Below are 57,527 nucleotides of genomic sequence, written 5' to 3'. Positions count from 1 at the left end.
TTTCGGACGCGGCCGTCGTCGCCCACTCGGGCTCGATGGCCGTGGCCACCCTGGTCAGCCGGATCACCGGTTTCATCAAGCTGCTGTTGATCACCGCGGCGCTCGGCGCCGCGTCCGCGAGCGCGTTCTCGACCGCCAACCAGCTGCCCAACATCATTGCCGCACTGGTGCTCGAGGCCACCTTCACCGCCATATTCATTCCGGTGCTCACCCGCGCCGAGCGGGAGGACGCCGACGGCGGTCTGACCTTCATCCGCAAGCTGCTGACCATCGCCACGACGCTGCTACTGCTGACAACGGTGCTGTCGGTGCTGGCCGCACCGCTGCTCGCCGCGCTGCTACTCGGCGGCGAACCGAAGGTGAGTACGCCGCTGACCACCGCGCTGGCGTATCTGCTTCTGCCGCAGATCTTCTTCTACGGCCTGTCCTCGGTGTTCATGGCGATCCTCAACACCCGCAATGTGTTCGGGCCCCCCGCCTGGGCGCCGGTATGGAACAACCTCGTCGCCATCGCCGCGCTGATTCTGTTCTGGCTCATGCCCGGTGAGCTCACCCTCGACCCAACCCGGATGAGCGATCCGAAACTCCTGGTGCTCGGCATCGGCACCACACTCGGCGTGGTGACCCAGGCCCTGGTGCTCATCCCGGCGATCCGGCGCCAGCGGATTCCCCTGCGACCGCTGTGGGGGATTGACGACAGGCTCAAACAGTTCGCCGGCATGGCCACGGCCATGTTCGCGTACGTGGCAATCAGCCAGCTCGGATTCGTCATCACCAACCGGATCGCCGCCCACGCAGCCGATTCCGGCCCCATCATCTACAACCAGACCTGGATGATCCTGCAGCTTCCTTACGGGGTGGTCGGCGTAACCATTCTCACCGCGGTCATGCCACGGCTCAGCCGTAACGCGGCCGCCAAGGACACCGCCGCCGTGGTTGGGGACATGTCGCTGGCCACCCGGCTCACGATGGTCGTGCTGATCCCGGTCGTGGCGGTGATGACCGTCGGCGGTCCGGCGATGGGGCCGGCACTCTCCGCCTATGGGCACTTCACCCTCGGCAACGCCCACTACCTTGGGCTCTCAATCTCGCTCTCCTCCTTCACCCTTATCGCGTACGCCCTTGTGCTGCTGCAACTTCGGGTGTTCTACGCGCGGCACGAGGCGTGGACGCCCACGCTGATGATCGTCGTGATCACCGCGGTGAAGATTGTCGGCTCGGTGATCGCCCCGCACCTCACCGACGACCCCAGCCTGGTCGCGGGTTATCTCGGTGCCGCCAATGGCCTCGGCTTTGTCGCGGGGGCCATCTGTGGATACCTGTTGTTGCGCCGAAGCATCGGGCGCGCCTCCGGACCGCTCATCGGTCCGGACGTGGCCCGTACGGTGCTGGTCACCCTTGCCGTCTCGGCGACCGCGGCCGCCATCGGCCTGGGCGTCGACCGCGGATTCGATCTGGACCTGCTCACCCGGGCAGGCGGGGGTCTGGGCTCGGTCCTGCGGCTGGCCATCCTGGGCACCGTCATGCTCACGGTCACCTTCGCACTCATGGTGGTGGTCAAGCTCCCGGAGGCACTCAGCGTCGTCGCGGTGCTGCAGCGCCGCCTGGGCGGTCGACTCGGGGCCGGCGTCCAAGATCACGCTTCGGTCATGGGCAACTCCCCGGCGGCATCCCTGCCGTACCCTGATTCGGGTGATCGAGTCGGCGGCGGTGGTGCCGACGACTCGACAACCGCAAACAAACCAGCGCACGGGGGCGGTGCTGATACGAGAAAGGGCAGGGCCGTGACAGACACCCCAGGGTCATCGACCCGGTCTGTTTCCACCCAGTCCCCGTCCGGGGGTGCAGCACCCACCTCGGTGAGGCCCGGTGCCAGCATCGCGGGCGGCCGCTACCGCCTGCTCACCTCGCACGGAGGCCCGGACGGGCTGCAGTTCTGGCAGGCCACCGATACCGAGCTCAATCGGCCGGTGGCGCTCACCATCATTGATGGCGCCACCTTCAGCTCCGATCAGGTGCAGGACATCCTCTCCAATACCCTGCGGCTCAGCAAGATTGGATCAGCGGGCCTGGCCCGGGTGCTAGATGCCGTGCGCGAGGGAACCGGCGGCATCGTCGTCGCGCAGTGGGTCCGGGGCGGTTCGCTGCGCGAGGTCGCCGATACTGAGCCGTCCGCTGTAGGTGCCAGCCGGGCCGTCAGATCCCTCGCAGAGGCTGCCGACGCGGCCTTTGAGGCCGGGACGGCCCTGAGCATCGACCACCCCGATCGCGTGCGTATCAGCATCGACGGAGACGCGGTGCTCGCGTTCCCCGCCACCCTGTCCTCGGCCACCGCGGACGAGGACGTTCATGGCCTCGGCGCCACCCTCTACGCGCTGACCACGCGCCGCTGGCCGCTGGCCGAAACCGGCCAGCCGAGCGGCCTTCCCGGTGCCAGTCGGGCTCCCGACGGTCTGCCCGTGGAGGCACGGATCATTGTGCCGACGGTCCCCACGGAGATCTCCGATGTGGCCGCGCGCGCGCTGAGCGATGATCCCGGCTCTGCCGCAGACCTACTCGACAGACTGGAATCAGCCATCGCGAGCGTCGATCACACCACCATGCTGGAGCCCGCCGCCGCGGCGCCCACTCAGGCGCTGAACGTCGGCCGGACCCAGGGGTTCCCTGGTCCGGAGGACGCCGACGAAGATGACGAAGATCTCGAGGACGAGGACCCGGAAGAAGCGGCACGCCACCGCAAGATCTTCCTGATCGGGCTCGGCGTGGTCGGCGTTCTCGTCATCTCCCTGTGCATCGCACTGGGTGTCTGGGTCACGCGGATCTTCGGCGACGTCGGTCCCCTGGACAAGATCAACATCGGGATCGGATTACCCACCCAGTCGTCCAACGGCGACACCACCAAGCCAGGTAGCCCAGCCAAGATTGTGCAAGCGACCGTGTTCCCTCCCGGCCCCGACGCCGATCAGCCCGGCAAGGCAGGTCTGGCCGTGGACGGCAATGCTTCCACATCGTGGGCAACCGACACCTACACCGATGCCGATCCCTTCCCGGTGCTCTTCAAGCCCGGTGTGGGCTTATTGCTCGATCTGCAGTCCGCGAGCGCTCTGAGCAGCGTGACCATCGAATCTCACAGTGTCGGAACACAAGTGCAGATTCGTTCCGCCGACTCGGCTACGCCCGGCTCCCTCAACGACACCAAGGAGATCTCCGCTACCACCACCCTGCAGTCCGGCAAAACAACGATTCCGATCACCAGCAGCTCGCAGGTCTCTCATGTGCTGGTCTGGATCAACAAGCTGGGTTCCACCAACGGTGATCACCACGCGGAAATCGGCGAAATCACGGTCACCACTGCTTCCTAGCTGCGGGATCGCCTGACAGTCGAGGAGTTACCGAACGGTTTTCAGTACGGCTCCGCAATTTCTGCCCTATATTTTTCGCGGTAGTTGAAACCCGATGGCAACCTCGAATTTGGCTGCTGAAATGCCGTTCATGTTGTTCAGTTACGCAAATCACAGCTACAGATAGTTGAAAGTTGTATAGCAGTTTGCTATGAGTTTGGCTCGTGGTCGACGCCACCCCCCATTTTGATTACTGTGCGCGTGTGAGCATGGTTCAGGGGGTTCTCACGACTCCTCAGCACTCGGACGCCGAGTTGTTGGCTGCCCATGTCGCCGGCGATCCTTCTGCCTTTGAACAGCTGTTCCGTCGTCACCACCGTCGGCTCTACCGACTGGCGCGGGCCACCAGCCGCACCCCCGAGGATGCTGCCGATGCACTCCAGGAGGCGATGCTGTCCGCGCACCGCGGGGCCGCCAATTTCCGCAATGACGCCGCCGTTACCAGCTGGCTGTATCGCATTGTCGTGAACGCCTGTCTGGACCGTCTGCGTCGCACCAAGACGCACAGCCCGATCGAACTCGAAGAGGATGTCTACACCCTCGACGACCCTTCGACCAATATCGATACCTCGATCGTCATCCAGAAAGCCCTGCTACGACTGCCTGCCGAGCAACGCGCCGCGGTCATAGCAGTCGATATGCAGGGATACTCGGTGGCCGATGCCGCTGAGCTGCTCGGTGTGCCCGAGGGAACGGTAAAGAGCCGCTGTGCGCGAGCACGCGCACGTCTGGCCGTGGCCCTGCACTATCTCGACAAAGCCGGCTCCGTCGAACCGGAAACCATCAACTACTAGCCGTGTGCCACCGTGTCACGATCCGCCTACCAATTGGGCAACTGGCGTGGCCAGCGGTAGCTGGATATGGGAACAATGAACTCAAATGGTCAGCAGCACCCCGGACAGCCCCGAAAGCGAAGGTAACCTCGACATGGTGAACCTCGCCGAGGTACCGCTGTCACTCGAGGTCCTGGCCGACCTGCAAGCCGGCGTCTATGACGCCGGCGACGCCGAGGTACTTCGGCAACGGGCAGAGCAAGATCCGGACGCACGCACGGCGCTCGCCGCCCTAGATCAGGTGCGTGCCGACCTGGTGGCGTGGATGGAGAGTCCCGCACCCGATGTGCCCGGGGCCGTCGTCGACAACATCGTTGCCGCGTTGCACGCCGAGTCGGCCGAGTCGACGTTGCCCGCGGTAGCTGCGCATGCCATTCGGCCCGTCGACCCCCGTCACAATCTGGTGACCGGCCCGGTCCCACTGGACCATCGCCGACGCCCCGCGGCAAAGCGTCGCTGGATCGCATACTCCAGCGCCGGGTTGGCCGCCGCCTGCGTTGCCATCACCATCACCGTGGTCGCGCAGAACAATCACCGTGCCTCCGAGGCCACCACCGCCGTGGGTCCATCGCTATCGCAACAAATCGCGCCCAAGACGGGCGCCCCCGCGGCGCCGGAGTTGCCCGCACAAAGCGCACTCGGTGGGGCATCGTTCCCGATCTCCGGCAACGAAATCACCGCGCTCGTCGGCCGCACCCCCGCGTTCGGCGATCTTGAAGATGCCTCGCGGCGCGCCTCCTGCCTCACCGGCCTCGGCTTCTCCGCTTCGACGCCCGTTCTCGGCGCGCAGACGCTGGACATCGACGGTCCCGCGGTGCTGATGGTGCTGCCGGCCGAACGTCCGGGCGAGCTGTTGGCCGTGGCCGTGCGGCCAGGATGCACCCAGTCCGATCCGCAGCGGGTGGCCCAGACCCGGATCGGCGCGACACCCGAACGATAGAACCCGTCCCGCCCGGCGTTATCTCCCACCGCCCCGTCCGGTGCGGAACATCCCGCTCTAGGCTGTTGTTTCAGCACTCGCAGGGCCTTGTGTGGAACAGGGACTCAGATCGGATCAGAAGGGAACCGCATGTCGGAGGTTGTATCGGCCGAGTCCGAATCGGACGTCCACGAGCTCATCATCATCGGCTCCGGACCCGCCGGCTACACCGCGGCGGTCTACGCAGCCCGTGCCCAGCTGAAACCGGTCGTCTTCGAAGGCACCCAGTTCGGCGGTGCACTGATGACCACCACCGAGGTCGAGAACTACCCCGGCTTCCGCGAGGGCATCATGGGGCCCGATCTCATGGATCAGATGCGTGAACAGGCCATCCGCTTCGGCGCCGACCTGCGCACCGAGGACGTCGACGAGGTGTCCCTGCGAGGTCCGGTGAAGACCGTCACCGTCGGTAGCGAGGTTTACCGTTCCCGGGCCGTCATCCTGGCCATGGGCGCCGCACCGCGGTATCTGGGTGTACCGGGCGAAGAAGCCCTCCTGGGCCGCGGGGTGAGCTCGTGTGCCACCTGTGACGGTTTCTTCTTCAAGGATCAGGACATCGCCGTCATCGGCGGCGGCGATTCGGCGATGGAAGAAGCGACATTCCTCACACGGTTTGCCCGCAGTGTGACACTCATCCACCGCCGCGACGAGTTCCGCGCCTCCAAGATCATGCTGGAGCGCGCTTACGCGGATCCCAAGATCAACGTCCTCACCAACACCAAGATCGCCGGTGTCGAGGGCACCGATTCAGTGACCGGGCTCAAGCTGGAGAACGCGGTGACCGGGGAATCCTCGCAGCTGCCTGTCACCGGTATGTTCGTCGCGGTCGGACACGACCCGCGCAGCGAACTAGTCCGTGACATCGTCGATGTTGATCCCGACGGATACGTGCTGGTGCGGGACAGAAGCACCTACACCTCACTAGAGGGTGTGTTCGCTGCGGGCGACCTCGTCGACCGCACCTATCGTCAGGCCGTTACCGCGGCCGGAAGTGGTTGTGCCGCAGCCATTGACGCCGAGCGATGGCTTGCCGAGACGGCGCATTCCCAGACCCTCATCGAGGCTTAAGCCTCACCGCCACTGATCACAAGGAGAACTATGAGCGACCACGCGACCGTTACCGTCACCGACGATTCGTTCCAGGAGGATGTCGTCTCCAGCAACAAGCCCGTGCTGGTGGACTTCTGGGCGACATGGTGCGGGCCCTGCAAGATGGTGGCCCCCGTGCTCGAGGAGATCGCTAAGGACCACGGTGATGCGCTCACCATCGCCAAGCTGGACGTGGACGCCAACCCGGAGACCGCTCGCGCGTTCCAGGTGACCTCGATCCCGACGCTGATCCTGTTCCAGAATGGTGAGGCGACCAAGCGTATCGTCGGTGCCAAGAGCAAGTCGGCGTTGCTGCGTGAGCTGGATGGGGTCGTCTAACCGGCCCAACACCGCACGCTCGACAGGGCCGAGAGTTTCGCCCATCGCCTAGGCATCTGAGACAATATTGCGGTCCAGACGACGGGCACCCGCTGTCTGTTCGATGGTCGTGCGGTTTCTTGTGAAAGGCGGAGTATGACGACAGGCGCGTCGAACATTCGCCACGGCGATCGAGGCCCGGCCGTCACCGAGGTGCGCGAGGTGCTCACCGCACTCGGGTTCCTGGAGGACCCGGATGAGATCCTGGCGACCGGCCGGCACGTCGTGGTCGACCACTTCGATGCGACGTTGGACGACGCCGTCCGGGCATTCCAGCAGCGCCGCGGCCTGCTGGTCGACGGCATTGTCGGTGCCGCGACCTATCGCACCCTCAAGGAAGCCTCTTACCGTCTCGGCGCGCGCACCCTTTTCCACCAGTTCTCGGCGCCCATGTACGGCGACGATGTCGCGACCCTGCAGAAGCGTCTGCAAGATCTGGGCTTCTACACCGGCCTGGTCGACGGCAACTTCGGCCTGCAGACCTACAACTCACTCATGTCGTACCAGCGCGAGTACGGCATGACCGCCGACGGTATCTGTGGACCGGAGACCCTGCGCTCCTTCCAGTTATTGGGCCGTCACGTGACCGGTGGATCTGCGCACGCCATTCGCGAGACCGAGCACGTCCGTAACGCCGGTCCGCAACTGTCGGGAAAGCGCATCGTGATCGACCCTGGTCTCGGCGGAATCGACCGCGGCGTCATCGTGCCCGGTCGCGAGGGCCCGACCAGCGAAGCTGACATGCTGTGGGACTTGGCAAGCCGCCTCGAAGGACGGATGACCGCCATCGGGATGGACACCTACATCTCGCGCGCCATCCAGAACAACCCCACCGACATCGAGCGCGCCACCTACGCCAACAATGTGGGCGCCGATCTGATGATCAGCCTGCGCTTCGACTCGCAGCCCACGGTCGCGGCCAGCGGCGTCGCGTCCTACCACTTTGGCAACCTGCACGGCTCGGTGTCCACCATCGGACACATGCTGGCCGACTTCATTCAGCGAGAAGTAGCGGCGCGCACCGGGTTACGTGACTGTCGCGCGCACGGCCGCACCTGGGACCTGCTGCGTCTCACCCGAATGCCCACCGTGCAGGTGGACATCGGATACATCACCTCGCCGAATGACGTCTCCATCCTCAGCGCCGCGCACTACCGCGATGTCGTCGCCGAGTCGATTCTGGCGGCGGTCAAACGTGTGTACCTACTCGGCAAGAACGACAGACCCACGGGCACATTCACTTTCGACGAATTATTGGCCCACGAGCTGTCCGCCGGAAGCTAATTCTCGCGCCGCACCTCGATGGCGCTCGCCGGGCAGACGTGAGCCGCTGCGGCGGCTTGCTCCGCCTGATCCGCACCTAACGCCCCGGCGCTGCGTGGGATGGCAGTACCGTCCGCATCCGCCTCGAACAATTCCGGGTGCTGGGCGATGCAATATCCCGACCCCATGCATAAATCCTGATCAATGGTCACGGTAAACCCGTCACCGGGCGTGCTCATACTCACGCCCTCGTGAGCGTGACGGGCAGTCCGCCGTCCAGAGTCACCGAGAAGTTGAAGTGGTGCTTAGGTTTCCACCCCTTCGGCAGCGTCAAACGATATCTCTGGAAAATGACTGCCAGCAAGAACTGTGCATTCATGTACGCCATGCCGGTGCCCAGGCAGTGGTGCCTACCCGATCCGAATGGCATGAACGCCAGTCTTGGCCGTTGCTTGGCGAGCGCCTCGTCCATGAATCGGTTGGGGTCGTAGGAGTCGGGGTCCACCCACCATCGCGGATCTCGATGCATCGAGTACAGCGACGGCCCGACGATGGTGTGCCGCGGAATGAAGTACCCGCCTATCACGTCATCCTCCATCGCGAATCTTGGATTGAGTGGGTGACCCTGCAGTCTCTGTCCCTCGTCGAAACACGCCTTCGCCCAAGACAACTTGAACAGATCGTCCGGGGTTGGAAGTGCACCGTGCAAGGAGTCGACCTCTGCGTACAGCCGCCCGAGGTGATCGGGGTGCGCCAGCAGTAGCGCGAGCGTCCACGACAGCGACGCCACCACCGTTTCATATCCACCCGCCATCAAGATCATCAGTTCCATACTGAGATCCCGTTCGGACAAGGGACTTCCGTCATCGTAGGTGGCCTCCAACAACAGGCTCAACAGGTCCGGTGTCTCGACAGGATTCCGGCGACGCTCCTCGATCAGCCGCTTCGTCAGGCGTCGCAATCGCCACATGGATCTGGGAGCGGTTTCCCGTCCCGGCAAGGGGAACAGTCGCGGCAGGGGACTCATCAGCGTCACCGAGGCCATCAGCGACATGAAAGTTCTTAAGTCAACATCGGTTTCGTGGATCTCCCGCTCGGTAATCGCCGAGGAGAACATCGCGCGGAGGAACGCCGGCAAGGTGACCTGCGCGATGGCATGCTGCAGATCCACCGCCTGGCCGGTGTCGACCCACCGTGACCACCGGTCGACTCGGGTGACAAACTCGTCGGCGATCACCTCGGCCACCCGTGCCAGGTGGCGGCGGCCGAACATCGGCATGAGCATCCGGCGCCGCTGCCGGAACTTCTCCCCCTCCAACATCGGAATCGCCGCGCCGATCATGCCCATTGCCGCCTGGCCCGGTCCGATCATGCTGTAACGGCCCACCGGATCATCCATCACCTGGCTGGCGTAGTCCGGATGATTTACCACGACAATGCTGCCGCCCAACGGAAATGGGACACGATAGATATCGCCGTACGAGCGGGCGCAGCGGCGAAAGAACTCGAAAGGTTCCCGCCGCATCTCCACGACACTGCCCACCATGGGCCGGCCAACTGGGCCGGGTGGGGTCAGCGCAGAGCTCCCCACACCCCGGACTGCACTGGATGCCAGCGGTATCCCTGCGCGGGTCATCCACCACGGGTCGTGCCGCAAAGACGCGAATCTCCCCTGAGCCCTGCCGATCTCGTTGACTTCGCGCACCGTCGGGTTCATCGGCAGCGGCCCCCACTGCCCCGCCAGTTCGCGTGGTAGGCCCTGGCCCACTGCGGGACTTCGCGTTTGGGTGGAGGCGCGCGTCTCCATGGGACAGGCCCCGGCCGGGGTCGGGTCCAGCGATGGCTGCGGCATGTTCATCGGTTCCTTTTCCGGAGTTCGATCACGCTGCCGGAACAGCCTGTCTGACGGGCGCGCCATGCGCCGGTCCCAACACCCTCGCCCCAACCTCGTCGCGATAGCGCTGACATGTCGTCGAGTACGCCACCATCACGACAGCCAGGAGATTGAGCGCCGTAGACAGGATGGCCAGCGCCCATGACGGCCCGGGCCCAAGCCCCAGGTGAATCGCGAAATAGTTCGGCAGCGTACAGATGATCGTGTAGGCCAGATACGCGGCAGGGGCAACGAACGGGATCATCGCCCAACGGTATCCGCGCATATGGGGACGTAGAACGACGAGTGCCCAGGCAATGATGACCAAGAATCCGCCGTTTTGCACCAGACTGGGCAGCGGCACACCGAGGACCAGCGCGTTGTTGCTGTAGTAGTGCATCAGGCCGAAATGACTGTTGACCATCTCGCCGATGCACTCGGCAATTCCGAACACCACCGCGAATGCGATGAGCGTCCAAGCGGCCCAGCCCTTCTTGATCATCTCGTACACCACCAACGCTGTGGGCGCTGTGCCCACCCACACCAGGGGAACGAAGATCGGTAACGGCCGGTCGGCAATGGTGACGTACGGCAGGACGTTGGTCATGTAGGTGGTGGCGCCGATGACGTCGAGCCATGGCTCGACGAAGTACGGCAAGATCGTCACCCCGCTGAGCATGATGAGCCAGTACATCAAGGCGTCTTCATGCCCACGGAAGGTCATCCAGGCCACCCAGACAAGCGAGATCGCCAGGCACGCAACGAGTACGGCGACAACTACCCACGCCCACCACGGCTCGCCATGAATGACCGGGGGCAAACCCCACTGCGCGCCCGCGCTCAACCGTGTGATCACAAGTGTCCTCTCGCCGCCGCCTACAGATCCATTTCGGACAGTAGTGTCTTGTTTGAGAACAAGTCAATCATTTCAAGACAAATCATTCCGTTGAAGGACATGGCTGGCCCGGTGCCGCGGTAGTCGGCTATCCTCGGCCGCATGGTGGACCCCTCGGGATCGCCGATCCGGATGGCCGATCGGCAGCGCGCCCGCCGCAGCGAGCTCGTCAAAGAAGAGGTGGTCGAGGCCGCCCTGGCGGAGTTCTCCGAACGCGGATATCACCAGACGTCCATCGCGCATATTGCGGAGCGGCTGGGCACAGGGCACTCGATGTTCTATCGATACTTCACCAACAAGCGCGACATCCTTGAGCATGTTGTCCAGCACGCCACACAGCGCACCATCGAAACTCTCAGTCGTACGCTGCCCGGCAGCATCACGTCGCTCGACGAATTCCATGATTTCGCAGTTAATCTCGGGCTTGCGTATATCGGCATGGTGGTCGCCGATCCACGTCTGTCACGCTTGATGCTGCAGCAGGGCGCCGCGGTGGATGCGGAGATGACCGCGCAGTTCTGCCGCGTATTCGACGCCGGGGCTTCGGTTCTCGCCGGCCTATTGCGCGATGGCATCGAATCCGGTTATGTCCGAGCAGATATTGACATCGAGGCCGTCGCAGATTCGGTGGCCGGGATTCCGCTGGGCATCCTTGCCCGCTACGGGCATGAACCCGACCAGGACATTCTCGCAGCGAGAGTTCGCGCCACCGCCGACCTCGTATGCCGCGGTATCGCACCCTGAGGGGAATACGCCCCTACCGGTGAGTGTTTTCCGCGGCTGTGAACACTTTCACCGTCGGCGACGCGACCATCACGCAGCTGACCGAGCGCGCGGTGTGGCCCATCCCGCCACGTGATTGGTATCCGGCCATCAGCGCAGGGCAGTTCGCCTTCGCCCGGGCAGCCTACGCACCCACGGCTGTCTCGGAGGACGGTACCCAGCTGATCTTCTCCATCCACAACTACGTCATCGAGTTAGGCGATGCGGTGGTGGTCGTCGACACCTGCTCGGGCAATCACAAGAATCGGCCCTTCTTCCTGGACCTGCACATGCTCGATACCGACTACCTGACCCGCCTCACGCGGGCGGGATTCGATCCCGACGATGTCGACATCGTCATCAACACCCATCTTCATCTGGACCATTGCGGGTGGAACACGCGATTGACCCAGGGCACCTGGCGGCCGACTTTCCCGAACGCCACCTACCTCTTCGATTCCACTGAGCTGAAATACATTCAGACACAGTGGGAATCGGCTCCGACGGAGCAGTGGACCGACGGCGGCGGCTGGGTCTATCAGGACAGTGTGCTTCCGGTCCTCGAACACGCAACACACGTTCTTGTCCAGCCAGGTCATCAGATCCACACCCACGGCGCTACCCGCATCACCGCCCTGGACGCCGCCGGACACACGCCCGGACACCTCGCCATCGAGATCAGCACCCCAGACGCCGGTGTAATCATCGCCGGCGACGCACTGCACCACCCCATGCAGGCGCAGTTTCCAGATCTGCCCTTTTTCGCGGATGCCGATCCGCTCATGGGCATCGCCGCACGTCGCTCACTGCTGGGGCGGTGCGCCGATGAGGGCCTTCAACTTCTCACGGCGCACTTCCCGGCACATCTACCGCTCGGTGTCCGTCGGAGCGGTACCGCGTTCGAATGGGACGGCCCGCAGGCCATGCGGTAAGTCGGTGCCTTGGCGTGTCCGCTAGAACGCGGCGCCCACCACGGGTCCCGCCCCGGCGGGCTGCGGAATCTGCACGGATTCCAGCAGCCGCTCCAGCGCGGCCTCCACGTCGGCCTTCCAACCGAGCCCGCGGTCGAGCTCTAATCGCAGTCTCGGGAAATGCTGGTGGGGCGCCACCACGGTGAAGCCCACATCCTTCAGGAAATCCACGTCGATCATGCACTGCTCGATGGTGCACTCGCCCAACACATCTGCGGCGTCGGCGAATCTGGCCGTCGTTGAGCCTCGCGGGCGAAGAGGATCCGACCCTGGACCTTCGCACAATTCCAGCGCCTCATTGGTCCGGCCGAACGCCTCCAGTGCCCGCACGCCACGACGCACCAACTCGGCGACGACGTTGGCGATGATGCTGTGCGGCAATCCGTCTGATTCATGCCCGGGCTCCACCCCCAGGGAAGTCAGCAGGACTGCATCCGCGCTGACCGGGGCCGTGGGGAACAACTGAGCTCGCGGCACCACACCGGGCGGTGCGTACAACGCGTACCCCACGGTGGACTGTCGAGATGGCGGGCCGGTGACCGCGACCTGACCGCACGATCCCCACTCGAGCATGACCATCGACAGCCACGCTTCCTTCTCGAACTCGGGGTCCGACAGGTGCTGACCATCTCCGACGGTAGCGGGGTCCACTTCCCAGAAGACACACCGCCGGGCGTGCTTGGGCAGCTGCTCGAAACCATCGAGCCGCAAAGGAACGATCCGAGCCGACACTGGTCTTGTACGCCTCCACGTCTGGTCAACATGGTGCGCGGTACGCCTCATGCGTCCGGCAACCCCTCAAGGATATGCGAAATTTCTGGTTTGGCACCCGCCGGCCCCGTCGTGCTGCGCCGAAACCGTCACCGGAGCCGCGGCCAAGCAAAGGGCCACCCCGCAGCGCCGAAACCCCTTATTTACCAACCGCTTTCGTGACTCGGCCGGATTTTGGCGGGCTTCACGTCACTGTGACGTTTTTCCCCTGTGGGTTAGGACGTGGCCTCGCCGGACATCATGTCGACAATTCGCTGCAAATCCTCGACCGAACCGAACTCGACGACGATCTTGCCCTTGCGCTTCCCCAGGCTCACCGTCACACGGGTGTCGAAGGTACCCGACAGTCGCTCGGCGACATCCTGAAGACCCGGCATCTGGATCGGCTTGCGACGCGGAGCCGGCTTGGGGGCATCGCTGCGGTTCGCCAGCGTCACCGCCTCCTCCGCGGCACGCACCGACATCCCCTCCGCCACGATCCGGGCGGCGAGCTCCTCCTGCGCCTCGGCTCCACCATCGAGGGCGAGCAGCGCACGCGCATGTCCGGCCGACAGCACACCCGCCGCGACCCTGCGCTGTACCGCGATGGGCAGACGCAGCAGTCGGATCATGTTGGAGATCACCGGTCGCGACCGGCCGATCCGGGCGGCCAGTTCCTCGTGCGTTACTTCGAACTCATCGAGAAGCTGTTGGTAGGCAGCGGCCTCTTCCAAGGGGTTCAGCTGTGCCCGATGGATGTTCTCGAGCAGTGCATCGCGAAGCAGATTGTCATCGGCCGTCTCGCGGACGATCGCCGGGATGGTGTCCAGGCCCGCCTGTTGGGTGGCGCGCCACCGCCGCTCCCCCATGACCAATTGATAGTCGCCGCCCTCAGCCACGCGCACCACGATCGGCTGCATCACGCCGAACTCGCGGATGGAGTGGACCAGCTCGGCGAGCGCCTCCTCGTCGAACACCTGGCGCGGCTGCTTGGGATTGGGCTTGATGGCCGTCACCGGGATCTCGCGGTAGACCGCGCCGATATCGACCGATGGCGCCGCCGGAGCCGTGGGCCCGCCACCGATGACCACATCGGCCGCCGCGTCGCCCAACCGTGGGCCCGACGGGGTGGGCGAGCCGTCGACCGGTGCGGTCGGGATCAGGGATGCCAGGCCTCGGCCGAGTCCGCCCTTACGCCGTGATGCTGGCGATTGACTCATCGGTTACTTCTCCCTTTTCGCATCCACTCGGTACACGTGATCATCTTCCCGTAGCGCACGCCGCTCATTGCGGATCACTCGCCGACGGGCTCGGGCGCTGCGCGAGTTCGCGCGCGGCATCCAGGTAACTCAGCGCACCACGTGAACCCGGGTCGTACTCGAGGACACTGGTCCCGTATCCCGGCGCCTCGGACACCTTGACGCTGCGCGGGATGACCGAGCCCAGCACCTTCGGGCCGAAGTGACTACGCACCTCATCTGCCACCTGATCCGCGAGCTTGGTCCTGCCGTCATACATGGTCAGCAGAATCGTCGAGACATGCAGCGCGGGATTCAGGTGCGCCTGGACAAGTTCGATGTTGCGCAGCAGCTGCCCCACACCCTCGAGTGCGTAGTACTCGCACTGGATGGGGATCAGCACTTCGTTCGCGGCGACGAGCGCGTTGACCGTCAACAGACCCAGAGACGGCGGGCAGTCGATGAAGACGAAGTCGAAGGCGTCGGCGGGCAGCCCGGCGATCGCACCGCGCAGCCGTCCTTCACGAGCGACCATCGAGACCAACTCGATCTCCGCGCCGGCGAGGTCGATCGTCGCCGGGACGCAGAACAGGTGCTCGCTCTGCGGGCTGGATTGAATGGCGTCCTTGATGGGGATCTCGCCGAGGAGAACCTCGTAAGAGGACGGGGTGCCCGCACGGTGATCCGCGCCCAGCGCTGTGCTGGCGTTGCCCTGGGGATCGAGGTCGATCACCAGAACATTGAGCCCCTGCATCGCCATCGCCGCGGCGAGGTTCACCGCGGTCGTGGTCTTCCCGACGCCACCCTTCTGGTTGGCGATCGTCAGCATCCTGCGATGCGCCGGCTTCGGAAGTCGCACCGATCCTTGCTTGATTTGGGTCGCGCGCTGAGCGGCCGCACCGATGGGAGTCTCCGACTCCTCGAAGTTGGTGGGCGATCGGTGGCCGTCACCCACTGCGCCGGTTTCACGTGAAACATCGTCGCTACTCACTGTCGTCTCCTTGATCGGATGCTCATCGGCTCCGCTTTCGCATCCCGCCGCGGGAGCTCCCCCGTCGGCGGTCTCCGCCGCATTCTTTCCGCCGCGCGACCACCACCGTGGTGGGCGGATCGAGGTACCGCGTGCCACATTGCACCACCCTCACATCGTCGGCACCGAGCAGGCTCAGCGCACTACCGAACTGCTGCACTTCTTCATCGGCGCGATCACCTTTGATCGCCAGCATGCGTCCGCCGACCCGCGTCAAGGGGAGGGACCAGCGGCCGATCTTGTCGAGTGCCGCGACCGCCCGAGAGGTGACCGCGTCCGCCCCGCCAACCGCCGCCACGACACTCGGCTCCTCAGCCCGACCACGCATCACCGATACGTTGGTCAGCCCCAGCCTCTCGATCATTTCACGAAGGAAGTCCGTGCGGCGCAGCATCGGCTCGACAAGAACGATATCTACATCGGGGCGTGCGATACCCAACGGAATGCCCGGCAGTCCGGCGCCGCTGCCGACATCGATCACTCGCTCCGCGGGGTCGAGTAGCTCGCCCAGGACCGCGCTATTGAGAATGTGGCGCTCCCACAATCGGTCGGCCTCGCGGGGCCCAATCAGACCCCGCTCCACACCAATCGTGGCGAGAGCGTCGACGTACTCGATGGCGACCGGAAGTCGCTCACCGAATACCTCAGCTGCGGCCTCCGGCACCGGGAGGGTCTCGCCGTGTTTCACGTGAAACATTCCTCCCGGAGCGCGGCCGCAGAATTACATGGATGAGATTTAGTGGCGGTCAGTCGTGCAGGACGACGACGCGGCGCGACGGCTCCACGCCTTCGCTCTCACTGTGCACGCCATCGACAGCCGCCACAGCGTCGTGCACGATCTTGCGCTCGAACGGGGTCATCGGCGCCAGCTCCTCGCGCTCGCCGGACTCCAGCACCTGCTGAGCGATCTTGGTGCCCAGTGCCGCGAGCTCGTCGCGGCGCCGACCGCGCCAGTTCGCGATGTCGAGCATGAGGCGACTGCGCTCACCGGACTTCTGCTGCACCGCCAGGCGGGTCAACTCCTGGAGCGCGTCGAGCACCTCGCCCTTGCGGCCCACGAGCTTCGTCAGATCGCCGCCACCATCGATGCTGACGATCGCGCGATCGCCTTCCACATCCAGATCGATGTCACCATCGAAGTCGAGGAGGTCCAGAAGCTCCTCGAGGTAATCGCCGGCGATCTCGCCCTCGGCAACCAGACGTTCTTCAAGATCTCCGGTACGTGTCTCACCCTCGGGTGCGGCGTCGACCTCGGCGGTGGTCTCCTCGGCCTGCGTGTCCAGATCAGTCATCGTTCTTCTCCTTTGTCACGCCCGTGCAGAATCGCGGGCGGTTAGCGCTTGCGGCGACGGTCGGGCCGAGCACCCGGCTTTGGGGTGCGGCTCGTCGTGCCTGATCCATTTGTGGAGTTCGGGGAAGCCTGTCCCCCGGTGTCCTCGTCCGTACCATCGGACTCCGCAACCTCGACGCCATCTGCGTTGTTGTCGGACTCGTCTGCTTGTTTGGTCGCCTGGTTCTTGCCGCCGCGTGTTGGCTTGGCACCCGGCTTCGGGGCGTTGGCCGCCCGCCGCTCCAGATCCGCCTGCTTCTTCTCTTCTTCTTCTTTGGCGATGTTATTGAAGACATAGTGCTGCTGCCCGAACGTCCAGATGTTGTTCGCCACCCAGTACAGGATGATCGCCAGCGGCAGGAACGGTCCGCCGACCACCACGCCCAGCGGGAAGACGTACAGCGCCAACCGGTTCATGATTTGGGTCTGCGGGTTGGCTTGGGCCTCAGGGCTCTGACGCGCGATCGATGCCCGGCTGTTGAAGTAGGTCGCAACACCCGCGAGGATCATCAATGGCACCGCGACGCCCGCGACGGCCCACCTATTGAATTCGGTGAAGGCGTCCAGACCTGTCGTCTGAATCATGGTCGCGCCCAGCGGCGCCCCGAACAGGTTGGCGTCTAGGAAGTTGGCGACATCGCCCGCGCTGAAAATGTAGTTACCGGTGGCGCGGTTCGCCTCCACCGACATATGCACCTGGCCGAAGCCACCGGTAGTTCGGTTGAACGAGCGCAGCACATGGAAGAGGCCCAAGAAGACCGGAATCTGCGCCAGCATGGGCAGACATCCCAGGATCGGGTTGAAGCCGTGATCGCGCTGCAGCTTCTGCATCTCCAGCGCCATGCGCTGGCGGTCGTTCTTGTACTTCTTCTGCAGCGCCTTGATTTGTGGCTGAAGCTCTTGCATCTGCCGCGTGGTCCGGATCTGCCGCACAAACGGCTTGTACAGAATCGCGCGCAGGGTGAACACGAGGAACATCACCGACAGCGCCCACGCGAAGAAGTTCTTCGGACCCAACAGGTACGCGAACAGCTTGTACCAAACCCACATGATCGCCGAGACCGGGTAATAGATGAACCCGAGACTGAACCAATCAAACATCCGCTGTACTCCTCCGCACGCTCGCGTGCTCTACGTCCCCGTGCTTGGTATGGCGTTCAGGGATCGGATCCCACCCACCGTGATGCCACGGCCCACACTTCAGTAAGCGGATTGTCGCCAACCAACCGCCGCGGACCAGTCCGTGCACACTCAGTGCCTCGACCGCGTACTGACTACAGGTCGGCATAAATCGGCAACTCGGCAACCGCATCGGTGAGATCCAGGTCTGGTACAGGCGGATCAGAAAGATCACGGCCCGCGCCGGACGGCTTCTCATCGCTGCCGTTCTGGCGCTGGTTCCTGCCGTCGTACCGACCGATCGATTCCGTCTCGCAATTGCTGACGCAGACTGGCCGACAGTGCGGTGCCGCTGCTCGGCAGTGCCCTGATGACCATGCGATCAACCGGTTCAAGTCCGGACAGCACTTCTGCGGCGACATGCCGAAGCCGGCGGGACACCCGGTGGCGTACCACTGCTCCACCGACCGACTTTCCGACGATCAGACCGATCTTGGGACCCTCAGCCTGCCCGGGTGTAGAGCCCACGCACCCACGCTGGAGGTGAATCACCAAGTCCGCGTGGGCACTTCGCACTCCACGCTTGACGGTCTGCCGGAATTCGGATGATTTAGTCATCCGGTGTCGAGTCGGTAACACCGACTACCTACCCGCGCCCGAAACTCAGGCGGTCAGTTCCTTGCGGCCCTTACGACGCCGGACCGCAATGATCGCGCGGCCGGCGCGGGTGCGCATGCGCAACCGAAAACCGTGGGTGCGCGCGCGACGCCGATTGTTTGGCTGGAAGGTCCGCTTGCCCTTTGCCACCGCTACTACTCCTTCATGTCCGTCACGCCCTCAACTGACATCACTCACGACGCTCGTTCACGACGCACGCGATGTGCTGAGACGCATCAGTCCGTTGGTACTTCTCACTCGCCACCGGCGCGGTGCCTACGGAATCTCGGGTTTCATCCCTGATGACGTGCGGTTCGCGGCCGAGCCGCCAACGTTCGGGCGACTGTTTGAGGGTACTGACCTGCTCGTCGCCGGTCAAACTGATCACAGTCGTCACACGCGTATCCCCTCTGCACAGGAGTCTGTCACCTTTACGAAAGTTGTCACCGATGTCTCTGGATCGGTTGGCAGCGCGGAACAAAAACTGTTAGCTTCTGCGAATGCCGTTTCCACCGGGCGAACACATCGGAACCACCCACACGGGCCGATGCCGATCGCGGTCGGACACCGACTAGCCGGTCCCCCGGACAGGTGATCTGACGTGATCTCCTGGTATGCGCACACTGATCACCATCATGGTGGTCTGCTTTGTTGTCCACAGGTGTGGATAACCGTGTGGAAAGCCACGACCGATCATTGAAAAGGGGCTAATGTCGACGTGTCCCCTCCAGTAAGAGAGATGCTCGCCGTTGACTGATGAACTGAATTCCCAGTTCACGGCGGTATGGAATACCGTCGTCGCAGAGCTCAACGGTGACGACAATCGATATCTGTCCAGTTTTCCGCCGTTGACGCCGCAGCAGCGCGCCTGGCTCACTCTGGTCAAACCACTCACGATGGCCGAGGGCTTCGCGCTGCTTTCCGTGCCGTCCAGCTTCGTGCAAAACGAGATCGAACGGCACCTGCGCGGACCCATTGTGGAGGCTCTTTCCCGAAGGCTCGGCGAGAACGTCGAACTGGGTGTCCGGATCGCGGCGCCGGCTCCTGGCGAAGATCCAGAGGTCGCCGGAGCAGCTCCAGAACTCGAGCTCGACGAGGTTGACGAGACCACCGAGGCGCTTGCTAGCGCACACGAATCGTGGCCGTCGTACTTCATCAACCGTCCTGGCGGAGCCGACAAGGCAGAAACCCCGGACACGAGCCTCAATTCGCGCTACACCTTCGAATCTTTCGTCATCGGCGCGTCCAACCGGTTCTCCCACGCCGCCGCCGTCGCCGTTTCCGAAGCCCCCGCTCGGGCCTACAACCCGTTGTTCATCTGGGGCGAATCCGGGTTGGGCAAGACGCATCTGCTCCATGCCGCGGGCAACTACGCTCAGCGCCTGTTCCCCGGTATGCGTGTCAAGTACGTGTCCACCGAAGAGTTCACCAACGACTTCATCAATTCTTTGCGCGATGACCGTCGGGTCGCGTTCAAACGCAGCTACCGCGACATCGATGTTCTCCTGGTCGACGACATCCAGTTCATCGAGGGCAAGGAAGGTATCCAGGAAGAGTTCTTCCACACCTTCAACACCTTGCACAACGCCAACAAGCAGATTGTGATCTCCTCGGACCGGCCGCCGAAGGGCCTGGCCACCCTCGAGGACCGGCTGCGCACCCGCTTCGAATGGGGTCTCATCACCGATGTCCAGCCCCCCGAACTGGAAACTCGGATCGCGATCCTGCGCAAGAAGGCGCAAATGGATCGGCTCGACGTCCCCGACGACGTGCTCGAGCTCATCGCGAGCCGGATCGAGCGCAATATCCGTGAGCTCGAAGGCGCCCTGATCCGGGTGACGGCGTTCGCATCGCTGAACAAGTCCCCCATCGAGTTGTCGTTGGCCGAGATCGTGCTGCGCGACCTCATCCCGGACTCCAACGCCATCCAGATCAGCGCGGCCACGATCATGGCCGTCACGGCCGAGTACTTCGATACCACCCTGGAAGAGCTTCGTGGGCCCGGTAAGACGCGGGCGCTGGCACAGGCACGCCAGATCGCCATGTACCTGTGTCGCGAGCTCACCGACCTGTCACTGCCCAAGATCGGCCAGACGTTCGGGCGCGACCACACCACCGTCATGTACGCCGACAAGAAGGTACGTGGCGAAATGGCTCAGCGGCGTGAGGTTTTCGATCACGTCAAGGAGCTCACCGCGCGGATCCGTCAGCGCTCCCGCCACTGACCCAGTTGTTCACCTAACCCGGCCCGCGTGGCCGGGTTCTTTGTCGCGCCGCACCCATTCCGGCGCTCAACACGCGCGTATTTCAAGACTTTTCAACATTTTTCTCGACGATTTTTTGTCACCTCGTGTGGCTCACACGTCACATCCACACCAGTGAAGGTTGTGCACAGGACTGTGGACTGCTGTGGGGCAAACCTGGAATCGATTGGGGGTTGCTGAACGAACGACATCTGGTCCACACCCGCCGGCTGAGAACCGCGTCTGAATCCACAATCCCCTGACACCCCGGCTGGGCCTCTGTCATGCGACAACACTTGTCTGTCCACAGATTCCACAGCACCTACTAATACTGCTTAAATCTCTATCTAATCTTCCTCTTTAAAAGCAGCTGTGTGGATGGACGCGTCAACATGGTTGGTCGAGCCGGTAACCGAACGATGGACGAAAGGGATCTTTCGAGAGACCGATCCGCTTTCCCGATGCGTCGAAAGCATCTACGGTTGTGCTTCGGAAGCCGCGTGGCCAGTCGGCTTCCCACTCCGAGTGACAGGACTTGTGCACGGTGCCCCGGCCCATGCCGGACGGCCGCCGATGCGCTGTCAACACTGTCACCCGGACGTGCCACGATGGCTATCAGGGATTTTTGTGTGAAGACAGTCCGACCTGGACGACGAGGAAGCGAAGGGTATTCATGGATCTTGCGAGCCCCACTGCCGCAGACACCAGCCTGAAGTTCAGGGTCGCGCGTGATGACTTCGCCGATTCGGTGGCGTGGGTCGCGCGGAGTCTGCCCTCCCGGCCGACGGTTCCGGTGCTGGCGGGTGTGCTGCTGACCGCGCATGACGCCGGTTTGAGGTTGTCGGGCTTCGATTACGAAGTTTCCTCACAGGTACAGGTGCCGGCCGAGGTCGCAGCCTCCGGTAGCGCGCTCGTATCGGGCCGATTGCTCTCGGATATCACGCGATCACTGCCCAACAAGCCGGTCGATGTAGCCCTGGAGGGCACGCGGCTGCTGATCAGCTGCGGAAGCGCGAAGTTCTCGCTGCCGAGCATGCCGGTCGAGGATTACCCGGCACTGCCTTCGCTGCCGGAGGAGACCGGTGCACTGGGTGCCGACGTGTTCTCGGAGGCGATCGGTCAGGTCGCGGTCGCCGCGGGCAAGGACGACACCCTTCCGATGCTTACCGGTATCCGTGTTGAAATCAATGGCGACACAGTGGTTTTGGCGGCAACCGACCGATTCCGCTTGGCAGTTCGCGAGCTGAAGTGGACCTCGGGCGCAGGTGAGATCAACGCCGCCGTGCTGGTACCGGCCAAGACGTTGTCCGAAGCGGCAAAGTCGGCATCGAGCGGGTCAGATGTGCAGCTTGCGCTAGGAGCCGGTTCGGCCATCGGATCCGAGGGCCTGCTCGGAATTGTCAGCAACGGCAAGCGCAGCACCACCCGCCTCCTTGACGCCGAATTCCCCAAGTTCCGCCAGTTGTTGCCGACCGAGCACACCGCCTTGGCGACGATTGCCATTGCTGAGTTGGTCGAAGCCATCAAACGTGTTGCGCTGGTTGCTGATCGTGGAGCGCAGATCCGGCTGGAATTTGAGCCGGGGCTGCTGCGTCTGTCGGCGGGCGCTGACGATGTGGGTCGCGCCGAGGAAGAGCTGGATGTTGAGTTCGTTGGTGAACCGCTGACCATCGCCTTCAACCCGACCTACCTGACCGACGGGCTGGGGTCGCTGCACTCGAGCCGGGTGACTTTCGGTTTCACCACACCCAGCCGCCCGGCGGTGCTGCGTCCTACGGAAGACGATCAAAGCTCCCCAGAAGGCACCGGGCCGTTCACGGCAGCGCAAACTGACTATGTGTATCTATTGATGCCGGTGCGCCTGCCCGGCTAGGGCTTGCGCCCCAAACGGCATACGTACTGGTCATCGGAGGTTATGGGTCATGCAGCTAGGTTTGGTTGGGCTGGGCAAGATGGGTTTCAACATGCGCGATCGGCTGCGGGCCGGCGAGCATGAGGTCATCGGGTACGACCCCCGCCCGGAGGTCACCGATGTGCCGTCGCTCAAAGCGTTGGCGGAGGCACTCGAGGCGCCACGTGTTGTGTGGGTGATGGTGCCGTCCGGGCCCGTCACCCAGCAGACGATCGCCGAGCTCGCTGACGAGTTGTCTGAAGGCGACCTCGTCATCGACGGCGGTAATTCACGGTTCACCGAGGATAAGCCCAACGCAGATTTGTTGGCCGCCAAGGGAATTGGATATATCGACGCGGGTGTCTCCGGCGGAGTGTGGGGCAAGGACAATGGTTACGGATTGATGGTCGGAGGCAGTGACGCGGACGTCGCTCGTGCGATGCCGATCTTCGACACGTTGCGGCCGGAGGGTGACCGTGCGGACGGTTTCGTGCATGCCGGACCGGTGGGTGCGGGCCATTACGCGAAGATGATCCACAACGGCATCGAGTATGGGCTCATGCATGCCTACGCCGAGGGATACGAGCTGCTGGCCGCCGAGCCGCTGATCACCGATGTACAGGCCGTGCTGCAGGCCTGGACCAAGGGCACTGTGGTGCGATCCTGGCTGCTGGATTTGTTGGCCAAGGCGTTGAAGGAAGACCCCGGCTTCGACGCGATTTCGGGATACACCGAGGATTCTGGCGAGGGCCGCTGGACGGTGGAAGAGGCCATCAACCACCGGGTTCCCGTTCCGGTTATCGCAGCATCTTTGTTCGCGCGATTCGCCTCGCGGCAGGAGGATTCGCCCGCGATGAAGGCGGTTTCGGCACTGCGCAACCAGTTCGGCGGCCACGCGGTCAAGCGCGTCGGTCTCTCCGGCTAAGGCAGGCGCGTGGACTAGGTGTACGTACGACAGCTGGGATTGCGGGATTTCCGGTCGTGGGAGCGAGTCGACCTGGAGCTCGAGCCCGGGCGCACGGTGTTCGTGGGACCCAACGGCTACGGCAAAACGAATCTCGTTGAGGCCCTGTGGTATTCATCCACTCTGGGGTCTCACCGGGTAGCTACTGATGCACCCCTAGTCCGCAACGGTGCCGAGCGCGCGGTCGTATCGACCATCGTCGTGAACGAGGGTCGAGAGCTGGCTGTCGACCTCGAAATTGCTGCGGGTCGGGCCAACAAGGCCCGGATCAACCGATCTCCTGTTCGCAGTCCCCGGGAGATCGTCGGGATCCTGCACGCGGTGTTGTTCGCACCCGAAGACCTGTCCCTGGTGCGCGGCGACCCTTCCGATCGGCGGCGTTTCCTCGACGACCTGTTGATTCAGCGCCGGCCCCGAGTGGCGGGTGTGCGTGCCGACTACGACAAGGTACTCCGGCAGCGCACCGCGCTGCTCAAGACCGCTGGGGCAGCCCTACGGCAACGCAACGATCAAAGCGTGCTGGACACCCTCGACGTGTGGGATGGGCAGCTCGTGGCCCATGGCGCCGAATTACTTTCTGCCCGTATCGAATTGGTGGGTGAGTTGCGGCCGCTGGTGGAGAAGTCGTATCAACTGCTGGCGCCGGCGTCGCGGCCCGCGGGTATTGCGTACCGCAGCAGCGTGGCGGGCGTCGAGGGGGAGCTGTCGGTGCAGCATCTCGCGGACGCGTTGCACGCGGGGTTGGTGGCCAAACGGTCGGCGGAGATTGAGCGAGGCGTCTGCCTGGTGGGACCGCATCGCGATGACCTGGAACTGCGGCTGGGGGACGGACCGGCCAAGGGGTTCGCCAGTCACGGGGAATCGTGGTCGTTCGCGTTGGCCTTGCGCTTGGCGGCCTTTGACCTGCTCCGCTCCGACGGCACCGATCCGCTCCTGATGCTCGACGATGTGTTCGCGGAATTGGATGGCGCCCGGCGTCGGTCTTTGGCCACCGTGGCCGCCGATGCGGAGCAGGTTCTGGTGACGGCGGCAGTTCCCGACGATGTTCCCGAGGAATTGTTGGCACGCACCGTTACCGTCGATGTGCAGGAAGATTCCTCGGGACGAAAGTCGGTGGCGTATGAGTGAGGAAGAGGCCTGGCCGCCGGAGCACTTGGCCGGGGTGACAGGGATGGATTTGGTGCGCCGGGTGCTTGAAGAAGCCCGCGGTGCGGCTAAGCAGCAGGGCAAAGACGTCGGCAGGGGCGGTAGATCTCCGCAGCAGCGCCGCACGGTGGCTGGAGGGCGACGCACCTGGTCGGGCCCAGGTCCCGATGCCCGAGACCCACAGCTGTTGGGAAGGGCCGCAGGAGATTTGGCGAACCGGCGCGGATGGTCCTCGCGGGTGTCCGAGGGCGCCGTGTTTGGACGGTGGGATGCCGTCGTCGGTGAGCAGATCGCCGCACACGCGACACCGACCGCCTTGAACGAGGGTGTGCTGACGGTGGCTGCGGAGTCCACGGCGTGGGCGACACAGCTGCGGCTGGTGCAGGCACAGCTGCTGGCGAAGATCGCGGCGGCCGTCGGAGACGGTGTGGTGACCAGTTTGAAGATCTCCGGACCGACCGCGCCGTCCTGGCGCAAGGGCCCCCGGCATATCGCCGGACGCGGTCCGCGCGACACCTACGGCTGAGGGCTCATCGCCGCGTCGCGCGATGGAACCGGTGTCCAGAGCGTCCTGACACGGGTCAATCCGAGATATGCGACGGACGGCGTAAATAGAGGGGATGAAACATGCCCTGAAACTAGGTGCCGTCGGTACAGACCAGTAGGATGGTGCTAACACGGATCGCTGGGTCTATGGCCCGCGAGAGTCGTTACTTCCAGACAGGAGACAAAGTCGATCGTGGCTGCGCCGAAGAAGAGTGCCAAGAGCGAATACAGTGCCGACTCGATCACCATCCTAGAGGGGCTCGAGGCGGTCCGGAAACGCCCGGGCATGTACATCGGGTCCACCGGTGAGCGCGGTTTGCATCATCTGATCTGGGAAGTTGTCGATAACTCCGTCGATGAGGCGATGGCCGGGTATGCCACCACTGTCGAGGTGACGATGCTTGAGGACGGCGGTATCCAGGTCAAGGACGACGGCCGCGGTATCCCGGTGGCCATGCATGCCTCCGGAATCCCGACTGTCGACGTCGTTATGACGCAGCTGCACGCCGGAGGCAAGTTCGACTCGGACTCCTACGCAGTGTCCGGCGGTCTGCACGGTGTGGGTATCTCCGTGGTGAACGCGCTCTCGACAAAGGTTGAGTTGGAGATCCTGCGTGACGGGCACGAGTGGCAGCAGGTGTACACCGCGTCCGTGCCGGGAACGCTGCAGCAGGGCGCCGCCACCAAGAAGACGGGCACCACGGTCCGATTCTGGGCGGATCCGAACATCTTCGAGACCACTACCTACGACTTCGAGACGGTCGCCAGGCGTTTGCAAGAGCAGGCCTTCCTCAACAAGGGCCTGACCATCAAGCTCACCGACGAGCGAGTGAGCAACGCGGATGTGACGGATGAAGTGGTCAGCGATACCGCTGAGGCACCCAAAACAGCAGAAGAGCAGGCTGCGGAATCAGCTGCGCCGCATAAGGTTAAGAACCGCGTCTTCCACTACCCCGACGGCTTGGTCGACTTCGTCAAGCACATCAACCGCACCAAATCAGCTATCCACTCCACCATCGTCGACTTCTCCGGCAAGGGCGAGGGCCATGAGGTGGAGATCGCGATGCAGTGGAACGCCGGCTACTCCGAGTCGGTGCACACCTTCGCCAACACCATCAACACCCACGAGGGCGGTACGCACGAGGAAGGATTCCGCGCGGCGCTCACGACGGTGGTCAACAAGTACGCCAAGGAGAAGAAGCTCCTCAAGGAGAAGGACACCAACCTCACCGGCGATGACATTCGTGAGGGCTTGGCCGCGGTCATCTCGGTGAAGGTGGGCGAGCCGCAGTTCGAGGGTCAGACCAAGACCAAGCTGGGTAACACCGAGGTCAAGTCGTTTGTGCAGAAGGTGTGTAACGAGCAGCTGCAGCACTGGTTCGACTCGAACCCCGCCGACGCGAAAACTGTTGTAAATAAGGCGGTTTCGTCGGCGCAGGCGCGTATCGCAGCGCGCAAGGCACGCGAGCTGGTCCGCCGCAAGAGCGCCACCGATATCGGCGGGCTGCCCGGCAAGCTGGCCGACTGCCGCTCCACCGATCCATCCAAGTCCGAACTGTATGTGGTGGAGGGCGACTCGGCCGGTGGTTCGGCCAAGAGCGGCCGCGACTCGATGTTCCAGGCGATTCTGCCGCTGCGCGGCAAGATCATCAACGTCGAAAAGGCCCGTATCGACCGGGTTTTGAAGAACACGGAAGTCCAGGCGATCATCACGGCGCTCGGCACCGGTATTCACGACGAGTTCGATCTCGCCAAGCTGCGGTATCACAAGATCGTGCTGATGGCCGACGCCGACGTTGACGGCCAACACATTTCGACGCTGCTGCTGACGCTGCTGTTCCGGTTCATGCGCCCGCTGGTCGAGCACGGACACATCTTCCTGGCGCAGCCGCCGCTGTACAAGCTCAAGTGGCAGCGCTCCCTGCCCGAGTTCGCGTACTCGGATCGCGAGCGCGATGGGTTGATGGAAGCCGGGCTCAAGGCTGGCAAGAAGATCAACAAGGACGACGGCATCCAGCGATACAAGGGTCTGGGCGAGATGGACGCCAAGGAACTGTGGGAGACCACCATGGATCCGTCCGTGCGCGTGCTGCGTCAGGTGACCCTCGATGATGCCGCCGCGGCCGATGAGCTGTTCTCGATTCTGATGGGCGAGGACGTCGAGGCGCGCCGCAGCTTCATCACCCGAAACGCCAGGGACGTGCGCTTCCTCGACGTGTAGTGGTCGTCAGTCGAACCGGCGAGATAGTTGCGGATTCAATTTGATCTTAAAGTTCAGCGTCGACACCGAGAAGCTGGCTGGTTTGGCGGGGGCGTCCAAGATCTAGCGGCGTACATCGGCAAGGTGCAGAGGCTCGTCGATTCGATGGAGGGCCGAAGAACGGGTGGGAGGAGCTTGGAAGTGCCCAGATTCCACCTCTAAGTACTTGAGACGCCGGTATGCCAGATTCGGTTCCATCGAATTTGCGGGTGGAGCAGCGCCGTGCAGGTTGTCGGTTGCGCAGTTGATCGGCTTGTCGCGGATCAAGATCCAGATGGGGCGCGGGGGGCGCCGATAGATCACCAGAAGCCGGGCACCAGCCGGTAGCGGACGCGAGCCGCGTACTCGGGATAGCCGTCGAGTTCGCGGGTGAGCAACCGCTCCTCCCCCACAGCTCGAAACCCCAGCGCGATGATGGTCACCGTTGATCCGATCAGCCCGTACCAGGATCCCAGCAGCAGCGGCATGCCGATGAGGAATGGGATGGCCCCCGCGTACATCGGATGCCGCACGTACGCGTAGGGGCCGGTGTCGGCGATCGAGTGTCCTCGTGCTGCCTGCACTTTCACGATGGGTGCGGCAAAGCTGTTGGCGCGGAAGACGAGGATCATCGACAACAACGAGACGGCGACGAGTACTGCGCCCATCACCTCAACCCATAGGGGAACGTCCGACCAACCCCAGCGATGGTCGAACCCCGGCACGGCGAACCAGATCGGCATGCCCACGATCGCAAACACCATGAAGACCTTGTCCCAGGTCGTTTGGTCTGGCTGACGAGGTGAACCAAGCCGCTCCGCCAGCAGCGCAGGGTTCTCATTCAGCAGCCACAGGTGCACGCCGATGTTGAGGACGGTGATCTCGATCATCAGGGTCCATAGCTGAGGCCAGTTCCACGTCCCCGCGGCCAACAGCATCAACCCGCCCAGCACCACGGTCGAGACGATGTTGGCGGTGAGCAGCTTGACCAGCAGTCGTTTTTTCGACGGAATGGCCTGAGTCATATGTCGACGCTTACTGCGCGGACAACCTCTCCAACAGCAGGGACGAGTTATCGGCGTCCAATTCGATGTCGAAGAGTTCTTGGAGAGCGACCAGTACCCCGTTGGGTGTCAGGTGCCGAGTGTCTCTGCCGATGCCGGGCCGAATGGCATGCAGCTCCCGGTGGTCCAGGATGTACGCGTGTTCGGGTGCTATGCGTTGTACGAAAACTCTTGTGCTGAAGGGTGAATGAGGACTCGATGCGACAAAGTAGCTGGCCCCGCGATAGTCGATCGGGTACTGAGGTTGGAGCACAAAGGTGTACCGGCTCATCCACCCAGGCTGCGTCCCGTCCCCGGCGGCCTCCGACAGGATCCAACCATCGGCGCCGGGTGTGACCTCGCCGCGGCGCAGCTGGTACGTCCAGGACCCATCGCTGATGACGTCTTCGTCGACGAGACGGATGGGCGCAAGTGGACTGGTACCGAACCCGACATCACAAAGCCATCGTTGTCCGTCAAGTTGGACCACGAGCATGCCGTGGGTCGACGGCCGAATAGTGGTGGCGCCCATCTGCACCCGGCCCTGAATGCCAAAGAAGTCGAAACCGAGGCGCTCGAGGACGGCGGCGAAAAGCGCGACGTGCTCATAGCAGTAGCCGCCGCGGGGGCTGCGCAACAACTTCGCTTGAACCGTCGGGATATCCAACGCGACGTGCTTGTGCAGCACCGCATCCAGGTTCTCCCACTTGATGTTCAGGACATGTCCGCGCTGCAGGCGGCGCAGGGTGTCCAAGGACGGCGACCGGGCGCCGTAGAAGCCTATGAAGGCCAGGTATTCGTCGAGCTCGAGCTCGTCTCCGTTCCACATGGTGTGGACAACCTACTTGTTCTCTGTGGAATGGCTGAAGCGCCGCGGACCATATCTGGCAGAAAGGTGGAACGGTGCTGGTCGCGGCGCCAGTGCGAGCGCGATCCGTTGCTCGCGAGAGCGCCGATGGGCGAGGGTTTGTCATGTTGCCGTGCGGAACCGCTCGGTCATGAGGGTTCGATGTCACTGGTCACCCATAGAGTGACCGCATGGCCGTCGAGCGTCCCACCATCTACTTTGCCTCCCAACAAGACTGGGAAACCTGGCTGGAGGAGAACCACGAGGACTCCCCCGGCGTGTGGATCAAGATGGCCAAGAAGGCCAGCGGGATCGCCAGCATCAACCACAAGGAAGCCCTGGAAGAAGCGCTCTGCTTCGGCTGGATCGACGGACAAGCCAAATCGCTCGACGAGACGTACACCTTGCGTATGTTCACCCCGCGCCGTGCCCGCAGCACCTGGTCGAAGATCAACGTGGGCCACATCGAACGTCTCACCAAGGAGGGCCGCGTCCGACCGGCCGGCGCACGTGAGGTGGACGCCGCCAAGGCGGATGGTCGCTGGGACGCCGCCTACAGCTCGCAGGCCACCATCGAGGTCCCCGACGACTTCGCACAGGCACTGCGGGCCCAGCCCAACGCGCAGCGGTTCTTCGACTCGCTGACCAAAACGGCACGCTGGCCGTTCCTGTTCCGGCTCGCCACCATCAAGAAGCCGGAGACCCGCACCCGGCGGATCGTCCAATACGTCGAGCTACTGGCCGAGGGAAAAACATTGACCTAGCGCGCCTTCACGCCTTGTGCGCAACGGAGACGATGTAGTCCGAATGCAGCGAGAAGAGCCGCATCCCCACCGAGTTGAACTGTGCCCGCAACAACGGGTTGACGTGCTTCATATCCGGCTGGCGCAGTCGCTTGGCCAGGAACTTGGACAGCGGTGGATAGACATCGTCGGCAATCGACCACGTCTCAGCACGGGCGAACCCGGTGTCCAACAGTAGATCTCGGTATCCCTGCACGTCGACGGCCCACGGCACCGCACCCGCGGGCGCGCCTTGCCAGCCTTTCCGTGCTACCTGATTGCGTGCCAGTGCGGTGAGGGCGGTGCGCCGCGGAACAATATCGGCTGTCACCAATCGGCCCCCGGGTTTGAGCACGCGCAGCGCCTCGCGGAAGAAGTCGATACGCGAGGGAAAGTGAAAGGCCGACTCCAGCGCGACCACTTTGGTGCAGGACTCGTTGGGGAACGGCAGATCGGTGGCCGAGGCCTTGACGTAGGAGACCGTCTTGGACAGACCTGCCTCGGCGACGCGCCTGGTCGAGATTGTGATCTGCTCCTCGGCGATGTTGACCCCGGTGATCTTCTTCACCTTGAACTCGTTGGCCCACAAAATGTCTTGATCGCCATACCCGCAACCGCAATCGACCACCACATCCGATGAGGTGAACCCGGCACTGGAGGCAACCAGGCGCGCGAGATCGCGACTGGCCTCGTCGAGTGTTGTCGGGTGATCGCGCCAATAGCCAAAGTTGATGAAGAGCGATTCCTCGCCGAACAAGTTCTGCGGGCCGACGATGTCGTAGACCATTCCGGTCTTGGGGCCGTCGGCGTTCGATACGGCGACGGCCGCCATGCGCCGCCACTCGTCGGCCCATCGGCGTAGCCGTTCCCCGGTTGATTCCTCGGTGAAATCGGAAGTCAGAGTGGTCATGGCTGGCAGCTCCATTCGGTTCTGGCCGCCCCGTTGCGGCCCATGCCTGCGTAACAAACAGTACCGGATACTTGGGATATCGGCATCTAAAGCCGCTGAGAACGACGCACGGGGCTGCATCCGAGAAACCGTCGGGCAAAGTGACTAGGCTGGTGGGGTTGCCCGGCCTTCTCCGGGCGCAGCATGAACGAGGAGCACATGACCGACACAACGCTGCCCCCCGGCGGTGATGACGCCGTCGACCGCATTGAACCGGTAGATATTCAGCAGGAGATGCAGCGCAGTTACATCGATTACGCCATGAGCGTGATCGTGGGCCGCGCTCTGCCCGAGGTGCGAGACGGCCTCAAGCCCGTGCACCGCCGCGTTCTCTACGCGATGTACGACTCCGGGTTCCGGCCCGACCGCAGCCACGCCAAGTCGGCGCGCTCGGTGGCCGAGACCATGGGTAACTACCACCCGCACGGTGACTCGTCGATTTACGACACCTTGGTCCGCATGGCGCAGCCTTGGTCGCTGCGCTACCCACTGGTGGACGGCCAAGGGAACTTCGGCTCGCCGGGTAACGACCCCGCGGCCGCCATGCGTTACACCGAGGCCCGGCTCACCCCGCTGGCCATGGAGATGCTGCGTGAAATCGACGAGGAGACAGTCGATTTCACCCCCAACTATGACGGCCGTGTCATGGAGCCGACCGTGCTGCCCAGCCGGTTCCCGAACCTGCTGGCCAACGGCTCGGGCGGTATCGCCGTCGGTATGGCCACGAACATGCCACCGCACAACCTGCGTGAGTTGGCCGAGGCGGTCTACTGGGCGCTGGACAACTACGAGGCCGACGAGGAGACCACCCTCAAGGCGGTCTGCGAAAGGATCACCGGTCCTGACTTTCCGACGTCCGGATTGATCGTTGGCACCCAAGGGATTCACGACGCGTACACCACCGGACGCGGGTCCATTCGTATGCGCGGCGTGGCCGAGATCGAGGAAGATTCCAAGGGCAGAACGTCTTTGGTGATCACCGAGTTGCCGTACCAGGTCAACCACGACAACTTCATCACCTCGATCGCCGAGCAGGTGCGCGACGGCAAGATCGCCGGTATCTCGGCCATCGAAGATCAGAGCTCCGACCGCGTCGGCCTGCGAATCGTGGTGGTGCTCAAGCGCGATGCGGTTGCCAAGGTGGTGCTGAACAACCTCTACAAGCACTCCCAGCTGCAGACCAGCTTTGGCGCCAACATGCTGTCGATCGTCGACGGTGTGCCGCGCACGCTGCGTCTGGATCAACTGATCCGGCACTATGTCAATCATCAGTTGGACGTCGTCATCCGGCGTACGCGCTACCGGTTGCGTAAGGCAAACGAGCGTGCGCACATCTTGCGCGGTTTGGTGAAAGCCCTTGACGCCCTTGATGAAGTGATTGCGTTGATCCGTGCTTCGCAGACTGTCGACATTGCCCGACAGGGCTTGATCGAGCTGCTGGATGTCGACGAGATCCAGGCGCAGGCCATTCTCGATATGCAGCTGCGCCGCCTGGCGGCCCTGGAGCGGCAGCGGATTGTCGAGGACCTCGCCAAGATCGAAGCCGAGATCGCCGACCTCGAGGACATTCTGGCCAAGCCGGAACGTCAGCGCGCCATCGTCCGCGACGAGCTGAGCGAACTCGTCGAGCGCTATGGCGACGACCGTCGCACCCGGATCATCGCCGCGGACGGCGATGTCGCCGACGAGGACCTCATCGCCCGCGAGGACGTCGTCGTCACTATCACCGAAACCGGGTACGCCAAGCGCACCAAGACGGACCTGTACCGCAGCCAGAAGCGCGGCGGTAAGGGCGTGCAGGGGGCGGGCCTGAAGCAGGACGACATCGTCAAGCACTTCTTCGTGTGCTCGACGCATGACTGGATCCTGTTCTTCACCACCAAGGGCCGCGTCTACCGCGCCAAGGCGTACGACCTGCCCGAGGCCGCCCGCACCGCGCGCGGTCAGCACGTCGCCAACCTGCTGGCCTTCCAGCCGGAGGAGCGCATCGCGCAGGTCATCCAGATCAAGAGCTACGAGGACGCGCCATACCTCGTGCTCGCGACCAAGAACGGCCTGGTGAAGAAGTCCAAGCTCACCGATTTCGATTCCAACCGCAGTGGCGGCCTGGTGGCCGTCAACCTGCGTGACGGCGACGAACTCGTGGGCGCGGTGCTGTGCTCCTCCGAGGAAGACCTGCTGTTGGTCTCGGCACACGGCCAGTCCATCCGCTTCAGCGCCACCGACGACGCGCTGCGCCCCATGGGCCGCGCCACCTCGGGGGTACAGGGCATGCGCTTCAACGGCGAGGACGACCTGCTGTCGCTCAACGTCGTCAGAGAGGGCACCTACCTGTTGGTGGCGACCGCCGGCGGCTACTCCAAGCGGACAGCGATCGAGGAGTACCCGGTGCAGGGACGCGGCGGCAAGGGCGTGCTGACGGTTCAGTACGACCCGCGGCGCGGCAGCCTCGTGGGCGCGCTGGTCGTAGACGAGGACGCCGAGTTGTACGCCATCACCTCGGGCGGCGGCGTCATCCGGACGACGGCGAAGTCGGTGCGTAAGGCCGGTCGTCAGACCAAGGGCGTGCGGTTGATGAACCTCGGCGAGGGCGACACCCTATTGGCAATCGCGCATAATGCCGATGAGGGTGATGCCGACTCCGACGACGACATCGCCGGCGCAAGCGAGTAAGGAGCTGTAGGTGAGTTCACCGAACGATCCGGGGGAGTCTGGCGCCAACGAACGCCCCGTGGAGCAGGCGGACTTGCCTCCCTGGCAGCGGGCGGAGCGGCGGCGTGGTTCACACGCCGCCGCTACCGGTCCCCAGCGGATTCCCAACAGGGAGCCGCGGCCCGGCGGCGCACCGACGGAGATCATTCCGATCATCGACGACGCCACCGCACCTCCGACCGCACCGACGTCGGCACCGCGACCCACCAGCCGACCCTCCGCGGGCCTGGATGCCCGGCTCAACCGGTTCATCTCCGGGACCGCCGCCCCGGCCGGATTCAACACCCCGGCAGAACGGCCGGAACCCGAGCCTGAGCCGGAACCCGAACCGTATGACGAGGTGCCGGAGCGTCCCGAAAGACCAGAACGGCCCGAGCCGGTGCGTTCGGGCACCCCGTGGGGCGAGTCGAGCGCACAGGAGCCCGTGCGCGCCCCCAAGAACAACGACCTGCCCGACCTGTCCGGGCCGGTTCCCCGCCCGCCGCGCGGAAGTCAAGCGGCACAAAGCGGTTCAGCGGTGACGGTTGGTCCTTCCCGCCGCGGCCCGCTGCGCGCCGCCATGCAGATCCGCCGTGTCGACCCGTGGGCGACCCTCAAGGTGTCACTGGTGTTGTCGGTGGTGTTCTTCTTTGTCTGGATGATCGCCGTCGCGATGCTGTATCTGGTGCTGGGTGCGATGGGTGTGTGGTCGAAGCTCAACGAGAACGTCGGCGAGCTCATCACCAACAGCGGCGGCGGCGAGCTGGTATCCAGCGGCACCATCTTCGGCACCGCACTGCTCATTGGTTTGGTGAACATCGTCCTGATGACCGCAGCCGCCACTATCGGTGCGTTCATCTACAACCTGACCACCGATCTCGTCGGCGGTATTGAGGTCACACTGGCCGATCGCGACTAACGGTTTGGGATGCACCCCTTCCGTGCGGTAATCTCTGCGTTCGGTTCAGGGGCTATAGCTCAGGTGGTTAGAGCGCTTCGCTGATAACGAAGAGGTCGGAGGTTCGAGTCCTCCTAGCCCCACCACACCCGTTGGGAGGTCCACCACGTGAGAGTGCTGCTGCTGGTGCTCGCACTGCTCGGCGTGGCCTACGCGGCAGCCATCACCGTGGCGCGCAACAACATGGAAGTGTGGCACACAGCAGCAGGTGAGGGGCCTTAGCTCAGTTGGTAGAGCGCTACCTTTGCAAGGTAGATGTCAGGAGTTCGATTCTCCTAGGCTCCACTCGAATTTCCGTTCCGCGCGACCCGATCAGCCGTACGGCTGAGGTTGCGGATCCACACTCGGCGCCAGTGTCGACGGCTCGGGCTGTCCCGAGCGGCGCAGCACGCTGAACGCGACGGCGCCCGCACCGAGCAGACCCACGACCGCAAGCCCGGTCAGCGCGCGCGGCAGCTTGCGCTTGCGGGCACCGCTGACCACCTCAGGCAGGGTGTCCACCACATCGGCGACAGCGTCCTGCACCTCCGAAGACACCGCCTTACCCCGACGCAGCAGCTTGCCCGCCACGCTGGTCGCCGATTTCGCCAGCCCGAAGCCGAGCCCTGCGGTACCGCGCGAAACATCGATAGGGGCCAGCGCCGCCTCCTTGAGGCCACGCACCAGACGCTCCCCGGAGGTCAGCTTCACGGCAGGTTCAGCGTTCTTGGTCAGCAGGCTCATCGTCAGCGGGTCCCTTCGTCGGGCGGTGATCTCCAGAATGAGTGGTACTTCAGATTGCCACCTTTGCGCCACCTATTGGGAAACATCCGCATGAATGTCTTTTCGGCGCGGATAAGGTGGTCGTCGTGACTTCACCAATCCAGACACAAACCGCCACCCTGCACACCAACCACGGCGACGTCGTCATCGCGCTCTTCGGCAATCACGCCCCGAAGACCGTCGCCAACTTCGTCGGCCTCGCCGACGGCAGCAAGGACTACTCCACCAAGAACGCCAAGGGCGAGGCCACCGGTCCGTTCTATGACGGCGCCGTCTTCCACCGCGTCATCGATGGATTCATGATCCAGGGCGGTGACCCCACCGGCACCGGCCGCGGCGGCCCCGGATACCAGTTCGCCGACGAGTTCCACCCCGAGCTGCAGTTCGACAAGCCGTACCTGCTGGCCATGGCCAATGCCGGACCGGGCACCAACGGCTCGCAGTTCTTCATCACCGTCGGTAAGACCCCGCACCTGAATCGCAAGCACACCATCTTCGGTGAGGTTGTGGATCCGGCTTCCCAGAAGGTTGTCGACGCCATCGCTTCCACCTCCGTCGGTCGCGGCGACCGTCCCAACGAGGACGTCGTGATCAACTCCATCACCATCAGTTAGGTCTTGATGGCTCATCCCGGACAGGTACCGGTCTACGGGTGCGCGTGGCACCCGGACCGGGCCACCGCGGTGCGCTGTGTGCGATGCGGGCGTCCCGTATGCCCGGCCTGCATGCGATCAGCGCCCGTGGGGCAACAGTGCGTCGAGTGCGTCCAGCAGGGCGCCAAGTCGGTGCGTCAGGTCAAACCGCTGCGGCAGGCGCGGGCCTGGGTCACCTGGGCACTGATCGCGGTCAACGTGCTCGTGTATGCCGCCGTGGTCGGCGGCACCGACGAGACAATGGCTGCCACTACCAGCCCGCTGTTCCGGGACCTGGTGCTGTACCTGCCGTGGGTGGCACAGGGCGAGCTGTGGCGCACCGTCACCGCGGGCTTCCTGCACTTCGGTCTGATGCATATCGGGGTGAACATGCTCTCGCTGGCGTTGATCGGGCCCGGGCTCGAACACGCCTTCGGTCGCGAGCGGTACGCCACCATCTATGGCACCGCGTTGCTCGGCAGTAGCGCCATCGCGATGTGGTTCAGTCCGAACGCGTTGGTGGCGGGGGCTTCTGGCGCCATCTACGGTCTGCTGGGCGCGGCACTGGTGCTGTATCTGCGGGAGCGTCTGAACCCGCAGACCATCATCATTGTGCTGGTGCTCAACATCGGGCTGAGCGTCTCGCTGCCGGGCATTTCGTTGGCCGGGCACATGGGTGGACTGTTGTTCGGCGTACTGAGCGCCGGGGCGCTGCTGTACTACCGCGAGGTGTGCCGTGCGGTAGGTACGTCAGACCTCGCGCAGAAGCCGTCGACGCCGTGGGTGCTGGCGGCCGTGGTGACCGCGCTGTCGGTCGCGCTCATCATCGCGAGGGTGCTCACCTATACCGGTTGACTCACGATGGCAGTTTCGCTTTGAGAAACTGCCATCGGGTGTGCTGCTTGACGATGTCCGGCACATCGTCGGTGAAGGGACGGTCGTAGTGCGCGGCGATCTCGGCGGCCGTCTGCACCTCGGTGATCCAGCCGTGCCCCGTCAGCCAATCCGCGGGCGGCATGCGGGAATCCGGATATGTCAGCATCCAGAAATTCGCTGCCCGAATATCTTCGGGGACAACGGGTTCAGCGAGAGAATCCCAGGTTTCGGTCGAGGGCAAGAAGATGTTGGCGTCGCTGCAGATGGCGCTGCCCGGCGCGGACAGCTCGATGATTCGTTCGAATAGCAGGTCCTGACTCTCGCCGGGTAGGCCCGCCATGATCAGCGGCGCGATCAGCCACGCGGTGGGTTGTTCCGGGTCGAAGCCGGCGGCGCATAGATCCTCGACCCACGGACCTGCCGTCGTCGCCACGGGCACGAGCCGCTGCGTAACGGCCGGGACGGAACCGTGCTCCTTGAGCACGCGGCTGCGGAATTCCAGCGTATGTGGATGGTCCACCTCGTACAGGACGGCGTCCAGCGGCCACCGGAGCCGGTAGGCCCGAGTGTCCAGGCCTGCGACGAATTGCACGACTTGCCGGGTTCCCAGCTCGAGCTCAGTGGCGATGAAGTCGTCGCCGTACCGCGTGAAGATTCCCGATGCGTTGATGAGAAGGAAAGTGCCGTCGGTCGCTGACGGGTTTTCGGGAAATCCCGTCGCGAGGAAGGCACTACTGAGGGGTTCGTTCGCTGCGGTGACCAGGACCGCCGCGAGTGGATCGTCGATCAGAGGATGGCCGCGCCGACTTTCCAAGGCGCGTAGAGCAGCGGCGATCAGGTCGAACTGGTACTTGTGCGCCGGTGAGGTCACGGCCCTTTCCTGCTGACCGTCCAAGGAACCACCCGCCTTCCTGCACGTTGCCTTCAAGATATCCAGGGAGTGGACAATTTGCGATGGTGTCGCGCAAGCTAACCGGCGGTTCCAGCTTTGGACCGAACCTCACGGCGCGGCGGGCTCATCGCACGGGGGATGCGCAAGGTAATCGCTCGGCAGCGTCGCGGTGAGGAAACGGCGGTCCGCGAGATCATCGAAATCCGGGGTCAGCGTGCCGCCGAACGGCCGGCCGTAGTGCTGGGCCAGTTCACGGGTGGTGCGCGTCCGGGTCAGCCACCCGTGTCCGGACAGCCAATCCCCGGGAGGGGTGCGCACGTCGTAGTGCGCGAGTGCCGAGTAGTCGGCGCCGCGAAGTGCGTCCGGGAGAATGGCGTCCACGACGTCGCCCCAGGGGCGCCCCGAGGGAGCTAACGCGTCGTTGTCCGTCGAAATGGTGCTGCCGGGGGCCGACATTTCGATGATCCGCTCGAACATGGTGTCCTGGCTGCCGCCGGGGAGGTTGCAAATGACGGATTCTGCGAGCCATGCGGTGGGGGCATCGGGGTCGAATCCGGCCAGGCTCAGCTCCGCCTGCCACTGATCACCGAGTCCACACAGGACCATGCGCTGGGTCGTACGAGGCTCGACACCCGCGTTGTCGAGTGCCTTCATCTTGAGCGTGAGGACCTCGGCGTAGTCGACCTCGTAGACGACGGTTCCGGCGGGCCAGGACAGTCGGTAGGCGCGGGTATCGAGTCCCCCGGCAAGCAGCACCACCTGATGGTTGCCGTTCGCGACGCAGGCGAGCAGAGATTCGTCGTAGTACCGGCACATCGCCGCCGCGTAGTTGGTGAGCAGGGATGTGCGGAGCTCATCCGCCGTCGACGGCTCCTCACGGAGGCCTGCGTCCAGGAGCGCGAGTGTGTGGGGATCGCCCACCGTTTCGAGGACTGTTCGCGCGTGCTCGTCGAACAGCAAAGGACTTGCGCGGCGGGCCTCGAGTGCCCGCAGGGCAGCGATGGTCAGCCCAATCTGCATACCCTGGCGGACGAATCCGCCGCTATAGCCGTCTCCCGACATGAAACTCAGCTCTCAATCCCCCAACCGTCAAACGACGGGCCTTTGCCAACTGGCCTGTTCGTACAGACGGCACCCTTGTGACCGATTGCATGGGAAACTTTAGTCGAGGCGGGACGGAAGGTCCCACCCCGGCGTTACCCCGCGTACCGCGTTCGCGATGGCTAGCGCGTGGCGGAGATGAAGTAGGCGTCTGACCACAGCGAAGTGATATCGCTGTGCTCACGGGGAGCCGGCCGCCCGTAGTTAGCGGCCTGCTCGAGCCGGTTGGTGGTGTCGACCCGCCAACCGTGTTCGCCGAGCCACTCGATCGGGTCTTTGCGCTCATCGTCGTAGATGAGATCGCCGATGCTGATGTCCTTGAGGAAGTCGGGCCGGAGCTTGTTCACGGCGTCCTGCCACTGGCTGGCGGTGGCCACCCGGGGCCGCCATTCGGTGGCGAGGAAGCTGCCGGGTGCGGAATGGGCGGTGATGCTTTCGAACAGCGCATCCTGTGCGGCACCGGGGAGATAGGCCAGCAGGCCCTCCGCGAGCCATGCCGTCGGCTTGGCTGCGTCGAAGCCCGCCGTCTCCAGCGCTGCGACCCAGTCGTCGCGAAGGTCGACAGCGACTTCGCGCCGCTCTGCCAGGGGTGTCGCGTTCTGTTCGGCAAGGACGTGGTCCTTGAATTCGAGGACCTTCGGCTGATCGAGCTCATAGACCACGGTACCGGCCGGCCAGGGCAGCCGGTAGACGCGCGCGTCCAGACCCGCGGCCAGGATTACCACCTGCCGGATGCCGGAAGCCGTTGCAGTGGTGAAGAATTCATCGAAGTACTTGGTACGAACGGCGAGGTGATTGACCAGGTAGGTGGTGGCGGCGTCCCACTCTGACTCGGGTTTGGGGGCGGCCAGCGCCTCGGTGAGATGAGGCTCCCCGGACGCCTCGACGAAGGCGCGAGCGTAGTCATCGCGGATGAGCGGCTCGGACCGGATGGTTTCCAGGGCGCGGAATGACGACACCATGAGGGCCGTGAAACCGACGCTGCTGACAATGTCCCACTGATCGCCGTCGGTCCGTGTCATGCGCCCACCTCTTACGTAGGGGTAATTACCTAAGGCAACGATACGCGTGTTGGAGTCTTCACGCCCGATAGCGGGCCGCGCGCAAGACTTCGTGCACGTCGCGAGGGTCGGTACCCAGATCCCAGCGGTTCAAGACGATCAGGTCATCACCGGACTCGATCTCCAGCAGCCGGGTGCGCCTGCCGAGCCTGCGGAACTCGGTGACCTTTACCGAGTCCACGCTGGCACGGGGCAGCAGCGTGATGCGGGTGAGGCCCTGCAGCTCGAGACCCTCGTCGACGATGCGCAACTTCGGACGGCACCGCCAGGACACCGCGGCGAATCCCAGCAGACCGAGGGCGGCCACGGCGGCCAACAGACGGCCAGGCGCATCGGAGACGAGAAAGACGGCGATACCGAAGGCGACACCAACGAGCGCCGCGGCGGCGATGCCGGCGGGTTTCGGGCCCCATTCGGTGGGGGAAGCGGTCGGGTTATCCACAGGCGTTATCCACAGTGGGGATAAATCACATCGTTGTGATTGGGTGTCTCCCGGGTTGACTCGATGGAAACGGGTGCTAACCGAACCGGCAACGGCAACATGGGATCGACCGGGTCTTTTGTCACCGCCACCGCATGGTCAGCAGCAGCCCGGTGATCATGAAGGCGAACGCGATGGCGTAGTTCCACGGGCCCAGATCCAGCATCCAGGTGATGTGCTGGGCCGCGAGCTGGAACACCATCAGCCAGGCCAGGCCGATGAGCATGAGGGTGAGGAACAGCGCGACGAACCAGACGCTCGACGGACCGGCCTTCACCTTGACCGGGGTGCGGCTAACGGTGGTCGCGTTGAACGCGGACTTCTTACGGACCTTGGACTTGGGCATCGACTACCTCGGAAGCATCTCGGATATGGCGGCGCGGCGACGGATCGCCGTGGCCGGAGTCGTTAGGGGTTCTTACGCAGGTTACAGCGCGGTGCTGCGACAATCTTCTGGTGACCGCCGATGAGCCCCTCACGCGAAGAGGTTCAGGCCCCGAGGAGGCCCCCGCACGCGGGGCAGGGCGCCCGCGCAAACCCCTCATCTGGCGGGTTGGCGTGCCCCTGGTGTGTGCTCTTGCCGGTTTCCTGCTGGCCGCTACGCACACGGTGTCGGGTGGCAACGAGATCCGCCGGGGCGACTCGCCGTCGCCTCGACTGGTGGATCTGGTGCGCGAGACCCAGAAATCGGTCGACAGGCTCAGTGCGGCCCGCGACGGCCTGGCCAGTGAGATGGCTGCCGCGCGTGAACAGTCGGCAGGGGGCGACAGCCAGGTGGCGGCGGCACTCGCCGAAACCGGCGAGATGGCCGACGCCGCGGGAGTACAGCCCGTCACCGGACCCGGTCTGGTGGTGACGCTGACCGATGCCAAGCGCGACTCGTATGGCCGCTTCCCCCGCGATGCGTCGCCGGATGACTTGGTGGTGCATCAGCAGGATGTCGAGGGTGTGCTCAACGCCTTGTGGAGCGCGGGCGCCGAGGCGATCCAGATGCAGGATGACCAGCGCCTGGTCGCGAGCTCGGTGCCGCGATGCGTCGGCAACACCTTGCTGCTGCACGGCCGCACCTACAGCCCGCCCTACGTGATCACGGCCATCGGCGATGCCGATGCCATGCAGGCGGCCCTGGACGCGGCTCCGTTGGTGACGCTGTATCGGCAATACGTTGCGCGATTTGGCCTGGGGTACACGGTGACTCGTGGCCATCATCTTGAGGTGGCCGGGTATCGGGACGCGGTGGGTCCCGGCCGGGCGACTCCGTTGCAGGGCCGGTAGACATCCGTCGGTACCTGTCCGGGTAAACCGGTTGGGAATCCGTTGGCGCGGGTCCGTACCCTTGACCTGTGCGCATCCTGGTCGTCGACAACTACGACAGCTTCGTGTTCAACCTGGTCCAGTACCTGGGTCAGCTCGGCGTGGACGCAACAGTGTGGCGCAACGACGACCCGCGCCTGGCCGACACCGATGCGGTGGCCGCCGACTTCGATGGCGTACTGGTCAGCCCCGGCCCGGGTACACCCGAGAGCGCGGGCGCTTCCATCGCGATGGTGCATTCCTGCGCGAAGACGGGCACCCCGCTGCTCGGGGTGTGCCTGGGGCACCAGGCGATCGGGGTCGCGTTCGGCGGCACCGTGGACCGCGCACCGGAGTTGTTGCACGGCAAGACGAGCAGGGTCGAGCATGAAGACGCCGGAGTGCTGCGCGGTCTGCCAAACCCGTTCACGGCCACTAGGTATCACTCGCTGACAATTCTCCCCGACACCGTGCCCGAGGGGCTTCGGGTGATCGCCCGCACCGCCAGCGGCGTGATCATGGGTGTCATGCACACCGAACATCCGATTCACGGGGTGCAGTTCCACCCGGAGTCGATACTCACCGAAGGTGGGCACCGGATGTTGGCCAACTGGCTCACCTATTGCGGTGCGCCCCTTGATGAATCGCTGGTGCGCTCGCTTGAGGCGGAGGTCGCCTCGGCGCTGAACGGGGTCAGCGGACGAGTGAGCGCCCTCGGCGGCTGACGGTCTATCCCGCGCCGAAGCGCAGCTTGATCGGTCCGTTGTATCCGACACCGGCACCCGATGGCGGATCCTGAGAGACCACGCGAGCCCTGTTGCCGCCGTCGGATGGCACATCCTCGGTGCTCAGTCCCCCGCCTTGCCATCCGGCCTGGTACAGCATCGGCTCGGCATCGGTCCAGAACTTGCCGACGAGGTTCGGCATGCGGAATTGGCCGCCCTGAGACACCCGGATCTCGATGACCCCATCCTCGGGGAACATGGTTCCGGCCGCCGGATTCGTGCTCAAGATCTGACCCTTCGATTCCGGACTGGGAACCGGGATCACGGTGGGTGGCGCGGTAAAGCCGTAGGTGGGCAGGTTCTTGAGGGCGACGTCGATGTTCTGCCCGACCAGATCCGGCGCGGGCTTCTCCCCCGGGCCCTTGCCGACAACGATGGTGATGTTGTTGGTGACCGCCGAGTATTGCCCGGCCGGAGGGTTGGTGGCCATGACCCGGCCCTTGTCCTCGGGCAGCGACTTGGTCTCGCTTTGCGTGAAGGTGCCCTTGAACCCGGCACCCTGCAGCTTCTTCACCGCGTCGCCGAAACTGAGTCCGTGGCAGTCGGGTACCTGCTGGCTCTCCGGTCCGATGGACACGTTGAGGGTCACCTCGGAGCCTGCGGTCACGGTCGAGCCCTTGGCGGGATCTGTATCGATGACCTTGTCGGGAGCGAGCTTTGAGCTGGTGTTCTTCTGGATCTTGGTTTTGAAACCGAGGTTTTGCAGCGCTGCCACGGCGTCGGACTGGGACCTGCCGGTCACATCCGGAACCTGAACATCGCGCGACGGGCCACTGCCCAAGATGATGGCGAAGGTGACCACCACGGTGAGCACCACCAGTGCCGCAAGGCCAACCAGCCAGCGGCTCAGCGGATTGCGCCGCGGTTCCGCGTAATGACTGGGAAGCGGGTTGGTTTGCGGTCCGGAGGCCGGGTACGCCTTGGTGTTGGTGGGGGTGTTGAGCATCGAGCTGCGCTCGGCGTCGGTCAGGACCTTAGGCGCCTCTGGCTGCTCGCCCTGGTACACCCGCATGAGGTCGGTGCGCATCTCGGCGGCGTTCTGGTACCTGTTATCGGGGTTCTTCGAAAGTGCTTTGAGCACCACGGAATCCAGGCCAGGCGGAATCTCCGGGTTGTGCTTGGACGGCGCCACCGGATCTTCACGTACATGCTGGTAGGCCACCGCGACGGGCGAATCGCCGACGAAAGGTGGTTCGCCGGTAAGCAATTCGTATAGGACGCAGCCCAGCGAGTAGACATCGGAGCGAGCGTCCACGGTCTCGCCGCGCGCCTGCTCCGGCGAAAGATACTGCGCCGTCCCGATGACCGCCGCGGTCTGCGTGACGCTGACACCGGCGTCCGACACCGCGCGCGCGATCCCGAAGTCCATCACCTTCACCGCACCGGTCTTGCTGATCATGATGTTGGCGGGCTTGACGTCGCGGTGGATGATGCCGTGCTGGTGGCTGAAGTTGAGCGCCTGGCAGGAGTCGGCGATGACTTCGATCGCCCGGCGGATCGGCATCGGGCCGTCGTCCTTGACGATGTCCCGCAGGGTGATGCCGTCGACGTACTCCATGACGATGTACGGCAGCGGCCCGGTGGGTGTCTCGGCCTCACCGGTGTCGTAGACCGCGACGATCGCGGGGTGGTTCAGCGCGGCGGCATTCTGCGCCTCCCGGCGGAAACGCAGATAGAAGCTGGGATCCCGGGCCAGGTCGGCGCGCAGCACCTTGATCGCGACGTCACGGTTCAACCGCTGGTCGCGCGCCAAGTGAACCTCGGACATGCCTCCATAGCCGAGGATCTCCCCCAGCTCATAGCGGTCCGAAAGGTGCTGCGGAGTGGTCATTACGGTGATTTCGTCCCAGTGATCGGGTCCGGTTCGCTGACCGGAAGCAGAGCCACGATATTAGCTGGCGCAAGCGCTCCTGGCGAAGCTGAACCTGGACTTGAGGGTGCCTCGCTGCTCGAGGTTGTTGCCGAGGGCAGCGGAATGTCTGTCTTCTTCTCGCTGGCTCGCAACAGGATGAGTGCCGCGATGATGATCGCGAAGATGCCCAGCACCGCGGCCGCCCACATCAGGGCCTTCTGGCCGGGCGAGAACGTACCGCGCCGGGGTGGCGGCGGCCGGTGTGAGCCCGTGGGCTGCCGGGTACGGGACGTAGGCGGGGCGACCCGGCTGGGTGCCCCGACGGCGGGCCGCACCTGGGTGGCGGGCGGGATGGCCGCCGGCGTGGCCCGGCTGATGGTGGGTGCCTGATTGGGCCGGGGTGGGCGACGCCCCGCACGCACCGCGGCCACCGCGTCGGCGAAGGGCCCGCCACTGGTGTACCGGTTCTGCGGGTTCTTCACGAGAGTGATCTCGATGAGCTCACGCACGTTCGGTGGCAAGTCGGCCGGCAGTGGCGACGGCGTTTCCTTGATGTGCTTCATCGCGACCGTCAGCGCGCCGTCCCCGGAGAACGGGCGCTTGCCCGAAACCGCTTCGTAACCAACGACTCCCAGCGCGTAGACATCGCTGGCAGGGGTGGCGTCATGGCCCAGCGCCTGCTCGGGGGCGATGTATTGGGCGGTGCCCATCACCATGCCGGTCTGGGTGACCGGGGCGGCGTCCACGGCCTTGGCGATGCCGAAGTCGGTGAGTTTCACCTGCCCGGTGGGCGTGATCAGGATGTTTCCCGGTTTCACGTCACGGTGCACCAGCCCCGCGGCGTGTGCGACCTGCAGGGCGCGGCCGGTCTGCTCCAGCATGTCCAGCGAGTGGCGCAGCGACAGCCGCCCGGTGCGCTTGAGCACCGAGTTCAGTGGCTCGCCGTGCACCAGTTCCATCACCAGATACGCGGTGCGGCCCTCACTGTCCATATCGGTCTCGCCGTAGTCGTACACGCTGGCAATACCGGGGTGGTTGAGCATGGCGACGGTGCGTGCCTCGGCGCGGAACCGCTCGATGAACTCGGGGTCCGAGGAGAACTCGGCCTTGAGGACCTTCACGGCCACCTTGCGGCCCAGTCGGCTGTCGGTACCCTCCCACACCTGGCCCATACCGCCGGTGGCGATGAGCCGCTGCAACCTGTAGCGACCCGAAAGCGTTTCTCCCACACGTACCGTCATGAGGCTCCCTGTAGTGCTGCGGCGATGACCTGTCGCCCGATGGGTGCGGCGACCGAGCCGCCGGTGGCCGCCAGTGCGCGGTCTCCGCCATCTTCGACGAGAACCGCGATGGCCACCTGGGGGGTGACCGGCGTGGCCTGAGGATCGGTGGAGCTCGACGCCGGCGCGAAGGCGATGTACCACGCGTGCGGCGGGGTGTTGCGCGGATCGGTGCCGTGCTCGGCGGTGCCGGTCTTGGATGCGATCTGCACGCTGGGGATGGCACCGGTCTGCGCAGTGCGCTGTTCAGAGAGAATCATCAGTTGGGTCAATGTGTTCGCGATAGCGGGTGTCACGGCTTGGCCGATGTCATCCGGATTGGTGGTGGACAGATTCGACAGGTCTGGGCCCTTAAGGCTATCGACCAGGTGTGGCTGCATCAGCACGCCCTTGTTGGCGACGGCCGCGGCAACCATCGCGTTCTGTAGCGGGGTCACCGCGACGTCCTTTTGCCCGATGCTCGACATCGCGACGGCTGCGTCGTCGGACATCGGTCCGACGGTCGATGTAGCCACCTGGAGTGGAACGCCGTCGAGCTCGTGATCGAGACCGAACGCCTGCGCGGCCTTGACCAGCTTGTCCCGCTTGAGCTGCTCGGATCCGAGTTTGGCGAAGGCGGTATTGCAGGAGCGCGCGAAGGCCTCCTGGAGTGTGGTGTTGTCGCCGCCGCCACAGGAGGTTCTGTTGTAGTTCTCCAGGGTTGCGTTGCTCCCCGGCAGGAAGATGGTCGGCGACGCGGTCACCTCGGTGTTGACCGTCTTGCCATCTGCCAGCGCCGCGGCGGTGGTGATCACCTTGAAGGTCGAGCCGGGCGGGTACGTCTGTGAAATGGCGCGATTCAGCATCGGTTGCGCGGGGTCGTCCTGCAGTCGCTTCCAGGCCTCGTTCTCCTGCGCGGAGTCCTGACTGGCCAGCAGATTGGGATCGTAGGAGGGCGTCGACACCATCGCCAGGATCTTTCCGGTGGAGGGCTCAAGGGCCACCACCGAGCCGCGGCAGCCGTTCTTGCAGCCACGGTGCATGGCGTCGTAGGCGGCCTGTTGCACGTCGGGGCGGATCGTGGTGACCACGCTGCCGCCGCGCGGGTCGCGGCCGGTGAAGAAGTCCGCGAGACGCCGGCCGAACAGCCTGGGATCGGATCCGTTGAGCACGCTGTCCTCGGCACGCTCCAGCCCGGCGCTCGAGTAGTTGAGCGAATAGAAGCCGGTGATGGGTGCGTACACCAACGGATCCGCGTATTGCCGCAGGAACCGGAAGCGGCTGTCGGTCGCCACCGAGGAGGCGAGCAACTGCCCGCTCGCTGAGATCTGCCCCCGCTGGCGCGAGTACTCGTCGAGCAGCACCCGCTGATTGCGAGGGTCTGCGCGCAGGCCAGGCGCTGTGAACACCTGGGTGAGGGTGGCATTGGCGAGTAGCAGCACGACCAATCCCATGACGACGAGAGACACCCTGCGGATCGATGTGTTCATACGCGATCGATCAGCTCGGTGCGGGCCTCCGCGATGGGGGCGGCGTTGGGTGCGGAGGTGGTGGTGAGCGGCCGGCGGGCGATGTGCGAGATGCGCAGCAGGATGGCTAGCAGCACATAGTTGGACACCAGTGACGACCCACCGTAGGAGATCCAGGGCGTGGTGAGTCCGGTCAGCGGAATCAGTTTGGTGACGCCACCGACGACGATGAACAGTTGCAGCGCCAATGCCGCCGACAGGCCGGAGGCGAGCAGCTTGCCGAAGCTGTCCCGCACCGCCAGCGCGGTGCGGAAGCCACGGACGATCAGGATGGTGAACACCAGCAGCACTCCGGCCAGGCCGACCAGTCCGAGTTCCTCACCGATGGCGGCGATGATGAAATCGGTTGAGGCGGCGGGAACCGTGCCCGGTTGACCGTTTCCGAGGCCGGTGCCGAAGATGCCTCCGGTGGCGAAGCTGAATAGCGACTGCATCATCTGGTACCCGTTGCCGTCCGCGTCGGCGAAGGGATCGAGCCAGGTCTCGACGCGCACGCGCACATGCGCAAACAGGAAGTACGCCAGAAACGCACCGACGACGAAGAGACCGAGCCCGATCAGTACCCAGCTGATCCGTGCCGTGGCGATGTACAGCACCGTCAGGAACGACGTGTAGAGCAGTAGCGAGGTGCCCAGGTCCTTCTCAAAGACCATGACTCCCACCGAGATTGCCCATACGGCCAGCAGCGGGCCGAGGTCCCGGGCCCGCGGCGACTCCACGCCCCAGTAGCTGCGGCCGGCGGTGCGGAACAGGTCGCGTTTGGTCATCAGGAAGGCGGCGAAGAACACCAGCAACAGGATCTTGGCGGCCTCCGCGGGCTGAATCGATAAGAACGGCAACTCGATCCAGATCTTGGCGCCGTTTCTCTCCGAGGCCGAGGATGGCAGTAGCGCCGGGATGGCCAGCAAGACGATGCCGACGATCCCAAAGGTATACCCGTAGCGCGCGAGCATGCGGTGGTCCTTGACGGCCGCAAGCACACCGACAAGCGCCGCGACACCCACCAGAGTCCACAGCACCTGCGCGTTGGCTTCCAGAGTCTCGGTGCCGTCACCAGCGGCCGCCTTCGCCAGGTCCAGGCGATGGATCATCACCAGTCCGAGGCCGTTGAGCAGCGCGACGCAGGGCAATAGCAGCGGATCGGCGTAGGGGGCGTAGCGACGAATTCCGAGGTGCGCCAACGTAAAGAGAACGAGATACGCGAGGCCGTATTTCAGGAGGTCCAATGAAAGACCGCGTTCGAGATTGGCCTCGACGAGGATCAGGGCGACGGTGGTGATCGCGGCGGCGAAGCCGAGGAGCCCCAACTCCGCACTGCGTCGTGTCGGCTGCGCGGGCGGCACATTGGGCACAACAGCGGTTTGGGGCGCCGTCGTCATGACACGGTCCGGCAGGTAACGCCCGGCTCTTGTGGTGGCGCCGGCAACGGCGCCGGCGCGGGAGTGGATGTTGTGGTCGGCGTGGTGCTCGCGCCGGGGCTTGTGGCGGACGTAGGCGTAGGGGAGGGCCGCGTGGTGGTCGTTGTGGTGGTGGCGGAACCCGATGTGCTGGAGGGGGTGCGTCCGGCCGTAGCCGGCGCGGGCGGTGGTGTCTTGGGAGCGGGCGGCGGGCACGGGGGCAGCGCGTTCTTGGTGAGCTGGCGCAACTGGCCGATGGCCTCGTCGAGGGTGCCGCCGGGGAGGCCGGCCTCGACCTGCTGACGCTCGGACGGCCGCAGGTCTGACACCTTGAAGTACTTGCAGGACAAGCCGGATGCGGGTTCGCCGTAGCTCACCAGCGACATGTCCCCACGGCTATCGAGGCAACCGACGAGGTCGGGCCGCTGCAGTGGATAACCGAGGAGTGAGCCCTGGACGCCCTGCATGATGGAAACGTTGCCCTCGTGGGCACTCACGTAATAGTTGTTCAGCACCACGCGGCGGCCGATCGCCAGCCCGGCGAGCGCGATCAAGACCACGAGCACCGCCGCGATCAACCAGCGCAGCGTGCGCTTCTTAGGCTTAGCGGGGTCGGAATCTGTTGTGTCGGAATCGGATTCGTCTTCGGCCGGCTCAGGCTCCTTGAGGGCCCGTTGAATCGCGGCGGCGCGTCCGGCCGCCGTGTTCGGCGGCGGGGTATCGGTGTCGGCATCGGCGGATATCGCCCCTGCCACGATCGGCCGGGTCTGTCCGTAGTCCAGCTCCACGACATCGGCGACGACCACGGTGACGTTATCGGGTCCGCCGCTGCGCAGCGCCAGCTCGATGAGCCGGTCTGCGGCGGCGGAGACATCGGCGATCTCCAATGCCTCGGCGATGGTTTCGTGACTCACCGGATCGGAGAGCCCGTCCGAACAGAGCAGGTACCTATCTCCCGCTTGCGCCTCACGCATGATGAGCGTCGGTTCGACGGGCGCACCGGTGAGCGCGCGCATGATCAGCGAGCGCTGCGGATGGTTGTGTGCCTGCTCCGGGGTAATGCGCCCCTCGTCGACAAGAGTCTGGACGAAGGTGTCGTCCTTGGAGATCTGGGCCAGTTCGCCGTCGCGCATGAGATAGGCGCGCGAATCACCGATGTGCACCATGCCCAGCCGCTTTCCGGCGAACAGGAAGGCCGTCAGGGTGGTGCCCATTCCGTCCAGTTCCGGCTCGGCGCGCACATGATCGGCGATCGCCCCGTTACCCGAGTGCACCGCGTCGGCCAGCGTGTCCAGCAGGTCGCCACCGGGTTCGTCGTCGTCGAGCGGTGCCAATGCGGCGATGACCAGCTGAGAGGCAACCTCACCGGCGGCATGACCACCCATACCGTCGGCCAATGCCAGTAGACGGGCTCCGGCATAGACCGAGTCCTCGTTGTTCGACCGCACAAGTCCGCGGTCGCTACGCGCGGCGTAGCGAAGTACCAGTGTCACGAGCGCAGCTCGATCACTGTCTTACCGATACGTACCGGCGTCCCCTGGGGAACCCGCAGTGCCGTCGTCACCTTCTCCCTATCCAGATATGTGCCGTTGGTCGATCCTAGATCCTCGACGTACCAATCCGACCCGCGTGGCGATAGCCGCGCGTGCCGCGTCGACGAGTAATCGTCGGTCAGGACCAATGTGGAGTCGTCGGCGCGACCAATCAAAATGGGCTGTGTGCCGAGTGTGATCCGTGTGCCAGCCAGGGCGCCCTCGGTCACCAGGAGGTACTGCATCTGCCGCCGGCCCGCCTTCGCGGGACGAATGGCGCGCAGGTTGAGACCGCGATTGGCCATCAGCTGACCGGTCGGGGCGTAGATATCCGTCCGCAGGATGCGCAGTACCGACCAGATGAACACCCACAGCAGCAACAGGAACCCACCGCGGGTGAGCTGGAGCACCAGTCCCTGCATCCGGTTGTCGTTCCTCTCGCTGGTCCATCGCGCCTCGGCGAGGGTGTCCGGAGACCGGACATATTCGGCAGGGCAACGATACTTGGCTGTGTTACCGGGCGGGGCCCGATACGTGCAGCCTGTGTCGAACGCGGTGTTGCCGATGCGGTCCTACTGCACCCGAACGATGATCTCGGAGTGGCCCAGCCGGATGATGTCGCCGTCGGCCAACTGCCACTCGGTGACCGGGGCGTTGTTGACGGTGGTGCCGTTGGTCGAGTTGAGATCCGACAGCAGTGCGGCGTGCCCGTCGAAGCGCACCTCGAGGTGACGACGCGAGACGCCGGTGTCCGGCAGCCGGAACTGGGCGTCCTGACCGCGGCCGATCACATTGGTGCCCTCACGCAGCTGGTAGGTACGGCCGCTGCCGTCGTCCAGCTGCAACGTGACGGTGGTGCGTCCAGCTCCGGCGCCACCTCCGGTGGGTGCGCCGTAGTCGGGGCTGCTCTGGTAGCCGCCGTGTTCGTAGTCGCCGTATTCGGGCTCCCCGTAACCACCCTGGGGTGATCCGTATCCGCCCTGTTGCGGCGGGGCACCGTAGCCACCCTGCTGGGGGTACGCGGGGGGACGGCCGTAGTCCTGGCCCGGAGGGGGACCCTGAGGTGCGTTGTACCCGCCGCCCTGCTCGTACTCGCCGTAGTTGGGGCGAGGAGGCTCGCCGTATCCGCCCTGCTGTGGCGGCGCTGGGTAGCCACCTTGTTGTGGAGGCGCCGGCGGGCGGCCGTACTCCCCGCCGCCTTGCGGTGCTTGAGGCGGGGTTCCGTACCCGCCCTGGTCATAGCCACCGCGGCCACCTTGCTCATATCCACCCTGCTGCGGCGGGCGCGGCGGGTAGCCACCCTGCTCGTAGCCGGCCGGCGGGCGGCCGTAGTCCTGACCGTACTGCTGGCCCTGTCCGTAGCCGCCGCCCTCGTAACCGCCCTGGCGCGGTGGGTAACCCTGGTCGCCCTGTGGGGGCTGCTGACCGCGCGGATCCTGATCGGGACGCCCGTACCGGTCGTCCTCTCGGCCGTACTCTTCGCCGGGGCGTCCCTGCTGGGGACCTGGGTTGTCAGTCATGGATGCTCCTGGTTGTGAATCCGGGGTCGAAGGGGCAGTCGTCACGGCGCCGTGCGTACGGTCCCGCTTGGTATCGGGATTGACCACACCGCGGGTACGAAACTGGCCGGTGTGCAAGTTCGGTGATTGTTCGAATCGGACAACAACTTCACCATACGTTTGCCACCCCTGATCGCGAATATATTCGCGCAGGTGTTCGGCGAACGTGTCTGGGTCGAGATCGCGGTCATCGGCCGCTTTCTCGTGATCTCCGGTGCTGAGGAGAACGAAGTACTCATTGGGAGCCAGCAGCCGCCCCTGGCCCGCTGACCTGACTCCGTCGGCGGCCTCGCGACGCAGTGAGGCCTGCACTTCCTGAGGGACGATGCTACCGCCGAATACGCGGGCGAAGGCATCGCCGACCACGTCTTCAAGCTTGCGCTCGAAGCGCTGGACAATTCCCATGCCTCCTCCTTTCGGCGATCGTGTGGCAGGTCTGAGCGCATGACACAGCGCACCGCCACGAGCGGATCTCGAGTAGATGGTATCGGTTTGATGATCGTCAGCACCCACTCCTCTATTACGAGACGACATCGTCTTGGCACCAAGAGGCCTTCTACGCTCGCCGTATGTGACGATTAGCGTGCGTGCGCGGGCTTTCGCTGGGCGTTCTCGGTTCAAAGAGGGGGCACGGAGCGTGATAGGCTCTCGCGGTCGTTGGGGCGAGTGGCGGAATGGCAGACGCGCTGGCTTCAGGTGCCAGTGTCCTTCGGGACGTGGGGGTTCAAGTCCCCCTTCGCCCACAAGCTGTGTGGGCCGGAAGCCCAACGATAGAAGGCCGGAGACCCGCTGGGTTTCCGGTCTTTTGCGTTGTTGCCGCAGTATCAGGCGCACGTGCCCACCGCACCAAGCAGGCGGAGCGTTTTCTATGATTCGGGCAACGAGGGGGAAGAGATGCCCGAATCGTCCATAGGCGACGAGGATGCCGACCGGCCTGAGACGCCGCGAGGCCGGGGTTCCGTGCGGTGGCAAGAGCCAGGTATCACCACGCCGCGGCCCCCTACCGTCGCCGAGTCGCGGGCCCGCGACAAAGCGCGCCGGACCCGCGAGGCCGAGCGCCGGCTCGCGGAGGTCCAGGCCCAGAAGGCAGAGGAACGGCGTCGGACCCGCAATCACGTTCTGATGGGCTCCGTAGTGGTCGCGGGTATCGCGGCGGTCGTGGCTGTGGGCTACGCGGTGATCGATCGAGACGACGAGATCGAGGCGACGTGCGTCCAGGACGGTTCCAATGTCGTCGCGCCGGAGGAGTACTGCGAGCGCGGCACGGCGTCTTCCTCGGGCGGCGGCGTCTTCATCTACGCCGGATCGCCCTATCGGTATTACTACGGTGGACGGAATCAAGGCATCGGGACCATCGCATCCGGCGGCAATCTTGAACTGCCCAGGGGCACGCGGGCCAAGACCAGCTCCGGTACCACTCTGACCAAATCCGATGGCTCTGGCAGTGTTTCACGGTCTCCATCGGTATCGCGAGGTGGCTTCGGGTCCAGCAGCTCGGGAAGTTCGGGGAGCTGATGCGGCGTGAGCATGCGCGGCCCCGCCCCGGTTGGGAAGAGACCGTCGCTTCCCAGGGAATGTGTTACGGCACGCCCGCGCGGTCGGCGGACGGTAGCGATCGTCCCTATTGGGACGAGTCGGTCCACTACGTCTTCGACATGGACGAGGTGCTTTCCCTAGAAGCCACCGTGGAAGTGCTGCACTCCATGTGCCTGGACGCAGTCGAGCATGTGGTCCTCACCGGGCGCTACCGAGACTTCGGGCTACCGGAGTGGGCCTGGGAGCACATCGAAAAGTCTTGGCGCAGAAAAGATCCACATCTGTACGGGCGCTTCGACCTCCGATATGACGGACGGCGGCCACCGGTCCTGCTCGAGTACAACGCCGATACGCCCACCTCGCTGCTGGAGGCCTCGATCCTGCAGTGGCACTGGAAAACGGATGTGTTCCCCGAGGACGATCAGTGGAACTCCCTGCATGAACAGCTGGTGGCGCGCTGGACGCAGATCAGCAAGCAACTTGCCGGTACGGAAACACATTTCACATGGTCATCGGCCGACCAGACCGGTGAGGACAACGTGACTCTGGCGTATCTGCAGGAGTGCGCGGCCGAGGCCGGGATCAACACGGTGGGCCTGCCGATCGAGGATATCGGCTGGGATCACGATCTCAATCGTCTCGTGGATCTTGAAGAGGCGCCGATCGAGTCGATCTTCAAGTTGTATCCGTGGGAGTGGATCCTCGACGACGACTTCGGCCGCCACGCCCTGGACCTACTGCCCGAGACTCTGTGGATCGAACCGTTGTGGAAAACGCTCTTGAGCAACAAGGCGATCCTGGCGATTCTGTGGGAGATGTACCCCGGTCATCCCAATCTGCTGCCGGCCTATCTCGACAATCCTCATGAGCTGACCGAGTACGTCCGTAAGCCGAAACTGGGTCGCGAAGGGGCCAATATCACCGTGGTGGGTGCGGGCTATGAGACGGCCACCGGCGGTGTCTACGGTGAAGAAGGCTACGTCTACCAGCTGCTCGACCCGCTGCCGGAGTTCGACGGCATGAGGCCCGTTCTCGGTGCCTGGATTGTCGGCGACGAATCGGCGGGGCTGGGGATCCGGGAGACGGCAGGCCTGATCACCGACGACGGCGCCGCGTTCATTCCGCACCGGATTCCACCTCAATAGGGACACCGAATAGCAGAGAAATGGGGATCGTAACCGTGAACGCAACAGGGTACTGGTCGATCGTCGCGCACGGGGCGGCGGCAATATGGCTCTACGCGGCAGTCGGTTTCGCGCTGATGGTGATTGGATTCTTTGTGCTGGACTGGACAACTCCCGGCCCGCTGCGGCAGATGGTCCGTGTGGGCCTGCCCAATGCCGCCGTGATCACCGCGGCGGGACTCCTCTCGCAGGCGTTTGTGATCGTGCTCGCCATCTACACCGCGTCGGGCAACATCGCCGAAGGGCTGTTACGCACCCTGGTGTTTGGACTTATCGGCATCGCCGCTCAGACGATCTGCATCAGGCTGATCGAGTGGGTGGTGGGCCTTGATGTTGGAGATCTTCTGGCGCACAAAAGATTTGCACCCGCGACCCTCGTTGTCGCTGCGGCGTATGTGGCCGTGGGTCTGATCATCGCCGCCGCAATTCTGTGATCCGTGTGGGGTGAGTCGACGAGCCCGTCGATGTGCGCGGCGTGAGCGCAGGGCGTGTGCGCGCTCCGCTACCGTCATACGCATGCAATCCCTCCGGACTGGCAGCAAGGGAATGCCTCGTCAGGAACGGGAGCAGTGGATCTTGACCGCGGCCGCCGTGGAGTTCGGAGAATCGACCTTCGCCGCGTCGAGCATGAACGGGATCGCTGCGCGCGCCGGGGTGTCCAAGGCTCTTGTGCTGGCCTACTTCGGGTCTAAAGAGGATCTCTATGTTGCGTGTGTCGAAGGTGCTGGGGAGCGACTGGCCACCGCGATCGGCGATGCGTTAGCAGGATCGCCGGCACGTCCGGAGGTCGCGGAGGCGGTGCTGACGGCAATCTTCACCACGCTCGAGAATCGGCGCAGCGACTGGCCGGTCCTCTACGACAGGACGGTGCCGAGCGGGCGGGCCCGGGATGCCGCTCGGCGGCAACGGACCGTTCTGCGTGAGCAAGCCGCCGCAGCAGTGACCAGAACGCTTGGCGCCGTGGGACTCAGCGATGACGACGACCTCTCGGCAGCGACGCTCGTGTGGGAGAACATGGTCTCGGCGTTGGTGCAGTGGTGGCGGCACCACCCCGAGCGTTCCGCCGACGAGATGACCGGACGCGCGCGGAGGGTTCTCACGGCGTTGTCGGACCGCGCTGTCGACGAACGTTGACCATGCGGGTCCGGCCAATCTGGCGTTGCTGGTGACCTGCGCCACAAATGCATGAGAGTGTTCGGGATTCATCCCATCGGCACACTGTTCAGACTTCTCTGAAGAAGAGCTACATAAGCGCAGGTCACGCTTGGCTTCGCGTTCAGATGGCGAGAGCAGGGCCAAGGTCAGCAACCTTCAAGTCCTGATTTGAAACAGTTCAAGGGGCATGAACTGATTTCAAGCGAACTATCGACAGCGCTATTAGGTGATGCTAACTTCGCCTCATGCGGTCGCTGATTCGCGAGGTTGGATGATCACCATTGATCAGTACAGCTACTTCAAGCCATGTGCCGTGTCCGGTGCCTACCGGCAGTGGTCTGCCCGAATGCGGCCCGACCGTGTATTCGCTCGTCAATAAGCGTGCTGCTCAAGGAAGGGAATGCCCACGATGAATCTCAACGTCGTTCCGGAAGGTCTGCTCGCCACGAGTGCGGCCGTGGAGGCACTGACCGCACGGTTGGCGGCCGCGCATGCCGCGGCCGCTCCCGTGATCGGTGCCGTGGTCCCGCCCGCCGCCGACCCGGTGTCACTGGAAACCGCGGCAGGCTTCAGCGCCCGGGGGCTGGAGCACACCGGTGTGGCCGTGCAGGCGGTCGAGGAACTGGGCCGGGCCGGGCTGGGCGTCTCGGAGTCCGCTGCCAGTTACACCACCGGTGATGTGCAGGCCGCCGTCACGTACATGATCGCGCGAGGCTAGTTCCGGTGTCGGCTCCTATTTGGATGGCTTCACCCCCCGAGGTGCATTCGGCGCTGTTGAGCGCCGGGCCCGGGCCGGGGGCATTGTTGGCGGCTGCCGCTCAGTGGCAGGCGCTCTCCGCGCAATACACCGCTGCGGCAACGGAGTTGACGCAGCTTCTCGCCGCCACCAGCGCCGGATCATGGCAGGGGCCCAGCGCCGCCCAGTATGTCGCCAGCCACACCCCCTACCTGGCCTGGCTGACTCAGCAGAGCGCGATGAGCGCCACCAATGCGATGCTGCAGGAGACTGCCGCCGCCGGCTACGCCACGGCCCTGGCCGCCATGCCGACGCTGGCCGAGCTGGCCGCCAACCACCTGATCCACGGTGTGCTGATGGCCACTAACTTCTTTGGCATCAACACCATTCCGATCGCGCTGAACGAGGCCGACTACATCCGGATGTGGGTCCAGGCCGCCACTACCATGAGCGTGTATCAAGGTGTCTCGAGCACGGCTCTGGCCGCGACGGCACCGACACAGCCCTCGCCGATGATCATGGCGCCGGGCGGCGAAATGTCTCGCATGTCTGCGGACATGATGTCGATGTCCGCGCAGCCGCAAGCTCTCGAATCCGGAACCGCGCTGGATAACAGCAACAACATGATCGATCAGCTCATGCGGTTCATGACTAATCCGCTGGGCACGCTGCAGGACATGATCGAAGACTTCATGCGGAACCCCATCGCCGCGTTCTTCGCGTGGTTCCCGCTGTTGTTCTTCATCGCGTACGAGGCGTTTTTCATCCCCTTCGGGTTCACCTTCTGGGGGGTACTGCTATCGGCGCCTGCCTGGTTGCCGATTGTGCTGGGGCTCGCGCTGTCGGCGCTGGCCCCGCCCGCGGGGATCGACGAGCCTGGCCACGAAGATGAGCCCGGCCGCGAGCCCGCACGAGTGGAACGCAGAAACCCGCAACAGGCGCTGCAACTCGCGCATGTCCCCTCGACACCGTCGATGCCCGGCGGCTCGTCGTCGGCCCCGACCACTCCGAGTAGCCCGGCGTCCTCACCCGCGGCAT

Annotated in this window: 56 protein-coding genes, 3 tRNA genes and 1 pseudogene (1 of these 60 running past the window's edge); 31 read left to right on the top strand and 29 right to left on the bottom strand. The window is 64.4% G+C overall.

The genetic code is table 11. From position 1 onward, the window contains the following. The 6 genes from B4400_RS20475 to B4400_RS20450 form a co-directional block, all read left to right on the top strand. Positions 1–3,362 carry the 3' portion of a lipid II flippase MurJ gene (locus B4400_RS20475; protein WP_078312416.1) on the top strand. It extends 67 nt beyond the left edge of the window, so the window shows 3,362 of its 3,429 coding nt (coding positions 68–3,429); its start codon lies off the left edge, out of view; its stop codon occupies positions 3,360–3,362. A gap of 248 nt (positions 3,363–3,610) precedes the next feature. Further along, positions 3,611–4,195, top strand: a complete 585-nt coding sequence (sigM, locus tag B4400_RS20470; protein WP_139360072.1) for an RNA polymerase sigma factor SigM — start codon at positions 3,611–3,613, stop codon at positions 4,193–4,195. Between the two features lie 85 nt (positions 4,196–4,280). Beyond that, the gene (locus B4400_RS20465; protein WP_078312417.1) at positions 4,281–5,174 is read left to right on the top strand and encodes an RsmA family anti-sigma factor; all 894 of its coding nucleotides are present in this window, start codon (positions 4,281–4,283) and stop codon (positions 5,172–5,174) included. A 129-nt stretch (positions 5,175–5,303) separates the two neighbouring features. Beyond that, positions 5,304–6,281, top strand: coding sequence for a thioredoxin-disulfide reductase (gene trxB, locus B4400_RS20460; protein ID WP_078312418.1), 978 nt, complete (start codon positions 5,304–5,306; stop codon positions 6,279–6,281). A gap of 30 nt (positions 6,282–6,311) precedes the next feature. Further along, the gene (trxA, locus tag B4400_RS20455; protein ID WP_078312419.1) at positions 6,312–6,641 is read left to right on the top strand and encodes a thioredoxin; all 330 of its coding nucleotides are present in this window, start codon (positions 6,312–6,314) and stop codon (positions 6,639–6,641) included. Positions 6,642–6,776: 135 nt separating this feature from the next. After that, positions 6,777–7,964 (top strand): N-acetylmuramoyl-L-alanine amidase, encoded by a 1,188-nt coding sequence (locus B4400_RS20450; RefSeq protein WP_078312420.1) that lies wholly within the window; start codon positions 6,777–6,779, stop codon positions 7,962–7,964. On the opposite strand, the gene B4400_RS20445 is transcribed toward B4400_RS20450, so the two are convergent. From B4400_RS20445 to B4400_RS20435, 3 genes are all read right to left on the bottom strand, one after another. Continuing rightward, positions 7,961–8,182, bottom strand: a complete 222-nt coding sequence (locus B4400_RS20445) for a ferredoxin (protein WP_078312421.1) — start codon at positions 8,180–8,182, stop codon at positions 7,961–7,963. The genes B4400_RS20450 and B4400_RS20445 overlap by 4 nt on opposite strands. 2 nt (positions 8,183–8,184) lie before the next feature. Next, positions 8,185–9,750: a cytochrome P450 gene (locus B4400_RS20440; RefSeq protein ID WP_078312470.1), complete on the bottom strand. Its 1,566-nt coding sequence runs from the start codon at positions 9,748–9,750 to the stop codon at positions 8,185–8,187. Positions 9,751–9,823: 73 nt separating this feature from the next. Beyond that, positions 9,824–10,672, bottom strand: coding sequence for a hypothetical protein (locus B4400_RS20435; protein ID WP_078312422.1), 849 nt, complete (start codon positions 10,670–10,672; stop codon positions 9,824–9,826). A gap of 141 nt (positions 10,673–10,813) precedes the next feature. Between B4400_RS20435 and B4400_RS20430 the strand changes: the two genes are divergently transcribed. Both B4400_RS20430 and B4400_RS20425 read left to right on the top strand, forming a co-directional pair. Continuing rightward, positions 10,814–11,455 (top strand): TetR/AcrR family transcriptional regulator, encoded by a 642-nt coding sequence (locus B4400_RS20430; RefSeq protein WP_078312423.1) that lies wholly within the window; start codon positions 10,814–10,816, stop codon positions 11,453–11,455. Between the two features lie 23 nt (positions 11,456–11,478). Beyond that, entirely contained in the window at positions 11,479–12,405 is a 927-nt protein-coding gene (locus tag B4400_RS20425) for an MBL fold metallo-hydrolase (RefSeq protein WP_078312424.1), read from the top strand. 21 nt (positions 12,406–12,426) lie between these two features. Here B4400_RS20425 and B4400_RS20420 read toward each other — a convergent pair whose 3' ends face one another. From B4400_RS20420 to B4400_RS24980, 10 genes are all read right to left on the bottom strand, one after another. After that, positions 12,427–13,176, bottom strand: coding sequence for an acetyltransferase (locus B4400_RS20420; RefSeq protein ID WP_078312425.1), 750 nt, complete (start codon positions 13,174–13,176; stop codon positions 12,427–12,429). Positions 13,177–13,430: 254 nt separating this feature from the next. Next, on the bottom strand, positions 13,431–14,414 hold the full coding sequence (locus B4400_RS20415; RefSeq protein WP_078312426.1) for a ParB/RepB/Spo0J family partition protein: 984 nt from the start codon (positions 14,412–14,414) through the stop codon (positions 13,431–13,433). Between the two features lie 64 nt (positions 14,415–14,478). Continuing rightward, positions 14,479–15,387, bottom strand: coding sequence for a ParA family protein (locus B4400_RS20410; protein ID WP_212566664.1), 909 nt, complete (start codon positions 15,385–15,387; stop codon positions 14,479–14,481). Between the two features lie 58 nt (positions 15,388–15,445). Then, complete coding sequence (gene rsmG / locus B4400_RS20405) at positions 15,446–16,159, bottom strand: 16S rRNA (guanine(527)-N(7))-methyltransferase RsmG (RefSeq protein WP_078312428.1); 714 nt, start codon at positions 16,157–16,159, stop codon at positions 15,446–15,448. Positions 16,160–16,208: 49 nt separating this feature from the next. Continuing rightward, complete coding sequence (locus B4400_RS20400) at positions 16,209–16,754, bottom strand: Jag family protein (protein ID WP_078312429.1); 546 nt, start codon at positions 16,752–16,754, stop codon at positions 16,209–16,211. A 41-nt stretch (positions 16,755–16,795) separates the two neighbouring features. Continuing rightward, positions 16,796–17,893 (bottom strand): membrane protein insertase YidC, encoded by a 1,098-nt coding sequence (gene yidC, locus B4400_RS20395; protein WP_078312430.1) that lies wholly within the window; start codon positions 17,891–17,893, stop codon positions 16,796–16,798. Then, positions 17,886–18,170 (bottom strand): membrane protein insertion efficiency factor YidD, encoded by a 285-nt coding sequence (yidD, locus tag B4400_RS20390; protein WP_078289708.1) that lies wholly within the window; start codon positions 18,168–18,170, stop codon positions 17,886–17,888. The genes yidC and yidD overlap by 8 nt, the downstream gene beginning before the upstream one ends. Then, the gene (gene rnpA, locus B4400_RS20385; RefSeq protein ID WP_078312431.1) at positions 18,167–18,550 is read right to left on the bottom strand and encodes a ribonuclease P protein component; all 384 of its coding nucleotides are present in this window, start codon (positions 18,548–18,550) and stop codon (positions 18,167–18,169) included. Before rnpA ends, yidD begins: the two co-directional genes overlap by 4 nt. 24 nt (positions 18,551–18,574) lie before the next feature. Next, positions 18,575–18,718: a 50S ribosomal protein L34 gene (gene rpmH, locus B4400_RS20380; protein ID WP_030097696.1), complete on the bottom strand. Its 144-nt coding sequence runs from the start codon at positions 18,716–18,718 to the stop codon at positions 18,575–18,577. 40 nt (positions 18,719–18,758) lie between these two features. Then, on the bottom strand, positions 18,759–18,965 hold the full coding sequence (locus B4400_RS24980) for a hypothetical protein (RefSeq protein WP_286142011.1): 207 nt from the start codon (positions 18,963–18,965) through the stop codon (positions 18,759–18,761). Here B4400_RS24980 and B4400_RS20375 point away from each other — a divergent pair. From B4400_RS20375 to gyrB, 7 genes are all read left to right on the top strand, one after another. Then, positions 18,864–19,163, top strand: a complete 300-nt coding sequence (locus B4400_RS20375) for a hypothetical protein (RefSeq protein ID WP_502688420.1) — start codon at positions 18,864–18,866, stop codon at positions 19,161–19,163. The two genes, B4400_RS24980 and B4400_RS20375, sit on opposite strands and share 102 nt — an antisense overlap. Positions 19,164–19,317: 154 nt before the next feature. Further along, complete coding sequence (gene dnaA, locus B4400_RS20370; protein WP_078312432.1) at positions 19,318–20,793, top strand: chromosomal replication initiator protein DnaA; 1,476 nt, start codon at positions 19,318–19,320, stop codon at positions 20,791–20,793. A 691-nt stretch (positions 20,794–21,484) separates the two neighbouring features. Next, positions 21,485–22,684, top strand: coding sequence for a DNA polymerase III subunit beta (gene dnaN, locus B4400_RS20365; RefSeq protein ID WP_078312433.1), 1,200 nt, complete (start codon positions 21,485–21,487; stop codon positions 22,682–22,684). A 49-nt stretch (positions 22,685–22,733) separates the two neighbouring features. Further along, positions 22,734–23,627 (top strand): phosphogluconate dehydrogenase (NAD(+)-dependent, decarboxylating), encoded by an 894-nt coding sequence (gene gnd, locus B4400_RS20360; protein WP_078312434.1) that lies wholly within the window; start codon positions 22,734–22,736, stop codon positions 23,625–23,627. 18 nt (positions 23,628–23,645) lie between these two features. Continuing rightward, positions 23,646–24,794, top strand: a complete 1,149-nt coding sequence (gene recF, locus B4400_RS20355; RefSeq protein WP_078312435.1) for a DNA replication/repair protein RecF — start codon at positions 23,646–23,648, stop codon at positions 24,792–24,794. Beyond that, on the top strand, positions 24,787–25,338 hold the full coding sequence (locus B4400_RS20350; RefSeq protein WP_078312436.1) for a DUF721 family protein: 552 nt from the start codon (positions 24,787–24,789) through the stop codon (positions 25,336–25,338). Before recF ends, B4400_RS20350 begins: the two co-directional genes overlap by 8 nt. Positions 25,339–25,551: 213 nt before the next feature. After that, positions 25,552–27,579: a DNA topoisomerase (ATP-hydrolyzing) subunit B gene (gene gyrB, locus B4400_RS20345; RefSeq protein ID WP_078314823.1), complete on the top strand. Its 2,028-nt coding sequence runs from the start codon at positions 25,552–25,554 to the stop codon at positions 27,577–27,579. Between the two features lie 338 nt (positions 27,580–27,917). On the opposite strand, the gene B4400_RS20340 is transcribed toward gyrB, so the two are convergent. Both B4400_RS20340 and B4400_RS20335 read right to left on the bottom strand, forming a co-directional pair. Beyond that, positions 27,918–28,622, bottom strand: coding sequence for a methyltransferase family protein (locus tag B4400_RS20340; RefSeq protein WP_078312438.1), 705 nt, complete (start codon positions 28,620–28,622; stop codon positions 27,918–27,920). Positions 28,623–28,632: 10 nt separating this feature from the next. Then, positions 28,633–29,469 (bottom strand): arylamine N-acetyltransferase family protein, encoded by an 837-nt coding sequence (locus B4400_RS20335; protein WP_078312439.1) that lies wholly within the window; start codon positions 29,467–29,469, stop codon positions 28,633–28,635. Between the two features lie 209 nt (positions 29,470–29,678). Between B4400_RS20335 and B4400_RS20330 the strand changes: the two genes are divergently transcribed. After that, positions 29,679–30,251 carry a YdeI/OmpD-associated family protein gene (locus tag B4400_RS20330; RefSeq protein WP_078312440.1) on the top strand — a complete coding sequence of 191 codons (573 nt, stop codon included), beginning with the start codon at positions 29,679–29,681 and terminating at the stop codon, positions 30,249–30,251. Positions 30,252–30,258: 7 nt separating this feature from the next. Here B4400_RS20330 and B4400_RS20325 read toward each other — a convergent pair. Further along, positions 30,259–31,223, bottom strand: a pseudogene (locus B4400_RS20325) (SAM-dependent methyltransferase). Positions 31,224–31,377: 154 nt separating this feature from the next. Between B4400_RS20325 and gyrA the strand changes: the two are divergent. The 4 genes from gyrA (at position 31,378) to B4400_RS20305 (ending at position 35,152) form a co-directional block, all read left to right on the top strand. Continuing rightward, positions 31,378–33,891, top strand: coding sequence for a DNA gyrase subunit A (gene gyrA / locus B4400_RS20320; RefSeq protein ID WP_078312471.1), 2,514 nt, complete (start codon positions 31,378–31,380; stop codon positions 33,889–33,891). A gap of 10 nt (positions 33,892–33,901) precedes the next feature. Beyond that, a complete protein-coding gene (locus B4400_RS20315) occupies positions 33,902–34,828 on the top strand; it encodes a DUF3566 domain-containing protein (RefSeq protein WP_078312442.1) in 927 nt (308 codons plus the stop codon). Between the two features lie 48 nt (positions 34,829–34,876). Beyond that, a tRNA-Ile gene (locus tag B4400_RS20310) sits at positions 34,877–34,953 on the top strand. A 126-nt stretch (positions 34,954–35,079) separates the two neighbouring features. Continuing rightward, positions 35,080–35,152 (top strand) — tRNA-Ala (locus B4400_RS20305). Positions 35,153–35,179: 27 nt separating this feature from the next. Here the strand turns inward: B4400_RS20305 and cwsA are convergent. Beyond that, the gene (gene cwsA / locus B4400_RS20300; protein ID WP_078312443.1) at positions 35,180–35,590 is read right to left on the bottom strand and encodes a cell wall synthesis protein CwsA; all 411 of its coding nucleotides are present in this window, start codon (positions 35,588–35,590) and stop codon (positions 35,180–35,182) included. Positions 35,591–35,706: 116 nt separating this feature from the next. Between cwsA and B4400_RS20295 the strand changes: the two genes are divergently transcribed. Together B4400_RS20295 and B4400_RS20290 are read left to right on the top strand one after the other, a co-directional pair. Continuing rightward, positions 35,707–36,243, top strand: a complete 537-nt coding sequence (locus tag B4400_RS20295) for a peptidylprolyl isomerase (protein ID WP_139360064.1) — start codon at positions 35,707–35,709, stop codon at positions 36,241–36,243. 126 nt (positions 36,244–36,369) lie between these two features. After that, positions 36,370–37,116 (top strand): rhomboid family intramembrane serine protease, encoded by a 747-nt coding sequence (locus tag B4400_RS20290; protein ID WP_286142009.1) that lies wholly within the window; start codon positions 36,370–36,372, stop codon positions 37,114–37,116. A 1-nt stretch (position 37,117) separates the two neighbouring features. Here B4400_RS20290 and B4400_RS20285 read toward each other — a convergent pair whose 3' ends face one another. The 5 genes from B4400_RS20285 to crgA all read right to left on the bottom strand — a co-directional run bounded on the left by B4400_RS20285 (position 37,118) and on the right by crgA (position 41,018). After that, the gene (locus tag B4400_RS20285) at positions 37,118–38,008 is read right to left on the bottom strand and encodes an SAM-dependent methyltransferase (RefSeq protein ID WP_170915069.1); all 891 of its coding nucleotides are present in this window, start codon (positions 38,006–38,008) and stop codon (positions 37,118–37,120) included. Positions 38,009–38,137: 129 nt separating this feature from the next. Further along, complete coding sequence (locus B4400_RS20280; RefSeq protein ID WP_078312446.1) at positions 38,138–39,091, bottom strand: SAM-dependent methyltransferase; 954 nt, start codon at positions 39,089–39,091, stop codon at positions 38,138–38,140. Between the two features lie 161 nt (positions 39,092–39,252). Beyond that, complete coding sequence (locus B4400_RS20275) at positions 39,253–40,152, bottom strand: class I SAM-dependent methyltransferase (RefSeq protein WP_078312447.1); 900 nt, start codon at positions 40,150–40,152, stop codon at positions 39,253–39,255. A 58-nt stretch (positions 40,153–40,210) separates the two neighbouring features. Further along, positions 40,211–40,633 (bottom strand): PH domain-containing protein, encoded by a 423-nt coding sequence (locus tag B4400_RS20270; protein ID WP_078312448.1) that lies wholly within the window; start codon positions 40,631–40,633, stop codon positions 40,211–40,213. 121 nt (positions 40,634–40,754) lie between these two features. Next, positions 40,755–41,018: a cell division protein CrgA gene (gene crgA, locus B4400_RS20265; protein ID WP_078289620.1), complete on the bottom strand. Its 264-nt coding sequence runs from the start codon at positions 41,016–41,018 to the stop codon at positions 40,755–40,757. A gap of 212 nt (positions 41,019–41,230) precedes the next feature. Here crgA and B4400_RS20260 point away from each other — a divergent pair, with 212 nt between their 5' ends. Further along, complete coding sequence (locus tag B4400_RS20260; RefSeq protein WP_078312449.1) at positions 41,231–41,947, top strand: DUF881 domain-containing protein; 717 nt, start codon at positions 41,231–41,233, stop codon at positions 41,945–41,947. Between the two features lie 68 nt (positions 41,948–42,015). After that, on the top strand, positions 42,016–42,690 hold the full coding sequence (locus tag B4400_RS20255) for an aminodeoxychorismate/anthranilate synthase component II (RefSeq protein WP_078312450.1): 675 nt from the start codon (positions 42,016–42,018) through the stop codon (positions 42,688–42,690). A gap of 4 nt (positions 42,691–42,694) precedes the next feature. Here B4400_RS20255 and pknB read toward each other — a convergent pair whose 3' ends face one another. From pknB to B4400_RS20220, 7 genes are all read right to left on the bottom strand, one after another. Beyond that, positions 42,695–44,581, bottom strand: coding sequence for a Stk1 family PASTA domain-containing Ser/Thr kinase (gene pknB / locus B4400_RS20250; protein WP_078312451.1), 1,887 nt, complete (start codon positions 44,579–44,581; stop codon positions 42,695–42,697). After that, the gene (locus B4400_RS20245; protein WP_078312452.1) at positions 44,581–45,843 is read right to left on the bottom strand and encodes a serine/threonine-protein kinase; all 1,263 of its coding nucleotides are present in this window, start codon (positions 45,841–45,843) and stop codon (positions 44,581–44,583) included. Before B4400_RS20245 ends, pknB begins: the two co-directional genes overlap by 1 nt. Beyond that, positions 45,840–47,351: a penicillin-binding transpeptidase domain-containing protein gene (locus tag B4400_RS20240; protein WP_078312453.1), complete on the bottom strand. Its 1,512-nt coding sequence runs from the start codon at positions 47,349–47,351 to the stop codon at positions 45,840–45,842. The genes B4400_RS20245 and B4400_RS20240 overlap by 4 nt, the downstream gene beginning before the upstream one ends. Next, positions 47,348–48,769: an FtsW/RodA/SpoVE family cell cycle protein gene (locus B4400_RS20235; RefSeq protein ID WP_078312454.1), complete on the bottom strand. Its 1,422-nt coding sequence runs from the start codon at positions 48,767–48,769 to the stop codon at positions 47,348–47,350. Before B4400_RS20235 ends, B4400_RS20240 begins: the two co-directional genes overlap by 4 nt. After that, on the bottom strand, positions 48,766–50,280 hold the full coding sequence (locus tag B4400_RS20230) for a PP2C family protein-serine/threonine phosphatase (protein WP_078312455.1): 1,515 nt from the start codon (positions 50,278–50,280) through the stop codon (positions 48,766–48,768). Before B4400_RS20230 ends, B4400_RS20235 begins: the two co-directional genes overlap by 4 nt. Then, a complete protein-coding gene (locus tag B4400_RS20225; RefSeq protein ID WP_078289602.1) occupies positions 50,277–50,741 on the bottom strand; it encodes an FHA domain-containing protein FhaB/FipA in 465 nt (154 codons plus the stop codon). Before B4400_RS20225 ends, B4400_RS20230 begins: the two co-directional genes overlap by 4 nt. A 150-nt stretch (positions 50,742–50,891) precedes the next feature. Then, entirely contained in the window at positions 50,892–52,283 is a 1,392-nt protein-coding gene (locus B4400_RS20220; RefSeq protein ID WP_176112824.1) for an FhaA domain-containing protein, read from the bottom strand. Positions 52,284–52,538: 255 nt separating this feature from the next. Here B4400_RS20220 and B4400_RS20215 point away from each other — a divergent pair. The 7 genes from B4400_RS20215 to B4400_RS20185 all read left to right on the top strand — a co-directional run. Then, a tRNA-Leu gene (locus B4400_RS20215) sits at positions 52,539–52,621 on the top strand. Between the two features lie 217 nt (positions 52,622–52,838). Further along, entirely contained in the window at positions 52,839–53,393 is a 555-nt protein-coding gene (locus B4400_RS20210) for a hypothetical protein (protein ID WP_078312473.1), read from the top strand. Beyond that, positions 53,393–54,559: a glutathionylspermidine synthase family protein gene (locus B4400_RS20205; protein ID WP_078312456.1), complete on the top strand. Its 1,167-nt coding sequence runs from the start codon at positions 53,393–53,395 to the stop codon at positions 54,557–54,559. The genes B4400_RS20210 and B4400_RS20205 overlap by 1 nt, the downstream gene beginning before the upstream one ends. A 35-nt stretch (positions 54,560–54,594) precedes the next feature. Then, positions 54,595–55,032, top strand: a complete 438-nt coding sequence (locus B4400_RS20200; RefSeq protein ID WP_078312474.1) for a DUF350 domain-containing protein — start codon at positions 54,595–54,597, stop codon at positions 55,030–55,032. Between the two features lie 112 nt (positions 55,033–55,144). Next, the gene (locus B4400_RS20195; RefSeq protein WP_078312457.1) at positions 55,145–55,732 is read left to right on the top strand and encodes a TetR/AcrR family transcriptional regulator; all 588 of its coding nucleotides are present in this window, start codon (positions 55,145–55,147) and stop codon (positions 55,730–55,732) included. Positions 55,733–56,162: 430 nt separating this feature from the next. Continuing rightward, positions 56,163–56,471: a PE family protein gene (locus tag B4400_RS20190; RefSeq protein WP_078312475.1), complete on the top strand. Its 309-nt coding sequence runs from the start codon at positions 56,163–56,165 to the stop codon at positions 56,469–56,471. Between the two features lie 5 nt (positions 56,472–56,476). Further along, positions 56,477–57,527, top strand: a 1,051-nt coding sequence (locus tag B4400_RS20185; protein ID WP_078312476.1) for a PPE family protein, incomplete at its 3' end; no start/stop codon positions are given.

It is taken from the genome of Mycobacterium sp. D16Q13, assembly GCF_002013375.1.
GTDB lineage: Bacteria > Actinomycetota > Actinomycetes > Mycobacteriales > Mycobacteriaceae > Mycobacterium.
The sequence above is the reverse complement of the archived record's forward strand: the minus strand, read 5'-3'. Positions and strand labels throughout refer to the sequence as shown.

What these genes read in the sequence shown, in the direction of transcription:
- B4400_RS20450 (WP_078312420.1), top strand. Translation starts at nt 6,777, where the DNA reads ATGACGACAGGCGCGTCGAACATTCGCCACGGCGATCGAGGCCCGGCC.
- B4400_RS20445 (WP_078312421.1), bottom strand. Translation starts at nt 8,182, where the DNA reads ATGAGCACGCCCGGTGACGGGTTTACCGTGACCATTGATCAGGATTTA.
- trxB (WP_078312418.1), top strand. Translation starts at nt 5,304, where the DNA reads ATGTCGGAGGTTGTATCGGCCGAGTCCGAATCGGACGTCCACGAGCTC.
- yidC (WP_078312430.1), bottom strand. Translation starts at nt 17,893, where the DNA reads ATGTTTGATTGGTTCAGTCTCGGGTTCATCTATTACCCGGTCTCGGCG.
- trxA (WP_078312419.1), top strand. Translation starts at nt 6,312, where the DNA reads ATGAGCGACCACGCGACCGTTACCGTCACCGACGATTCGTTCCAGGAG.
- B4400_RS20190 (WP_078312475.1), top strand. Translation starts at nt 56,163, where the DNA reads ATGAATCTCAACGTCGTTCCGGAAGGTCTGCTCGCCACGAGTGCGGCC.
- B4400_RS20280 (WP_078312446.1), bottom strand. Translation starts at nt 39,091, where the DNA reads ATGTCGGGAGACGGCTATAGCGGCGGATTCGTCCGCCAGGGTATGCAG.
- B4400_RS20440 (WP_078312470.1), bottom strand. Translation starts at nt 9,750, where the DNA reads ATGGAGACGCGCGCCTCCACCCAAACGCGAAGTCCCGCAGTGGGCCAG.
- B4400_RS20340 (WP_078312438.1), bottom strand. Translation starts at nt 28,622, where the DNA reads ATGACTCAGGCCATTCCGTCGAAAAAACGACTGCTGGTCAAGCTGCTC.
- B4400_RS20240 (WP_078312453.1), bottom strand. Translation starts at nt 47,351, where the DNA reads ATGAACACATCGATCCGCAGGGTGTCTCTCGTCGTCATGGGATTGGTC.
- cwsA (WP_078312443.1), bottom strand. Translation starts at nt 35,590, where the DNA reads ATGAGCCTGCTGACCAAGAACGCTGAACCTGCCGTGAAGCTGACCTCC.
- crgA (WP_078289620.1), bottom strand. Translation starts at nt 41,018, where the DNA reads ATGCCCAAGTCCAAGGTCCGTAAGAAGTCCGCGTTCAACGCGACCACC.
- B4400_RS20465 (WP_078312417.1), top strand. Translation starts at nt 4,281, where the DNA reads ATGGTCAGCAGCACCCCGGACAGCCCCGAAAGCGAAGGTAACCTCGAC.
- B4400_RS20335 (WP_078312439.1), bottom strand. Translation starts at nt 29,469, where the DNA reads ATGTGGAACGGAGACGAGCTCGAGCTCGACGAATACCTGGCCTTCATA.
- B4400_RS20430 (WP_078312423.1), top strand. Translation starts at nt 10,814, where the DNA reads ATGGTGGACCCCTCGGGATCGCCGATCCGGATGGCCGATCGGCAGCGC.
- B4400_RS20415 (WP_078312426.1), bottom strand. Translation starts at nt 14,414, where the DNA reads ATGAGTCAATCGCCAGCATCACGGCGTAAGGGCGGACTCGGCCGAGGC.
- gyrA (WP_078312471.1), top strand. Translation starts at nt 31,378, where the DNA reads ATGACCGACACAACGCTGCCCCCCGGCGGTGATGACGCCGTCGACCGC.
- B4400_RS20220 (WP_176112824.1), bottom strand. Translation starts at nt 52,283, where the DNA reads ATGGGAATTGTCCAGCGCTTCGAGCGCAAGCTTGAAGACGTGGTCGGC.
- B4400_RS20235 (WP_078312454.1), bottom strand. Translation starts at nt 48,769, where the DNA reads ATGACGACGGCGCCCCAAACCGCTGTTGTGCCCAATGTGCCGCCCGCG.
- B4400_RS20195 (WP_078312457.1), top strand. Translation starts at nt 55,145, where the DNA reads ATGCCTCGTCAGGAACGGGAGCAGTGGATCTTGACCGCGGCCGCCGTG.
- pknB (WP_078312451.1), bottom strand. Translation starts at nt 44,581, where the DNA reads ATGACCACTCCGCAGCACCTTTCGGACCGCTATGAGCTGGGGGAGATC.
- B4400_RS20275 (WP_078312447.1), bottom strand. Translation starts at nt 40,152, where the DNA reads ATGACACGGACCGACGGCGATCAGTGGGACATTGTCAGCAGCGTCGGT.
- B4400_RS20400 (WP_078312429.1), bottom strand. Translation starts at nt 16,754, where the DNA reads ATGACTGATCTGGACACGCAGGCCGAGGAGACCACCGCCGAGGTCGAC.
- B4400_RS20205 (WP_078312456.1), top strand. Translation starts at nt 53,393, where the DNA reads ATGCGGCGTGAGCATGCGCGGCCCCGCCCCGGTTGGGAAGAGACCGTC.
- B4400_RS20350 (WP_078312436.1), top strand. Translation starts at nt 24,787, where the DNA reads ATGAGTGAGGAAGAGGCCTGGCCGCCGGAGCACTTGGCCGGGGTGACA.
- yidD (WP_078289708.1), bottom strand. Translation starts at nt 18,170, where the DNA reads ATGAGAAGCCGTCCGGCGCGGGCCGTGATCTTTCTGATCCGCCTGTAC.
- B4400_RS20330 (WP_078312440.1), top strand. Translation starts at nt 29,679, where the DNA reads ATGGCCGTCGAGCGTCCCACCATCTACTTTGCCTCCCAACAAGACTGG.
- gnd (WP_078312434.1), top strand. Translation starts at nt 22,734, where the DNA reads ATGCAGCTAGGTTTGGTTGGGCTGGGCAAGATGGGTTTCAACATGCGC.
- rsmG (WP_078312428.1), bottom strand. Translation starts at nt 16,159, where the DNA reads ATGTTTCACGTGAAACACGGCGAGACCCTCCCGGTGCCGGAGGCCGCA.
- B4400_RS20225 (WP_078289602.1), bottom strand. Translation starts at nt 50,741, where the DNA reads ATGCAGGGACTGGTGCTCCAGCTCACCCGCGGTGGGTTCCTGTTGCTG.
- B4400_RS20245 (WP_078312452.1), bottom strand. Translation starts at nt 45,843, where the DNA reads ATGACGGTACGTGTGGGAGAAACGCTTTCGGGTCGCTACAGGTTGCAG.
- dnaN (WP_078312433.1), top strand. Translation starts at nt 21,485, where the DNA reads ATGGATCTTGCGAGCCCCACTGCCGCAGACACCAGCCTGAAGTTCAGG.
- sigM (WP_139360072.1), top strand. Translation starts at nt 3,611, where the DNA reads ATGGTTCAGGGGGTTCTCACGACTCCTCAGCACTCGGACGCCGAGTTG.